This window comes from Campylobacter sp. BCW_4338 (genome assembly GCF_001763255.1).
Classification (GTDB): Bacteria; Campylobacterota; Campylobacteria; order Campylobacterales; family Campylobacteraceae; genus Campylobacter_D; species Campylobacter_D jejuni.
Window position 1 is genome coordinate 57,672 of sequence record NZ_MJYJ01000014.1, and the last position, 52,589, is coordinate 110,260.

55 protein-coding genes, 3 tRNA genes and 1 pseudogene (1 of these 59 only partly in view) are annotated in these 52,589 nt (G+C 30.0%); 23 read left to right on the top strand and 36 right to left on the bottom strand.

All coding sequences use genetic code 11. The annotated features are described in order from the left end of the window. Nucleotides 1-553: the start of a DNA translocase FtsK gene (locus AJN69_RS01235; protein ID WP_070239651.1), read on the bottom strand. It extends 2,288 nt beyond the left edge of the window; 553 of the gene's 2,841 nt are visible here — the first part of the coding sequence; the start codon lies at nucleotides 551-553; its stop codon lies beyond the left edge, outside the window. Nucleotides 554-660: 107 nt separating this feature from the next. Continuing rightward, complete coding sequence (gene flgL / locus AJN69_RS01240; RefSeq protein ID WP_070274807.1) at nucleotides 661-2,910, bottom strand: flagellar hook-associated protein FlgL; 2,250 nt, start codon at nucleotides 2,908-2,910, stop codon at nucleotides 661-663. A gap of 180 nt (nucleotides 2,911-3,090) precedes the next feature. Here flgL and AJN69_RS01245 point away from each other — a divergent pair. Together AJN69_RS01245 and AJN69_RS01250 are read left to right on the top strand one after the other, a co-directional pair. Then, nucleotides 3,091-3,177 (top strand) — tRNA-Leu (locus AJN69_RS01245). A gap of 10 nt (nucleotides 3,178-3,187) precedes the next feature. Continuing rightward, nucleotides 3,188-3,262, top strand: a tRNA-Gly gene (locus tag AJN69_RS01250). A gap of 30 nt (nucleotides 3,263-3,292) precedes the next feature. Here the strand turns inward: AJN69_RS01250 and abc-f are convergent. The 10 genes from abc-f to pheS form a co-directional block, all read right to left on the bottom strand. After that, nucleotides 3,293-5,224, bottom strand: a complete 1,932-nt coding sequence (abc-f, locus tag AJN69_RS01255; protein WP_070274806.1) for a ribosomal protection-like ABC-F family protein — start codon at nucleotides 5,222-5,224, stop codon at nucleotides 3,293-3,295. 3 nt (nucleotides 5,225-5,227) lie between these two features. Continuing rightward, complete coding sequence (locus AJN69_RS01260; protein WP_044779238.1) at nucleotides 5,228-6,517, bottom strand: sensor histidine kinase KdpD; 1,290 nt, start codon at nucleotides 6,515-6,517, stop codon at nucleotides 5,228-5,230. Continuing rightward, nucleotides 6,511-7,173: a response regulator transcription factor gene (locus tag AJN69_RS01265; protein WP_004305935.1), complete on the bottom strand. Its 663-nt coding sequence runs from the start codon at nucleotides 7,171-7,173 to the stop codon at nucleotides 6,511-6,513. The genes AJN69_RS01260 and AJN69_RS01265 overlap by 7 nt, the downstream gene beginning before the upstream one ends. After that, a complete protein-coding gene (gene serA, locus AJN69_RS01270) occupies nucleotides 7,160-8,743 on the bottom strand; it encodes a phosphoglycerate dehydrogenase (protein WP_044780500.1) in 1,584 nt (527 codons plus the stop codon). Before serA ends, AJN69_RS01265 begins: the two co-directional genes overlap by 14 nt. Continuing rightward, complete coding sequence (locus AJN69_RS01275; protein ID WP_044780501.1) at nucleotides 8,740-9,228, bottom strand: hypothetical protein; 489 nt, start codon at nucleotides 9,226-9,228, stop codon at nucleotides 8,740-8,742. Before AJN69_RS01275 ends, serA begins: the two co-directional genes overlap by 4 nt. Continuing rightward, nucleotides 9,228-10,898: a 30S ribosomal protein S1 gene (locus tag AJN69_RS01280; RefSeq protein WP_053872271.1), complete on the bottom strand. Its 1,671-nt coding sequence runs from the start codon at nucleotides 10,896-10,898 to the stop codon at nucleotides 9,228-9,230. Before AJN69_RS01280 ends, AJN69_RS01275 begins: the two co-directional genes overlap by 1 nt. Before the next feature lie 132 nt (nucleotides 10,899-11,030). Further along, nucleotides 11,031-11,864 carry a 4-hydroxy-3-methylbut-2-enyl diphosphate reductase gene (locus tag AJN69_RS01285; protein ID WP_002861592.1) on the bottom strand — a complete coding sequence of 278 codons (834 nt, stop codon included), beginning with the start codon at nucleotides 11,862-11,864 and terminating at the stop codon, nucleotides 11,031-11,033. Further along, nucleotides 11,854-13,140, bottom strand: a complete 1,287-nt coding sequence (gene aroA / locus AJN69_RS01290; protein WP_070287797.1) for a 3-phosphoshikimate 1-carboxyvinyltransferase — start codon at nucleotides 13,138-13,140, stop codon at nucleotides 11,854-11,856. Before aroA ends, AJN69_RS01285 begins: the two co-directional genes overlap by 11 nt. Continuing rightward, on the bottom strand, nucleotides 13,137-15,458 hold the full coding sequence (gene pheT / locus AJN69_RS01295; RefSeq protein WP_070274805.1) for a phenylalanine--tRNA ligase subunit beta: 2,322 nt from the start codon (nucleotides 15,456-15,458) through the stop codon (nucleotides 13,137-13,139). The genes aroA and pheT overlap by 4 nt, the downstream gene beginning before the upstream one ends. Then, entirely contained in the window at nucleotides 15,455-16,447 is a 993-nt protein-coding gene (pheS, locus tag AJN69_RS01300) for a phenylalanine--tRNA ligase subunit alpha (protein ID WP_070274804.1), read from the bottom strand. The genes pheT and pheS overlap by 4 nt, the downstream gene beginning before the upstream one ends. Before the next feature lie 123 nt (nucleotides 16,448-16,570). On the opposite strand from pheS, the gene AJN69_RS01305 reads away from it, so the two are divergent. Further along, on the top strand, nucleotides 16,571-16,936 hold the full coding sequence (locus tag AJN69_RS01305) for a histidine triad nucleotide-binding protein (RefSeq protein WP_002857192.1): 366 nt from the start codon (nucleotides 16,571-16,573) through the stop codon (nucleotides 16,934-16,936). Nucleotides 16,937-16,965: 29 nt separating this feature from the next. On the opposite strand, the gene AJN69_RS01310 is transcribed toward AJN69_RS01305, so the two are convergent. Together AJN69_RS01310 and AJN69_RS01315 are read right to left on the bottom strand one after the other, a co-directional pair. Beyond that, nucleotides 16,966-17,535 (bottom strand): DJ-1 family glyoxalase III, encoded by a 570-nt coding sequence (locus tag AJN69_RS01310; RefSeq protein ID WP_004305949.1) that lies wholly within the window; start codon nucleotides 17,533-17,535, stop codon nucleotides 16,966-16,968. Beyond that, nucleotides 17,528-17,707, bottom strand: coding sequence for a hypothetical protein (locus AJN69_RS01315; protein WP_072224015.1), 180 nt, complete (start codon nucleotides 17,705-17,707; stop codon nucleotides 17,528-17,530). The genes AJN69_RS01310 and AJN69_RS01315 overlap by 8 nt, the downstream gene beginning before the upstream one ends. 82 nt (nucleotides 17,708-17,789) lie before the next feature. Between AJN69_RS01315 and AJN69_RS01320 the strand changes: the two genes are divergently transcribed. Both AJN69_RS01320 and AJN69_RS01325 read left to right on the top strand, forming a co-directional pair. Continuing rightward, nucleotides 17,790-18,533, top strand: coding sequence for an amino acid ABC transporter permease (locus AJN69_RS01320; protein WP_004305952.1), 744 nt, complete (start codon nucleotides 17,790-17,792; stop codon nucleotides 18,531-18,533). Beyond that, on the top strand, nucleotides 18,526-19,257 hold the full coding sequence (locus AJN69_RS01325) for an amino acid ABC transporter ATP-binding protein (protein WP_002861599.1): 732 nt from the start codon (nucleotides 18,526-18,528) through the stop codon (nucleotides 19,255-19,257). Before AJN69_RS01320 ends, AJN69_RS01325 begins: the two co-directional genes overlap by 8 nt. A 20-nt stretch (nucleotides 19,258-19,277) precedes the next feature. On the opposite strand, the gene AJN69_RS01330 is transcribed toward AJN69_RS01325, so the two are convergent. The 4 genes from AJN69_RS01330 to AJN69_RS01345 form a co-directional block, all read right to left on the bottom strand. Further along, nucleotides 19,278-20,744: a sodium:alanine symporter family protein gene (locus AJN69_RS01330; RefSeq protein ID WP_002861600.1), complete on the bottom strand. Its 1,467-nt coding sequence runs from the start codon at nucleotides 20,742-20,744 to the stop codon at nucleotides 19,278-19,280. 103 nt (nucleotides 20,745-20,847) lie between these two features. Beyond that, the gene (locus tag AJN69_RS01335) at nucleotides 20,848-21,315 is read right to left on the bottom strand and encodes a tRNA (cytidine(34)-2'-O)-methyltransferase (RefSeq protein ID WP_002921721.1); all 468 of its coding nucleotides are present in this window, start codon (nucleotides 21,313-21,315) and stop codon (nucleotides 20,848-20,850) included. 2 nt (nucleotides 21,316-21,317) lie between these two features. Continuing rightward, nucleotides 21,318-22,304: an alanine racemase gene (locus AJN69_RS01340; RefSeq protein WP_002861602.1), complete on the bottom strand. Its 987-nt coding sequence runs from the start codon at nucleotides 22,302-22,304 to the stop codon at nucleotides 21,318-21,320. Further along, on the bottom strand, nucleotides 22,305-23,282 hold the full coding sequence (locus AJN69_RS01345) for a murein L,D-transpeptidase family protein (RefSeq protein WP_004305957.1): 978 nt from the start codon (nucleotides 23,280-23,282) through the stop codon (nucleotides 22,305-22,307). It lies immediately after the preceding gene. Between the two features lie 167 nt (nucleotides 23,283-23,449). Between AJN69_RS01345 and AJN69_RS10275 the strand changes: the two are divergent. The 4 genes and pseudogenes from AJN69_RS10275 (at nucleotide 23,450) to AJN69_RS01365 (ending at nucleotide 25,398) form a co-directional block, all read left to right on the top strand. Beyond that, a pseudogene (locus AJN69_RS10275) lies at nucleotides 23,450-23,880 on the top strand (hypothetical protein). An 85-nt stretch (nucleotides 23,881-23,965) separates the two neighbouring features. Continuing rightward, complete coding sequence (locus AJN69_RS01355) at nucleotides 23,966-24,385, top strand: copper chaperone PCu(A)C (protein ID WP_002861604.1); 420 nt, start codon at nucleotides 23,966-23,968, stop codon at nucleotides 24,383-24,385. Nucleotides 24,386-24,388: 3 nt separating this feature from the next. Beyond that, on the top strand, nucleotides 24,389-24,841 hold the full coding sequence (locus tag AJN69_RS01360; protein WP_002861605.1) for a hypothetical protein: 453 nt from the start codon (nucleotides 24,389-24,391) through the stop codon (nucleotides 24,839-24,841). Then, nucleotides 24,838-25,398 (top strand): SCO family protein, encoded by a 561-nt coding sequence (locus tag AJN69_RS01365; protein WP_004305960.1) that lies wholly within the window; start codon nucleotides 24,838-24,840, stop codon nucleotides 25,396-25,398. Before AJN69_RS01360 ends, AJN69_RS01365 begins: the two co-directional genes overlap by 4 nt. Nucleotides 25,399-25,404: 6 nt before the next feature. Here AJN69_RS01365 and cysM read toward each other — a convergent pair whose 3' ends face one another. The 3 genes from cysM to ciaB form a co-directional block, all read right to left on the bottom strand. After that, nucleotides 25,405-26,304, bottom strand: a complete 900-nt coding sequence (gene cysM, locus AJN69_RS01370; RefSeq protein ID WP_002861607.1) for a cysteine synthase B — start codon at nucleotides 26,302-26,304, stop codon at nucleotides 25,405-25,407. A gap of 126 nt (nucleotides 26,305-26,430) precedes the next feature. Further along, nucleotides 26,431-26,727, bottom strand: coding sequence for an HU family DNA-binding protein (locus AJN69_RS01375; RefSeq protein ID WP_002861608.1), 297 nt, complete (start codon nucleotides 26,725-26,727; stop codon nucleotides 26,431-26,433). Between the two features lie 101 nt (nucleotides 26,728-26,828). Beyond that, nucleotides 26,829-28,661 carry an invasion protein CiaB gene (gene ciaB, locus AJN69_RS01380; protein ID WP_004305962.1) on the bottom strand — a complete coding sequence of 611 codons (1,833 nt, stop codon included), beginning with the start codon at nucleotides 28,659-28,661 and terminating at the stop codon, nucleotides 26,829-26,831. A 61-nt stretch (nucleotides 28,662-28,722) separates the two neighbouring features. Here ciaB and AJN69_RS01385 point away from each other — a divergent pair, with 61 nt between their 5' ends. After that, nucleotides 28,723-29,136, top strand: a complete 414-nt coding sequence (locus AJN69_RS01385) for an acyl-CoA thioesterase (RefSeq protein WP_002853544.1) — start codon at nucleotides 28,723-28,725, stop codon at nucleotides 29,134-29,136. Between the two features lie 40 nt (nucleotides 29,137-29,176). On the opposite strand, the gene kcuS is transcribed toward AJN69_RS01385, so the two are convergent. The 9 genes from kcuS to AJN69_RS01430 all read right to left on the bottom strand — a co-directional run bounded on the left by kcuS (nucleotide 29,177) and on the right by AJN69_RS01430 (nucleotide 37,116). After that, a complete protein-coding gene (kcuS, locus tag AJN69_RS01390) occupies nucleotides 29,177-29,374 on the bottom strand; it encodes a KCU-star family selenoprotein (protein WP_070233358.1) in 198 nt (65 codons plus the stop codon). After that, nucleotides 29,355-31,466 (bottom strand): carbon starvation CstA family protein, encoded by a 2,112-nt coding sequence (locus tag AJN69_RS01395; RefSeq protein ID WP_070274803.1) that lies wholly within the window; start codon nucleotides 31,464-31,466, stop codon nucleotides 29,355-29,357. Before AJN69_RS01395 ends, kcuS begins: the two co-directional genes overlap by 20 nt. A 165-nt stretch (nucleotides 31,467-31,631) precedes the next feature. Continuing rightward, nucleotides 31,632-32,561, bottom strand: a complete 930-nt coding sequence (locus AJN69_RS01400) for a ribose-phosphate pyrophosphokinase (protein ID WP_002861611.1) — start codon at nucleotides 32,559-32,561, stop codon at nucleotides 31,632-31,634. Nucleotides 32,562-32,668: 107 nt separating this feature from the next. Continuing rightward, on the bottom strand, nucleotides 32,669-33,328 hold the full coding sequence (locus AJN69_RS01405) for an amino acid ABC transporter permease (protein WP_070274802.1): 660 nt from the start codon (nucleotides 33,326-33,328) through the stop codon (nucleotides 32,669-32,671). Between the two features lie 10 nt (nucleotides 33,329-33,338). Further along, the gene (locus tag AJN69_RS01410) at nucleotides 33,339-34,091 is read right to left on the bottom strand and encodes an amino acid ABC transporter permease (protein ID WP_002853332.1); all 753 of its coding nucleotides are present in this window, start codon (nucleotides 34,089-34,091) and stop codon (nucleotides 33,339-33,341) included. A 1-nt stretch (nucleotide 34,092) separates the two neighbouring features. Beyond that, entirely contained in the window at nucleotides 34,093-34,872 is a 780-nt protein-coding gene (gene peb1A, locus AJN69_RS01415; RefSeq protein ID WP_044780510.1) for a bifunctional adhesin/ABC transporter aspartate/glutamate-binding protein PEB1a, read from the bottom strand. A gap of 21 nt (nucleotides 34,873-34,893) precedes the next feature. Next, nucleotides 34,894-35,622 carry an amino acid ABC transporter ATP-binding protein gene (locus AJN69_RS01420; protein WP_002865902.1) on the bottom strand — a complete coding sequence of 243 codons (729 nt, stop codon included), beginning with the start codon at nucleotides 35,620-35,622 and terminating at the stop codon, nucleotides 34,894-34,896. Between the two features lie 135 nt (nucleotides 35,623-35,757). Then, nucleotides 35,758-36,546 carry a CheR family methyltransferase gene (locus AJN69_RS01425; protein WP_002865901.1) on the bottom strand — a complete coding sequence of 263 codons (789 nt, stop codon included), beginning with the start codon at nucleotides 36,544-36,546 and terminating at the stop codon, nucleotides 35,758-35,760. 15 nt (nucleotides 36,547-36,561) lie between these two features. After that, nucleotides 36,562-37,116 (bottom strand): CheB methylesterase domain-containing protein, encoded by a 555-nt coding sequence (locus AJN69_RS01430; protein WP_002861616.1) that lies wholly within the window; start codon nucleotides 37,114-37,116, stop codon nucleotides 36,562-36,564. Between the two features lie 163 nt (nucleotides 37,117-37,279). Here AJN69_RS01430 and rpiB point away from each other — a divergent pair, with 163 nt between their 5' ends. The 6 genes from rpiB to ychF are packed head-to-tail and all read left to right on the top strand — an operon-like array spanning nucleotide 37,280 to nucleotide 41,757. Further along, the gene (gene rpiB, locus AJN69_RS01435) at nucleotides 37,280-37,717 is read left to right on the top strand and encodes a ribose 5-phosphate isomerase B (RefSeq protein ID WP_002861617.1); all 438 of its coding nucleotides are present in this window, start codon (nucleotides 37,280-37,282) and stop codon (nucleotides 37,715-37,717) included. Then, on the top strand, nucleotides 37,717-38,049 hold the full coding sequence (locus tag AJN69_RS01440; protein ID WP_002853247.1) for a membrane protein: 333 nt from the start codon (nucleotides 37,717-37,719) through the stop codon (nucleotides 38,047-38,049). The genes rpiB and AJN69_RS01440 overlap by 1 nt, the downstream gene beginning before the upstream one ends. After that, complete coding sequence (gene apt, locus AJN69_RS01445; RefSeq protein ID WP_044779227.1) at nucleotides 38,046-38,594, top strand: adenine phosphoribosyltransferase; 549 nt, start codon at nucleotides 38,046-38,048, stop codon at nucleotides 38,592-38,594. Before AJN69_RS01440 ends, apt begins: the two co-directional genes overlap by 4 nt. Nucleotides 38,595-38,612: 18 nt before the next feature. After that, the gene (locus AJN69_RS01450; RefSeq protein ID WP_002861619.1) at nucleotides 38,613-39,209 is read left to right on the top strand and encodes a DedA family protein; all 597 of its coding nucleotides are present in this window, start codon (nucleotides 38,613-38,615) and stop codon (nucleotides 39,207-39,209) included. Further along, nucleotides 39,206-40,657: a leucyl aminopeptidase gene (locus tag AJN69_RS01455; RefSeq protein ID WP_070274800.1), complete on the top strand. Its 1,452-nt coding sequence runs from the start codon at nucleotides 39,206-39,208 to the stop codon at nucleotides 40,655-40,657. Before AJN69_RS01450 ends, AJN69_RS01455 begins: the two co-directional genes overlap by 4 nt. After that, nucleotides 40,654-41,757, top strand: a complete 1,104-nt coding sequence (ychF, locus tag AJN69_RS01460) for a redox-regulated ATPase YchF (RefSeq protein ID WP_004305979.1) — start codon at nucleotides 40,654-40,656, stop codon at nucleotides 41,755-41,757. The genes AJN69_RS01455 and ychF overlap by 4 nt, the downstream gene beginning before the upstream one ends. A 21-nt stretch (nucleotides 41,758-41,778) precedes the next feature. Here the strand turns inward: ychF and argH are convergent, their stop codons facing one another. From argH to AJN69_RS01485, 5 genes are read right to left on the bottom strand one after another with little or no spacing between them, the layout of a single operon-like run. After that, nucleotides 41,779-43,161 (bottom strand): argininosuccinate lyase, encoded by a 1,383-nt coding sequence (argH, locus tag AJN69_RS01465; protein WP_002861622.1) that lies wholly within the window; start codon nucleotides 43,159-43,161, stop codon nucleotides 41,779-41,781. Nucleotides 43,162-43,170: 9 nt separating this feature from the next. Then, entirely contained in the window at nucleotides 43,171-44,745 is a 1,575-nt protein-coding gene (pckA, locus tag AJN69_RS01470) for a phosphoenolpyruvate carboxykinase (ATP) (protein ID WP_004305981.1), read from the bottom strand. Between the two features lie 12 nt (nucleotides 44,746-44,757). Then, nucleotides 44,758-46,557 carry a biotin/lipoyl-containing protein gene (locus AJN69_RS01475; RefSeq protein WP_002861624.1) on the bottom strand — a complete coding sequence of 600 codons (1,800 nt, stop codon included), beginning with the start codon at nucleotides 46,555-46,557 and terminating at the stop codon, nucleotides 44,758-44,760. A gap of 30 nt (nucleotides 46,558-46,587) precedes the next feature. Further along, entirely contained in the window at nucleotides 46,588-47,928 is a 1,341-nt protein-coding gene (locus AJN69_RS01480) for a sodium-dependent transporter (RefSeq protein ID WP_044779224.1), read from the bottom strand. A gap of 12 nt (nucleotides 47,929-47,940) precedes the next feature. Continuing rightward, nucleotides 47,941-49,275, bottom strand: coding sequence for a sodium-dependent transporter (locus AJN69_RS01485; protein ID WP_044779223.1), 1,335 nt, complete (start codon nucleotides 49,273-49,275; stop codon nucleotides 47,941-47,943). Nucleotides 49,276-49,506: 231 nt separating this feature from the next. Between AJN69_RS01485 and AJN69_RS01490 the strand changes: the two genes are divergently transcribed. From AJN69_RS01490 to AJN69_RS09800, 7 genes are all read left to right on the top strand, one after another. After that, nucleotides 49,507-49,845 carry a F0F1 ATP synthase subunit C gene (locus AJN69_RS01490; protein ID WP_002853683.1) on the top strand — a complete coding sequence of 113 codons (339 nt, stop codon included), beginning with the start codon at nucleotides 49,507-49,509 and terminating at the stop codon, nucleotides 49,843-49,845. 36 nt (nucleotides 49,846-49,881) lie between these two features. Next, nucleotides 49,882-49,967, top strand: a tRNA-Leu gene (locus AJN69_RS01495). 182 nt (nucleotides 49,968-50,149) lie between these two features. Beyond that, nucleotides 50,150-50,365: an Arm DNA-binding domain-containing protein gene (locus AJN69_RS09600; RefSeq protein ID WP_002881691.1), complete on the top strand. Its 216-nt coding sequence runs from the start codon at nucleotides 50,150-50,152 to the stop codon at nucleotides 50,363-50,365. Between the two features lie 65 nt (nucleotides 50,366-50,430). Next, nucleotides 50,431-50,634 (top strand): phage integrase central domain-containing protein, encoded by a 204-nt coding sequence (locus tag AJN69_RS10575; RefSeq protein ID WP_374700110.1) that lies wholly within the window; start codon nucleotides 50,431-50,433, stop codon nucleotides 50,632-50,634. 20 nt (nucleotides 50,635-50,654) lie between these two features. Next, on the top strand, nucleotides 50,655-51,047 hold the full coding sequence (locus AJN69_RS09605; RefSeq protein ID WP_079860827.1) for a tyrosine-type recombinase/integrase: 393 nt from the start codon (nucleotides 50,655-50,657) through the stop codon (nucleotides 51,045-51,047). 8 nt (nucleotides 51,048-51,055) lie between these two features. Beyond that, nucleotides 51,056-51,355: a hypothetical protein gene (locus tag AJN69_RS09610; protein WP_002881695.1), complete on the top strand. Its 300-nt coding sequence runs from the start codon at nucleotides 51,056-51,058 to the stop codon at nucleotides 51,353-51,355. Between the two features lie 11 nt (nucleotides 51,356-51,366). Next, nucleotides 51,367-51,738, top strand: coding sequence for a hypothetical protein (locus AJN69_RS09800; RefSeq protein ID WP_070287799.1), 372 nt, complete (start codon nucleotides 51,367-51,369; stop codon nucleotides 51,736-51,738). Nucleotides 51,739-51,868: 130 nt separating this feature from the next. Here AJN69_RS09800 and AJN69_RS10580 read toward each other — a convergent pair whose 3' ends face one another. Continuing rightward, nucleotides 51,869-52,225: a site-specific integrase gene (locus tag AJN69_RS10580; RefSeq protein WP_148116010.1), complete on the bottom strand. Its 357-nt coding sequence runs from the start codon at nucleotides 52,223-52,225 to the stop codon at nucleotides 51,869-51,871. Nucleotides 52,226-52,589 lie beyond the last annotated feature (364 nt).

The window sequence follows — 52,589 nt, forward strand, 5'->3', positions numbered from 1 at the left end:
TTATCTGTTCTAAGTTATTGGTTTTTTCTTTTTTATTTATTTGCAAATTCTCATAAATACTATCTTGCAAAATATTTAATTTTGGAGCCATAGGTTCTGATTTACCTACATCTTCTTTCTCATTTTCTCCGCCAAATACACGCATAAGTAAAGATTTAAAAGCTTGCTCTACTTTTAATAAAAAAGTAAAATCTAATTCTATTTTTAAAATTTCTTTTGCAAATTTCGGAAACAATAAGATCAAAGAAAATAGCAAAAGTAAAAGAGCAAAAATTCCACTCCCTGTATGTCCTAAGATTATAGAAAAAAATCCATATACAATTTCTAAAATATACCCAAACTCTCTATAAAAGACAGAAAATAAAAGCAAAGTAGAAAAAAAGGCCAAAGAAAAACCAAAAAGCTCTCTACGCTTAAAATTTTCTATTTTATAATTTTTTCTATAGTAAAGATAATTTAACACAAGTAAAAAAAATGGATAATAATACCCAAATTCTCCAAATAAAAATAAATTAGCCTTGTAAACCCATTCTCCCATGCTAGGTGCTAGCATACAAAGACAAATATAAAAAATAACAAGTGTAGAGCTGGTAAAAATGGCTTCTTTTTTAATATTCTTTCCTTAAAAATAAAATCAAAGCCAAATTATACCATAAATTTTTACATATAATTTAATAAGCTAAGTTGAGAAATTGTTGTACTAGCCTTAAGAGAAGCTTGATATGCAAGTTGAACTTGCATTAAATTCATCATAGCTTCACCATAATCTACATCAATAACATTTGACTTAATGCTTTGCACATTTACGCTTAAGAAATTTACTCGAGTATTGACACCATCTATAGTATTATGATAAGCTCCCATGGTTGTATTAAGCTTGCTGATATGATCTGCTAAATGATCGAGTCTTTCTAAAGCTCCTTGCATTCCGGTATTTCTTGGATCGGCCGAATTTCCATCGGCTCTCATATTACCACTTAAAACCGCATCTATCATAGTATCTAAATCTTTTATAAGATCAACATTTGGTTCATCTATAACTAAAGCATTATTGGCACTAAAACTAAAATTTGGACCATTCTCTACTTGCGCAGTTGTAGTATAAGGTGGTTGCGGAAAATGTCCACTTTGAGAATCACTTAAAGAAATTCCTATGTTGGTTCCTGAGGATAGCTTATCGGTAACGCTAATGCGACCTTTATAATCCATGCTTACATCAACAGTAGCTTGAGAATCTTTCATGAGTTGTTGTAAACTATTATAACCATTTGCATCAACTTTTCCATTTGTAGCTGTTATGCTTTGGGTTGGAATTTTATCTGCGGCAAACATACCTATAATATCATTGATTTGACCATAAGTAATATCATTTGATCCTGTAACAACTCCACTATTTCCAGTTGCAGGATCAGTATGGGTTATAGGAAAACTTATGGTTTGACCTGGATTATTAGGATTAGGATAGCTTACAGTTGAAGTTTGTAAATTTATAGTAACATCGTAAGAATTTCCACCTTTGGAATTGACTTTTAAATTTAAAGTAGTACCATTTAGACTATTTCCTGCCATTACCTCGCTAAGTTTGGTTGAATCAGTTGCATAAGCATTACTTCCTTTAATAACTTGAGAAACATTACCATAAACAGTATTTCCATCTTTTTCAAAATAAACATTATCATAATCTGCACCATTGGCTTTGTTGCCAGCTGAATCAGTCATATTGCTTTTAATAAAATCAGTTTGAGCTAAACTAAAGGTAAACTCTTGCTCTTTTCCATCTTTTCCTGTTAATTTAATAGTAACTGGACTAGTTGGATTGGTAATATCACCATTTTTCATAGCCTCTTGCATAACAGCATTGGTAACATTATCCATGTTAAGATCATTATCCTTAACAAATTTTTCCATTGCTTTGAAACTTTCTGTTTTGTCCATTTGTGGAGTATAGGCTACGGCATGAAAGTCTAATTTATTATTGCCTTGTTTTAAATCTGTGATTTGAATTTGACCACTATTATTGATGCTTACTTCTACAACTTTATTATTAGCAGTGTTGCCATAAAGTGCACCAATTTGCTCTAATACATCTTCTATTTTATCATCTGGTTTTACTAAAACTGCACTTTTAAAGCTTGTTCCATCTGGTTTTGTTCCTTGAACATAGAGTGTTGAAGGTGGAAAATTAAGTTTTCGGTCTTTATCTTCAAAATCTATATCCGGATCTAATTTTCCATCTTTTACATAATTTTGCCCGATAAGCTGCTTCCAAGCAGAATCCCCGTTTAAATATTCTTGTTTATCTTTATCTGTATAACGATTATCTGTAAAACTGATATTAGTAGTAATTTGTTTTTTATAGTCTCCATCTGCTTTGAAAAATAAATCCCATCCAGGTATATTATAAGGACTTTCAGTTCCAGCTCCAGTTACTACATTGATATTATTTTTATCTCCATAATAATTACCATTGGAATCAAAAGGTTTATTTGCAACTTGTGAGCCTGCAAAAAGATACTGACCATTAACGCTAGTATTTGCAAGCTGAACTATACTCTCTTTTATGCGTTCTAATTCTTTTGCTATAGCCTCCCTTGAAGTTTGAGAGTTCCCATCACTTGCAGCTTGAGTTACTTTAACTTTAAAATCTTCAAGAAGTTTTACCATATCTTGCAAAGCTTTCATGCTGTTTTGAGTCATTTCTTTTGCACTGTTTGTTGCTTGTTTTACTTGTTCTAATGTTTTAATTTCATATTCAAGACGCGTATTATCTATATAAATGCTTGCATCTTCATATGAATTTTGTATTTTTAAACCTGAAGCAAGTTGTTGAGATATCTGATATAAAGCACTTTGACCACCCATAGAATTATTCACACTATTTGTGAAATTAAGTTTATTTGTAATTCTCATTTTTTTCCTCTAAAGTATTAAAGTTAAAATCTTTTCAAACATTGCTAATAAACAAAAGCAATAACTGTTCCAAAAATTTAAATTACATAATTTTATATAATCTTTTTGAAAATACTTTTTATTTTTAAAGTATTTTTTAGTCTAAAAAAGTATAATTTCAACTTTAAATCTTAAAAATGAGCCCGAGTGGTGAAACTGGTAGACGCGCCAGACTCAAAATCTGGTAAGGGCAACCTTGTGTCGGTTCGAGTCCGACCTCGGGCACCACTTATTTTTTGCGGGAATAGCTCAGGGGTAGAGCACAACCTTGCCAAGGTTGGGGTCGCGAGTTCGAATCTCGTTTCCCGCTCCATAGAGTAAAAAAATATAAAATCTTTATTAATTATAAATTCTCACTTTTCTCTAATACTAAAAAATACTCATTTTCTAGAATTTCAAGTTCTTTTTGCATTACTTCAAGCTCTTGATAAAGCTTGTTAATACCTATTTCTTGATATACATTTGGATCGGATAAATCTTGATTTAATTTAGCTATCTTTTGCTCTAAAAAATCTATTTTTTCAGGATGGTTTTTTAATATCTCATTTTCTTTGTAGCTTAATTTTTTAGAGCTTTTTTCTTTTTGGTTATTATTTTGCTCTTGGGTTTGAAGCTCTAAAGCAAAATTATCCAATTCTTCAATTTCTTTTTCATTTTCAAGATATTCAGTATAAAGAGTGTGTAAAATATTTATATATCCATTTCCCTCAAAAGCATAAAGTTTTGTTGCGATTTTATCAACAAAATATCTATCGTGTGATACTAGCAAAATAGCCCCTTCAAAACTAAGTAAGTATTCTTCTAGTATATTAATCGTAGCTATATCAAGATCATTAGTTGGCTCATCTAAAATCAAAACATCATATTCTTTAGTAAAAAGCAAGGCTAAAGCAACGCGATTTTTCTCTCCACCACTTAAAAGAGCCACACTTTTATCTAAAAATTCCTTAGGAAATAAAAAATTTTTCAAATATCCATAAACATGCATATTTTTACCACGAACTTCAACCCTATCTCCACCATTGGGACAAAAAATTTCAAGCAAGCTTTTATCAGAATTTACCAAGCTTCTAGCTTGATCAAAATATCCTATCTTAAGCTCTCCGCGTTTTATTTCACCGCTATCTTGTTTTATTTGCCCTAGAAGAATTTTTAACAATGTCGATTTTCCACAACCATTTCTTCCTACGATAGCTATGCGTTCACCTTGTAAAATACGCGTTGAAAAATCTTTAAAAAGATTTTTATTGTTTATATTTTTGCTTATATTTTTAAGCTCAAAAAGCATTTTTTTACGATTGATCGTTTTTCCTCCATTAAAATTTAAGGCCGCTCTTGAAATTTCAAGTTTTAAGCGTTTGATTGCTCCGGGATTTTTTTTCGCTTCTTCACGCATTTTAAAAATGCGTTCTTTTCGTCCTTCATTTCTTTTAAGTCTTGCCTTAACCCCTCTTCTAAGCCATTCTTCTTCGCTTTTTAATTGCTTTAAAAGAGTTTCATGGCTCTTAGCAAGGCTTTGCAAAATTTGTGTTTTTTTCTCTAAATAGTTTGCATATCCGCCTTTAAAAATACTAAGTTTACCCTGCTCCACTTCTATACACTTGTGTGCTATAGCGTTAATAAAATATCTATCATGGGAAATAAAAATCACACACATCTTTGAATTTTTTAGCAATTCTTCTAAAAAGCTTGTCATATATACATCTAAATGATTAGTTGGCTCATCAAGCAATAAAATATCAGGATTTTTTAGTAAAAGTATGCAAAGGCCAACGCGGCGTATTTCTCCACCACTTAAAGTAGATATAATACGATTTTCATACTCAAGCAAACTAAATTCTTTTAAAACGCGTATTATTTTAGATTCTATATTCCAAGCATCTTTACTATCAATCAAAGTCATAAGCGTATCTATTTTTTTAAGATGATCTTTATTGCTAGGATCTTCTTCTAATTTTTTATGCAGTATTTCATATTCTTCTAAGGCATTGTAAATTTCTGCAAGCTCTTGCTTGATGGCTTCTTTTACACTTAAATTTGCGTTAAAATCAACGGTTTGTGAAAGCATGGCTATGCTTTTTCCATTTTGTCTTATTACTCTACCGCTATCTAAAGGAAGTGCGCCTAAAAGCGTTTTTAAAAAAGTAGATTTTCCTTCTCCATTTTTGCCTATAATGGCAATCTTTTCTCCCTCGTTTGCGCTAAAATTTACTTCATTTAAAACTATTTTGTCTCCAAATTTTTTTGAAGCTTCAATTAAATCTATAAGAGCCATTTTTTATCCTTGACTGAGTTTAAAACTAAAACTAGAACCATAGCCTAAAGTGCTAGAAATTTCAAGATAACTTTTATGTATACTTAAAATTTTCTTTACTAAAAAAAGTCCCAAACCAAAAGAATTATCACTTTTTACATCAATTTTATAAAATTTTTTTGTAATCAATTTTATTTTATCTTCTTCTATACCTTTTCCAAAATCTTGCACTATTATCTTTTGATCTCTTGCTGTTAAAATGACTTCTTTTTGACTATATTTTAAAGCATTAGAAAGCAAATTTATAATCACTTGCTCGATTAAAAATTCATCAGCCTTAACTTTCGTGCTTTTACCTTGCAATACAACTCTTTCAAAGCCTGGGTTTTTAGTGATTTTTTCACACAGAGAAAAAAGATCAAATTCTTGCATCTGCAAGGCTTCACTATTAAGATTAAAAACAAAATTAAGCTTATGGGTCAAAGCATTAAGCTTAATGCTTTGACGCGAAATTTTTTCTAGCAATTCCTTTTTTAATTTTTTATCTTCCAATTTCTCATCTTTTAGCATCTCTAAGCTAAGATCAATCACGCTTAATGGATTTTTAAGCTCATGAGAAATAGCAGAAATCACACTAGCAAGCTGAGTATTTTTTAAAGTGATTTTATCGCTTTGTTTTTTATTTTTCTGGGTATTCTTTAGAATTTTATCCTTAGTTTTTAAAAGCTTCTCATTTAGCAAATTAAATTCTTTAAACATTCCTTTTTCTAATATAACAACTTTATGATCCCCTATAGAATCTAAAAAATCCAAAATTTTATTAAAATTTTTCTCTATTCTTCTACCTAGCAACAACATTAAAATAAAAACAAACAGCAAGGACACTCCAAAACCGATTGCCATTTTTGTCCAAAAAAGTTCTAAATCTAAAAAACGAGGATAAACAATAATAATATATTTATATCCTTTGTAAATAAAGCTTTTAGTGAGAATTTTTTTTGAATCGAAATTTAAAATTTTTCCTTCTTTAAGATTAGAAAAAAAATCAGGATTTTTTACAGAACTTATTTTCATATCATTGTTTAGGATAATAAAATCAGCCCTAGTATCTTTAGCAAAATCCTTGATATTAGCATCATTTAAATGTTCTAAGAGAGAAAATTTTAAAACATCATCAAGGCTTTTGATTTTTTGCTCATATTGTTTTATAAGCAAGAAATTAAGATAAGAGTTAGTAAAAGTACAAAAAATAAACCCAAAAATCAAAGCCAATACAACAAAAAAAACTATAAAAATATTTTTAGTTTTTAGCATAATTTATAGCCAACACCTCTAACGCTTATAATATGATCTTTTAGTTTTGGAAATTTATTTCTAAGTCTTGTTAGAGCTATATTGATTGTTTTATCACTTGTAGTATCATCTTTCCAAACGCTTTCGCTTAAAAATTGTCTAGTAAGCAAGGTATTTGGATTTTCAAAAAAATATTTTAAAAGCTCATAGTCAAGATTTGAGATTTCTAATTTTTGATTTTTGTAAAAGAATTCATAATTAGCCAAATCTAAAATAAAATCACCAAAAGATAGTTTTTCTTCTTCTTTTTTATGGCGTTTTAAAATTGCTTTAATGCGAAGCAAAAGCTCATTAAAATCAAAAGGTTTACAAACATAATCATCACAACCACTTTCAAAGCCTTCGAGCAAATCTTGATGCAAAGCCTTGGCTGTAAGAAAAATAACTGCTTCTTTATATCCTTGCTCTCTTAAATCTTGAATTTTTTCTAAAGAATCTCCACTGGGCAAATTTCTATCGACTATTAAAAGATCGATTTGCTCATTATCGAGCAAATCTTCAACTCCAAAAAAATCCACTAAAGATATAACTTCATAACCACTAGATTTTAACTTTAAAACAAGCAGTTCGTTTAAATCTATATCATCTTCTATAATTAAAATTTTAAATTTCAACATATTGGACAAATACACACGCCTCTAATTGTTTTAGTTCATCTAATACTTCTTTCTGAACTTTTTCATCAATCAAAACAACAGCCAAAGCATACCCAAAACCATCTCTACCAAGCCTAAAATCAGCTATATTGATATTTTTAGCTGCCAAAACGGAGCTGATTTTAGCTATAACTCCTGGTATGTCTTTGTTTTTAAAAATAATCATTTTCCCTTTTGGCTTAAAATCAGTTTTAAAGCCATTTAATCCAACTATGCGTTGTTCATTTTCATTAAACACTGTTCCTGAAACACTGATATTTGAATTTTCGGTGATAATTTTAACGCTAAGTTTATTATTATAACCACTATTTGGAAGAGTTTCGCAAGATAATTCAACTCCTTTTTCTTTGGCAACAAATTCTGCATTAACATAATTAATTTTCTCTCCTAAAATTCCACCCAAAGCACCAACAGCTGCAAAGGTTAGCATAGAATTTGCATACTCGCCAATAATTCCTTCAGCCTCTAATTTAATACTTTTTATAGGATTTTTATCAATTTGAACAGCTAAAAAAGCCATTTTAGAAACAAGTTCTATATAAGGAGCTACAAAAGGTGGTAAATCTTCGGTTTTAATTGGCAAATTTAAGGCATTAGGATAAGCCACGCCTCGTGCTGCACTTAGTGCTTGCTCACAAGCTTCTCTTGCGATATTGTCTTGACTTTCTAAAGTATTTGCTCCTAGGTGAGAAGTAACTGAAATATTTTCAAAGTCTAAAAGAGGATGATTAGTCGCAGGTTCTTTATTGAATACATCTATACCAAGCCATGCTATTTTACCACTTTTTAAACCTTCATATAAAGCCTCTTCTGTGTACAATCCTCCGCGAGCACAATTTATTAATCTTATTCCATCTTTCATTTTTGCAATTTCTTGCTTTCCTATCATACCATTGGTTTCTTTGGTTTTTGGTGTGTGAATGGTAATAAAATCACTTTTTTCTAAAATTTCATCCAAATTTTTTGCCTGCTCCATATCTAAATCTGTAATCTTAGAAGCAGAAATATACGGATCGTAGGCTAAAATTTTCATACCAAATGCTTTAGCACGGATAGCTACTCTTGAACCTATATTTCCAAAACCTATAACCCCTAGCGTTTTGTTCATCAATTCAATGCCATACCATTTTTCTCTTTCCCATTTTCTTTCAATTTTTAAAAAATTATGAGCATTGACAAAGCTTCTAGCTGATGTTAAAAGATGTACCATTGTTAGTTCAACTGCGGCAATAGTATTTGCAGTTGGGACATTCATCACAATCACTCCTCTTTTAGAACACTCTGGAATATCAACATTATCTACGCCCACCCCAGCACGCACAAGCGCTTTTAATTTTTTGGCATGATTTAAGAAATTTATATCTACATCTGTAGAACTTCTAGTAATAGCAACTTCAACATCGCTTAGCATTTGCATAAGTTCATCTTTTGGAACTTTTGCAGCTTCTATAAGCTCAATATCTTCAGCTTTTCTTAGAATATCGATACCTTTATCCAAAATAGCATCACATACTATAATCTTTTTTTTCATAACCAAATTTCCTTTACTTCTGTATTTATTTTATATTTTTTTAATTCTTTCATAATATCATCTATAAGTTTTTCATTACCTGTATCCAAAAAGATTTCTGGACTATCACCTGATTTAAGAAGAAAATACTTCACATTAAAAGAATTTAAAGTCTGTCTTAAGCAAAACATAGAATAAATATCATATTTTCCAACTATAAGTTGATAATATTTATTTTTCTCCTTAAGCTCGCTAGTATCCGCATCAAAATATAAGGTAAATTTTTCTGCTGCTGGGGTAAAATCTCGTGTAGGCCATTTTGCTAATTCTTCTTGCCATGAAAGATCTTGATTTTGGGTTTGAATGCTTGGCTGCGTATTTGTATCTTTAGCAAATTGTGGAATGAAATTTACATTAGCTTTAAATTGCCAAAGCAATGTAAAAACAACAGCAAGCAAAATGAGTAATAAAATACTCAAAATGCTTATTGTAATGTATTTTTTCATTAAGTTAGCTGATCTTTAATGATATCACCTAAAGTCACTTTATCATCATTATTGATTTCATTAAGAACTTCTCTTTCTTTCATTCTAATAAGATTTTTAACACTTAGGCGAATTCTATTTTTCTTTTCATCAATAAAAACTATAGCAGCTTCAATATCGTCGCCAATTTTCAAATTTTCAAGCATAGAAGTGCTTATATCTTCTTTATGAATTAAAGCATCAACATTTTTACTTAGCTCTACAAAAACACCAAAATCTTTAATATCACGGATAGCGCCTTTTACAATATCGCCGACTTTATGAATTTTGGCATATTCTTGCACTGGGGAACTGCTTAATTCTTTTGTGCTTAATGATATTTTTTGGTTTTCTTCGTCTATTTTGATAATTTTTACTTTGATTTTATCCCCTTGGGAGAATTTATCTTTGCACTTATCGTTTCTATCCCAAGAAGCATCTTCATTATGCAATAAACCTTCAATACCGCCAAGTTTAACAAATGCACCAAAAGAAGTTACCGAGGTAATTTCTCCTTCAACCACATCTGCAATTTTGTAAGATTTCATAAATTCATCAAAAGGTCTAGAAAGTAAATTTCTTAAAGATACTCTTAAGCGTCTTTCATTCGGATTGATTTCAATTACTTCAACATCAATTTCTTGACCTTTGTTGATATAATCTTTTGGATTTTTGATGTTTTTATCCCAAGAAATTTCACTGATATGTAAAAATCCTTCTATATCATTTCCTAAATCTACAAAAGCACCATAAGGCTCTATATTTGATACTATTACTTTAATGGTATCACCTACATCAAGAGTATCTTTTATCTCGCTCCATGGATCAGGTAAAGCCGCTTTTATAGATAAGGATAAATGTTTGCGTTCTTTATCATACTTTATTACTTTAACTGGAACTTTATCGCCCTCTTTATAAAGTGTTCCAGGATTTACAGGTCCTTTGTAAGAAATTTCGCTGTAATGAACAAGGCCATCAACACCTCCTACATCTACAAACATACCATAAGTGGTAATTTTTTTCACAATACCTTCAATTAAATCTTCTTGTTGTGCTACATTATTGATCAATTCTTTGCGTTTTCTTCTCTCCTCATCTAAAGTTTTTTTACGAGAAACAATGATACTTTGCTCATCTTTGTCGATTTTAATAATTTTAACTTTAAACGTTTTGCCTATAATGTTATTTGTTTCTTTGAAGCCATATTGAGATTTTGGCAAGAAAAATTCAACATCATTTTCATCAACAACTATCAATCCGCCTTTATTTTTTCCAACTACTTTTACGGTAAAAATATCATCTTGATTTTCTTGATAGTTTTTAATAAATTCAATAACTTTTTCTTTTCTCAAAGCTTTTTTATGAGAAAGTAAAGATCTGCCACCACGAGAACCCATAACAGAAACTTTAATACTATCGCCTACATTAAATAATAACTTAGAATTGTCATCTTGTATTTCGCTAAGAGCTAAAATACCTTCAGATTTTTTACCTATATCTACATAAACTTCATCATTTTTGATCTCTACAATCACACCCTCTGTTGTAGCCTCTTCTCTTGATTTATCAAAAGCCTCTAAAAGCTGTCCAAAATCTTCTTCCTCAAGATAATCGTCTACAATGCCTTGAACTTTTTTGTTCACCTCGCTCATTATGGTCCTTTAAAATAATTTTTAGAAATTGATTGATTTTACCTTATTTTTCTTTAATTAGTGTTAAGTTTTTTTATTTTTGTTAATTTTTTTTAAATTTTTGACTTTTTTATTCTATATTGAAAACATTTTTTAATTAATTTTAAAATTTTCTATTTTGGCGATAACTTTTTGTATGATCCAATCAGGAGTACTAGCACCTGCACTAATACCACAATGTTTTTTATCTAAAAACCATTCTTTTTTTAACTCTTCTTCGGTTTCAATTAGATAACTATCTTCACAATTGGTTTTTGCAATCAAAAAAAGTTGTTTTGTATTGGCTGAGTTTTTACCCCCTACAACAACCATAACATCACTTTTAAGCGAGAGTTCTTTAATGGCATCTTGATTTTTAAAGGTTGCATCACATATAGTATTAAAAACTCTTACTTCTTTGGTTTTAAGTATTAAAAAATTTACTATCTCCATAAAATGTTCAGGCTTCTTAGTTGTTTGGCTTACTACAGCTATTTTATTAGGAAGTTTTATATGTTGAAGCTCTTTTTTATCCAAAACTACATAAGCTTTTGTGCTTACATAACTTTTTACTCCTTTAACTTCGGGATGATTTTCATCTCCAAAAATAACAACTTCATAACCCTCCTTGCTCATTTGCTCGCAAATTTGTTGTGGCTTTGTAACAAAAGGACAAGTGGCATCAAAAATTTCTATATCTTTTTTTCTCAATTCTTCTAAATCTTGCTTTGTAATACCATGAGTTCTTATAATAGCCTTTTTTTCATTGCTTAAAGCTTTTATATTTTCCAAAGTTTTGACATTAAAATTTTTTTGTAAACGAGAAATTTCTTCGTTATTATGAATAAGAGGACCTATAGTTGCGGCATCTTTTATTTGTTCTGCTTTTTTAATAGCTCTTTTAACACCAAAACAAAAACCATAGTTTTTTGCTAATTCAATAATCAATCCTAGCTCCTAAATTTGATAAAATCTCTATAAAATTTGGAAAAGAAGTTTTTATACAATCACTATCATCAATCTCAACTCCACAAAGCAAACCTAAAATAGCAAAACTCATAGCAATACGGTGATCCCCATAGCTTTTAATTTTTGAAGATTTTAGTTCGCATCCACCTTCTATTTCAAAACCATCATCAAGTTCTCTAGCTTCAACACCACAAAGCTTTAGATTTTCAACCATCACAGCAATCCTATCGCTTTCTTTAACGCGCAATTCTTTAGCATTTATTAAACTAGATTTACCCTTAGCCAAAGCAAAAGCTATAGCCAAAGCAGGCGCTTCATCTATCAACCAAGCGATATTATCTTTAACTTCTATGCCATTAAGCTTGCTAGACTCCACCCTGATCTCACCAATAGTTTCAAAATCATTTTGAGTTATTGTCATTTCAAGTTTGGCGCCCATTTTTTGCAAAATTTTATACGCCTCTATACGAGTAGGATTAAGTAAAATATTTTTTAAAATAATTTGAGATTTAGGCAAAATAATAGCTGCTAAAACAAAATAAAAAGCCGAAGAAGGATCATTAGGAATGATTATATTTTGAGCTTTTAAAGGTTTTTTTAAAGGACTTATTTCAAGACTTAAGCCATCATTACTAACCCTTATTGGAGCTTTCATAGCCTTTAGCATGTTTTCACTATGATTTCGACTAAGAGAAATTTCACTAAAAGTGCATATATTATCAGCTCTAAAAGCAGATAAAATCATAGCTGTTTTAACTTGAGCTGAAGAAATTTCGCTTTTATAGTTAAAAGCTTTTAATTTTTGACCTTCTATACAAAGTGGAGCTAAATTTGCCTCATTTCTTCCATAAATTCTAGCGCCTATTTGAGTAAGTGGTTTGCTTATCCTTCTCATAGGACGATTGTTTAAATACTTATCTCCACTCAAAATAAAAAAACCAGAAATTCCTGCTAAAAATCCTATCATCAAACGCATAGCGGTTCCTGAATTTCCACAGTCTAAAATACAATTTGGAGATAAAATTTCTTTAGGGGGTATAATTTTGACGCAAGAATCTTTTTGTTCAATTTTAGCTCCAAGATTTTTTATAATTTCAAGAGTGTTTAAAGTATCTTGAGCTAAGAGATAATTTTGAGCCTTATTTTCTTCTTGTGTTAAAAGCGAAAATATAGCAAAACGATGAGATATGCTTTTATCTGCTGCTATATTTTCAAGTGTAGCATTTACAGGGGTTTGCAATTTGTAAATTTTCATCTTAAACCAAGACCCAAATTTTTAAGAGTATTTAAAATTTTATCCATGCATTCATTTACTTGATTATCTTCTAAAGTTTTATTTATATCCCTAAAAGAAAAACTTATGGTAATGCTATAAAATTCTTTAAGGTTTTCATCGCTATAAATATCAACTAAACGAAAATTTTCAAGTATTTCTAAATTTAATTCTTCGATACAATTTTTAATCTGATTGTATTCAAAACCTTTAGGTATTAACACGCTAAGATCTCTGGTGATAGCTGGGAATTTGGAATAAGGCTTAGCTATTTTAAAATCTTGCTTAATTAAATCTAAATCAAGTTCGCAAATATATGTTTTTGGCAAATCTCTCTCATTTTCTATTTTTAAATGCAAACGGCCTATAAAACCTACTTTAATATCTGATAGATAAATATCTGCTTGTTCATAAGGGCTTAAAATATTATATTTTGATGATTTTAGTTTAAAATCGCCTATAATATTTTTAATGTCTAAAAGAAAATCATAAAATTGCACCGATTCAGGTTTTGCCTTGTTGGAAATTTTAGCTTCTTCTTTTAAGCCAGAATGGATAAATGCGATACGATTTAATTCTTGATTATTGACATTGAAAACAACCCCTAGTTCAAAAAGTTTAATAATTTTTTTAGAATTTTTTGCATTTAAACTTGCTGCATTCAATAAATGATTTAAAAGGGTTGTTCTTAAAGTATTAAGTTCTGCTGTAATTGGATTGATTAGTTTTAATTTAACAGAGTCAAAACCCAATCTTTTAAGTTCTTCTTCATTGTCTAAAACATAATGTAAGCTTTCAAAATAACCACTAGCTACTGCTCTTTTCCTTAAATTTAAAAACTCAATATAATTTTTATATGCAGAATTTAAACGATTTTTTTCTACAAATTCTAAACCCTTGGAAGCAATATTATCAATACCTATAATTCTTACAACTTCTTCGCAAATATCTGATAAATTTTTAATATCAGGACGATGTAAAGGTGCTTTAACATTTATAAGCCCTTCGCCTGAAAGTATAAGTTCAAAACCTAATTTTTTCAATATTTTTAATACTTCATCTTTATCAACATTTTGCCCTATTATATCGCCAATACTTTCAATACTTATTGGTATGATTGGTAATTCTTTGTCGGTTAAAATTTGTTGAGAAGAACTATAAATAACAAGATTTGGAATCTGCTCAAAAATACTAAGTAAAAAATCCATTCCTAAATTTAATTTAGGCTCACTTCCCCTAAAACTTCTATAAAGTATTTTTTCATCTTGATCTTTATGATATATTTTAGCATCTGCAATCACCAATGGATCGGTATAATTAGCCTCAATAATAATTATTTTAGAATCATCTTTGCATCTACTTTCATTATTTTGGAAAATTCCGCTAAAGCTTAAAAGTTTATCTTTGTAAGATACTTTTGTTTCTCCATGCATTTGCTTGCTTAAATTGATGGTAAATTCTTCATCTTTTTCAGAAAAACTACTTAAATCATAAGCATTAAAAAGAACACCAGTTGAATGCGTTGCATAATTTAATAAATTTTCTATGGAATTTTTTCCCAAACTTTCAATTTGAGCAAGTCTTAAACTAAGCAATAAATTTGTTTGAATTTCTTCTTTTAGCTCTATGGCTCGATAATTATAAAGTCCGTTAAGTTCTTTCTCAGCTGCTAAGCGCAAAATTCTACCAATACCTAAAACATTTTCACTTTCTTTGAATGGTTTTGGTTCTTTTAAATTTAAATTTAAAGCTGTAGCCAAATCACGAGCAATGCCATAAATACTTAAACAATCACCCCTATTAGGAGTAAGTTCTACTTCTATTAGCTCATCATTAAAAATTTCATAAGTATTTAAAGCTCTCCCAAGTTCTAATTTCCCTATACTCTCATCTAAAAGCATAATTCCTTCATTGATTTTTTCAAAACCCAGTTCTAAACTAGAACAAAGCATACCACAAGAATCCACTCCTCGTAATTTTGCTTCTTTTATTTCCATACCGTTTGGCATGATAGCACCTTTAGTTGCAACAGCTACAAAATGTCCTGCATCAACATTCGCAGCACCGCAGACAATTTGCAAGGTTTCACTTCCGATATCAACTTGACAAATGCTTAATTTATCTGAATTTTCATGTTTAATTTTTTCCTTAACATAGCCTACAACAACTTTATCTGGAGCCTTTAAAGCGCCAACTCTATCAACTTCTATACCTATAGAGTTTAAAGTTTTAGCTATTTTATCTGAACTTATTTCTTCAAGTTCTAACCAATCATTCAACCAACTTTTAGTAATTATCATCTAAACTGCTCCAATAATCTTAAATCACCTTCAAATAAGGATCTTAAATCTGGAATTTGATGCAAAAGCATTGCAAAACGTTCTACTCCTAATCCAAAAGCATAGCCACTTACATTTTCATAACCAACAAAATTATAAACATTAGGATCAACTATTCCACATCCTAAAACTTCGAGCCAACCTGTATGTTTGCAAACTCTACAACCCTTTCCTTTGCAAAATACACAAGAAATATCAACTTCAGCAGAAGGTTCTGTAAATGGAAAAAAACTTGGACGAAAACGAACTTTCACATCTCCAAACATATAACGCAAAAAATCTTCCAATACACTTTTTAAATTTGCAAAGCTAACCTTTTGCCCTTCTTCCACTACAAGGACTTCAACTTGATGAAACATAGGAGTATGCGTAATATCAAAATCTCTTCTAAATACAGCACCAGGGGCTATCATCCTAATAGGAGGTTTTTGTGCAAGCATTGTCCGTATTTGCACTGGCGAAGTTTGTGTTCTTAAAAGCCTTTTATCATCAAAATAAAAGGTATCTTGCATATCTCTTGCAGGGTGAGATTTAGGTAAATTCAACGCTTCAAAATTATGAAAGTCATCTTCTATTAAAGGCCCTTTTTCTATGCTAAAATTCAAAGCTATAAAATACTCTATGATTTTATCCATGGTACTCATAACAGGATGCAAGGCACCTGTTGTAATACTTTCATCAAAATAGTTAAAATTTAAAGCATCTTGTTTCATTCTTTCTTCTAAAGCAAGATTTTCCAAATCTTTAAATTTAGCTAAATAAGCCTCATTAAATATTTCTTTTTGTGTATTTAGTTTAGCAGCAAATTCTTTTTTCGCCTCATCTTCTAACTCTTTAAGCTTTGTAAAGCCTTCTGTTAAAATACCTTTTTTTCCAAGAACGGAAATCCTAATGGCTTCCAAATCATTTAAATTCTCACATTTTTGAATCTGTTCTATAAAATTTTGCAATTTTCTTACCTTAAAATAAAATATTTCAAGTTCTAATTCTATTAAAAACTATTTTAAATTCAGCATAAAAACCAAACTTTAAAGATATAATTGTATCAAACCAACAATAAAAAAGGATAAATAATGCAAGAAAAAACAATTTTTGAACTCATAGTTGAAGGTAAACTTCCATGCAATAAAGTGCTTGAAAGTGACGATTTTCTAGCATTTCATGATATTGCACCCAAAGCACCCATACATATACTTATAATCCCTAAAAAACATTTTAAAGACTTTCAAGAATTTGATCCTGAACTTATGGCCAAAATGACAAGTTTCATACAAGAATTAGCTGTTCTTTTAGGCGTAGATAAAAGTGGATATCGCTTGGTAACAAACTGTGGAAAAAATAGCGGACAAGAAGTTTTTCATTTGCATTTTCATATGCTTGGAGGTTTTGAACTGCCTAAGGAAAAAACAAAAAAAGAAAATCCTCAAGCTTTATTTTAATTTAAATGGTAGAAAAACTACCATTTAAATTATTTTGTCAGAGGTAGCAACATTCCCTCGTATAATTTTTGATAAATTTCATCACCGCATAACTTTTTAGCTAGTTCTAAACCAAAAAGAATTGCCGTAGCTGGACCTGCTGAAGTTATAACATTTTTATTTACAACTACAGCCTTGTTAACACGATTTCCATTAAGTCCAACTTCACAACTAGGATAGCAAGCAAACTCGCCCTCTAAAACACCTGCTTCATTTAAGACTATAGGAGAAGCACAGATTGCGGCAACAATTTTATTGTTGCTATGAAGTTGTTTAATGATATTTAAAATAATATTTGAATTCTTAAGATTCATCATACCTTCAAAGCCACCCGCCAAAGCAATGGCATCTAAATTTTCTATATCAACATCCTCTATAGAACAATCTGCTTTTATACTAATGCCATTAGCACCCTTTACTAATAACTCACTATTTAACGAAGCTATAACAACTTCCAAATCCGGATTTAATTCTCTTGCTCGTTTTAAAACATCTGCAATTCCTATAAATTCAGCTTCTTCAAAACCTTGAGCCAATGGAATTAATACTTTTTTACTCATTTTGTTCTCCTTTTTTATATTTTTTAAATCTTTCTTCTCTTTCTTTGTTTTTTTGCATCATTTGATGATTGAATCCTATGACCAAAACAATCATTAAAAACACAAAAATAACTATTAGAATGAAATTTAAAATTTCCATAAATACAACCTTATTTTTAGGAAATTCTAACATATTTTTTTAAATCTTTAGAGAAAATTCAAAGATATTTCTATAAAATCTTTTTTTAAATAATTTCTCTGAAAAGGTTTACAAATTGAATCAGAAAAATATAAGAATTTTTGTTTTTTTTGTTATTATTATTTTATGGGGCTATTTTTCTTTCCCGATAGAAATATTAAAAATTCAAGATCCTAGCGGAGTTGTAAGCTATGGCTATACAGAAAATGCAAAAGCTTATTTAAAAAGTTATCTTATTACGCTTTTATTAACTGCTTGTGCTGTTATTATCGGAGTGATTATTGGTTTTGGCTTAGCTATTTTACGATTCTCTAAATTTAAAACACTTAATTTTATTATAGATGAATATATAGACATTATACGAGGAACACCAGTAATTTTACAATTGATGATTTTTGCTTTTGTAATTTTTACTTTTATAGATAACCTTTATGCAGCCATTCTTGCACTAGGACTTAATAGCTCGGCTTATATAGCAGAAATTGTAAGAAGTGGCATTAATAGTGTGGATAAAGGACAAATGGAAGCTGCAAGAGCAATGGGACTTGATTACAAAACTTCAATGAAAGAAATTATTCTTCCTCAGGCTACTAAAAACATTCTACCTGCATTAGCTAATGAATTTATTTCTTTATTTAAGGAAACTTCTGTTGTAGGATTTATTAGTGTTGTTGATATTACCATGCAAAGTCAAAGCTTGCAAGCCGTACTTTACAATCCAAAACCTATTATTTTCACTGGACTTGTTTATTACGTAAGTGTAAAAATTTTTAGTTATTTTGCAAAAAAACTTGAACTTAGGATGAATAAAAATGATTGAAGTTAAAAATTTACAAAAAAAATATGGAGAATTAGAAGTTTTAAAAAATATTAACACTACAATCTCAAAAGGCGATGTAATAGCTATCATAGGTCCAAGTGGAGGAGGAAAAAGTACATTTTTACGCTGCATCAATCGCTTAGAAGTAGCTGATAGTGGGGAAATTTTAATCAATAAGCAAAACATACTTGATAAAGAAATTGATATTAATAAGATCAGGCAAAAAGTTAGCATGGTATTTCAGCATTTTAATCTTTTTGCTAATAAAAATGTTATGGAAAATTTATGTTTAACGCCCATTAAAACAGGAATTTTAAGTCAAGAAGAAGCCATAAAAAAAGCAAAAATACTTCTTGCTAAGGTGGGTTTAGCAGACAAAGAAAATATAATGCCCCATAAGCTCTCTGGTGGACAAAAACAACGCATAGCTATTGCTAGAAGCTTGATGATGAATCCTGATGTTATTTTATTTGATGAGCCTACTTCAGCTCTAGATCCTGAAATGATAGGCGAGGTTCTAAGCATTATGAAAGATGTTGCAAAAGAAGGTTTAACTATGCTTGTGGTAACCCATGAAATGGGTTTTGCTAGAAATGTTGCCAATCGTATATTTTTTATGGATAAAGGAAAAATTGCTGTTGATGCAAGCCCTAAAGAAGTATTTGAAAATCCTAGCAATGAAAGATTGAGAGAATTTTTAAACAAGGTTTTAAATCATTCATAAGCCATTAAGGCTTATGAATTTTAATCCCAACATTCAGCGTTTTTAATTCCAAGTTTACTAGCGTTAAATTTAGGATCTATACCAGATTTTTGTTGCGTATTAAAATCTTTTAAAACTTTATTTACTATACCACCTAAAAGCAATAAAGATATAATATTTGTCGTTGCCATGAAAGCCATAGTCAAATCAGCCAAATTCCAAGCAAGTTTTAAATTCATTTGCGAGCCTATAAAAATCATAGCTACAGCTGTAATTCTAAACAAATTCATTACAAATTTGGAATTTGTTAAATATTTAACATTAGCTTGAGCATAATAATAATTTCCTATTAAAGAAGTTATTGCAAAAAGAACAATAGCTATAGTAATAAAATGGATTCCAAAGCTACCATAATACTCACGCATAGCTTCTTGAACTAAAGGCATTCCACCATCGATTTTACTTTCTCCAAGTCCTAAATATGCCATAGAAAAAAGAACTAAAAATCCAGAACTTGTACAAACAACAACATCAATTAAAACTGAAAAGGCTTGTATAACACCTTGTTTAGCTGGATGACTTGTCAAAGCTGCTGCAGCTGCATTAGGTGCCGAGCCCATACCTGCTTCATTTGAAAAAAGTCCTCTTTTAATCCCTATAACTAAAGCAGAACCAGCAAAACCACCAAAAATCGCTTTAAAATCAAAAGCACTTTGTAAAATCATATGAACCACAGAAGGAATTTTATCAAAATTCATTAAAACAGCAATCACGGCAAGTAAAACATAAGCTAAAGCCATAAAAGGAACAATTAAAGAACTAATTTTACCTATTTTAGTATGGTGAGAAAAAAACATCCATGCACCAAAAATAGTTAAAACAATACCAATAATCATTGGCCAAGAACTTGATGCAAAATCTACAGCAGCATTTGGATTAAACATATCATAATAAACTTTAAAAGACGAAGTCATTGTTTGACTTTGAAGTCCATTAAATCCATAAGCATAAGTAATAATAAGAATAAAAGCAAAAAAAGCTCCAAAAAAATGTGAGCCTAAGGCTTTTTTTATATAATAAGCTGGACCACCTTTAAACCCGCCTGTATCATCTTTTGATTTGTAAACTTGAGCTAAGGTACTTTCAGCAAATGCTGAGGCACCACCAAAAAATGCCATAACCCACATCCAAAATAAAGCACCAGCTCCACCTGTAGCCAATGCCAAAGAAATTCCAGCGATATTTCCTATACCAACTCTAGAAGCAGTTGAGATCATCAATGCTTGAAAAGGTGAAATATGTTCTTTAGTGTGTCCTTCGTTTTTTTCTGTAAGAATTTTAAATACAGAACTCAACATACGAAACTGAACAAAGCGAGTTAAAAAACTATAATAAAGCCCACAAACAATAAGTAAAACTACCATAATAATGTCTGTATTTGGGACAATCTTATTAGCTATAATATCAGACGCTTTATTGGCAAAATCTAGTATAATATCTAAATTCATCCAAACTCCTCAAAAAATAATCTAAATTTTACTTTAACATAATTTTTATAAAAAGGACTTTATGATTTTATTTGTTTTAAGTTATTGTGTAAATTTGAAACTTTTAAGAAACAAAATTGCTAAAATTTTGTCTTAAAGCTTCATAAGAGATTATACCAACGCTTGTAGCTAAATTTAAACTTCTTCCATAAGATTTCATAGGTATAGTTATAGCATTTTCCCAATTTAATTGCATTAATTCCATAGGTAAGCCATAACTCTCACTTCCAAAGAATAAGAAATCATTTTTTTGAAATTCTGCATCAAAATAAGCTTTTTGACTCTTAGTTGTTGCGAAAAAAAAGCGATTTTTATAAATCATATTTTCATTTAAAAATTCTTCAAGATTCTCCCAAATAATAGGCTCTAATTTATCCCAGTAATCAAGTCCTGCTCTTCTAACAGCCTTTTGAGAAATATCAAAAACAGTTGGTTTAACAATATGAAGTTTAAAACCAGCATTAAAACACATTCTACCTATACTACCTGTATTTTGCGGTATTCTAGGGTGAACTAAAACTATATTAAACATGTTTATACTAGAACTCTTTGAATGTTAGGGTTTAATTTTACTAAAATTTCATAGTTAATAGTATGAAAAAAATCAGCCCAAATATCAGCATCTTTAAACACGCAAATTTCCTCACCAGAATTTTCACAAGAAAAACTATCCATTGACATCTTTCCAAGTATTACTTTTCCATTTCCAAGCACTAACTCCCCTTTTCCATTGTAACGGAAAAGACCATCAGCATAACCCAAATCATAAGTTGCTACTTCCATATCCTTTGCAGCAGTAAAAATGCCTCCATATCCTATACTCTGTCCTTTTTGTAAAATCCTTTGACTTAATCTATGAGCATACAAACTTAAAACTCTTTTTAAATTTGATTCCCCATATCCAAATTGAACAAGCCCAACTCTACAATATTCATCTTCAGGAATTTTCCCTCTAAATAATGCTGCAGAATTATGCGAATGAAATAATAAATTTGAAAAATATTTTTTTACTATCTTTTTAGCTTTTTGAAAATTTTCTTTTTGAACAAAAAAACTTCCATCCATTTCATCTGCACTAGCAAAATGTGTAAACATTCCAGTAAGTTTTAAATCACTACTTCGAATAAGATTTATAGCATGCTCTAAATTTTCTACACAAATTCCATTGCGATGCATGCCTGTATCTATTTTTAGATGTATTTTTATATCTTGCTTGTATTTTTTTACTTGGGAAATATCATTTAAAGCATAAATAAATCGAGAATTTTCATTACCATGAGGACGGTGTGATAGTATTAATATATTCTCAAAAAATTCTTCGATTTCTTGAGCTTCTTCTTCACTCTTAACAGCAACAAAAGAAACTCCTAAATTTTTGGCTAATGGAGCTAAAAGCTTAGCTCCATGTCCATATGCATTATCTTTAAAAACGCAAATTAATCTTTGAAAACTCCCTATTTTTTTAGCAATATGTCTTAAATTATATTCATAAGCTTTTTGATCAATTTTTATTAAAGACATTTATTGCTCTGCTAAAATTTTCATTTTACCTTTACTATCTATCTTAACGTATAAAATTTTATCGCCTCTAAACTGATAGTTTTTAGTGTAATAATCCTCATAAAATGAAATTCTATACATAGTTTCATTTTCTAAATTCGGATAAGGGCTGATATTAATATCTGAAAATTTAATCTTTTTATCTTCTTTACGAGAAAAAATAGATTTTTTCATGGAAGCAAACTGTTCAAATTTCATTTTATCAAAACGTTTAAATTCTTGCTCATCATAAAAACTTAAATAGGTATTAGTGTCACTATTTGTCCAAGCTAGTTTCCATGTAAAAAGATCAGCCAATAAACTAGCTATTTGATCCTTTTTAGCTCTAATTTTTTCTTTTTCTTCTGTCATAACAAAAACTTTTTTGTCTTGCACAACTTGTGCAAATTTCTCCAAATTATTATTAAATAAAGCAATACACCCTCTTGTTTTAAATTCATCAAGTCTAGAACCATCTAAAGGATAGCCATGGATCCAAATACCACCACCTGTTTTTCCTTGTACTTTATCAAGTAAATTTGGATAAGTTGTAGCAAAAGCAAAGGGACCATAATAAGGATCACCTGGGTTAAACTTACGGCCTAACTCATAAAAACCTACTGGCGTTTTCAAATCTCCTTCTATTTTTTTATCACCCATTAATCCAGTTATTATTTCTTTTTGTTCAAAATCTTTTCTTATTTTTCCATCCTCGTAAGAATAAACACGGAGAATTTTATCTGTTTTATTTGCAAGCACGATAGCAACATTATCATCATAATATCCGAGTGAAATATTTTTATCTCCTATTTCACTTAACCAAAAATCCTTTTGAGTTAATTCTTTTTCAATCGCTACGCCAACAGCATCTAATCCTTGATTGAGATAAATTTTAACAAGATCTGAGGCATGCAACATCAATGAAGAAAGTGTAATTAATAAAGTAAGTCGTTTTAACAATGTTTTTCCTTAGGTATTTCAAAATTTTTTAAGTCAAAAATGTTTGTGATTATAATATTTTTTTTCTTAAAAAATATTAATTATATTAATAATGTGACCTTATTTATGATATTATTTTTAATAAATCATAAAGGCTTGTTTTAAAAGGTTGTCTATGGTGGTAAGAAATTTTTTATAGAAATATCTTTTTAGGCATTTTGTTTTTAGCTTTTTATGTATTATATGATAAAAAGAAAGTATATTTAGCTTAAATACATGCCAAGATCTAGCTTGTGACTTAAATTTACAAGATTGTGTTTTTCTTTTAATAAAAAAATATTGAAGTTTCAGCCTACCCAAAACCTATAAAAATTTTCAATAAAACTACTATAAAAATTAAAAATTCTCCTCATTATTCTAATTTAAAGATTAAAATTTATAGTTTAAATTCCTAAATTTATATAGTTAATGGTGATATTCTTATAAATTTTATAGATGGAAGTATTACCAATGATTCTAGATTTAGGGTTGAATTTTTAGACAATAATACTCCAACTGGTTTTTTCTTTGATTGTGATGTTACTATGCAAAAAATTTTCAAACAGGTAACACACATTGAAAGATTTTAAAAAATTTATATTCAAATAAAAATATTTTTTGATATAATGAACAAATGTTTAATGTTATAAAAATAAGGATGCAATATGAAAAAAATTCTTCTCTTAGGCGCTCTTTTTGCTGTAAATCTTTGGGCTGTTAATGATATAGAGGTAAAAAATGCCTTTGTAAAACAAACTCCACCTCATGCGCAAAATAGTGCTATTTTTCTTACCATTTTTAATAATACTGATAAAGATATTGCTTTAATAGGTGTCAAAAGCGATATCAGTGAAGCAAGTGAACTGCATACACATATACATAAAGATGGAAAAATGATGATGCAAAAAATTCCTGAAATTATTATAAAAGCTCATTCAAGCACAGAACTTAAATCAGGAAGTTACCATATAATGCTTTTAAAACTAAAAAAACCTATTATTAAAGATACGAAGGTAAAGTTAGATTTAAAATTTAATAATCACAAAACCATAGAGTTAAAAAATATTGATTCTAAAGAATTTTAATTAATGAGAAAAATTATTTTTATCCTAGCTTTTGCTTTTGTTATTGCTACTTTATATATTATTTTTGATTTTTATATAATAAAAGATTCTCAAAAAATAACAAAAGCTGATTTTTCCACCCCATTGACTTGCGATCTTAATGTTAAAGACTGCACATATAGTTTTAATAATAAAGAAGTCTTAATTTCCCTAAATCCCAAACCCTTACAATCTTTAGATGTTACAAATCTAAAGATTGTAAATCTAGGAAATTATAACAACTTAGGAATTAAAATTTATGGATTAAATATGTATATGGGTGAAATTAAGCCTAAAATACATCGATTAAATTTAACAGACTATGAAAGCAAAATAGTTCTTGCTACTTGTGTTTTAGATACTATGCGTTTTAGGGTAGAATTTATGGATAATAATAAACCCATAGGGTTTTATTTTGATTTTGAGCTAAAAAAATGAAAAAAAATATTATTTTATTTATAGTTATAGTTGCCATTATTTTAGGTGTAATATTTTTTATTAAAAATCATCAAAATTCTTATGATTTTATCTTGAAATCAGATTTAAAAGAGGAAGCCACCCTAAAAGATTTTAAAGGAGATAAGCTTATTATCTATTTTGGATACACTTATTGCCCTGATGTTTGTCCGGCAACTCTTAGTTTAGTAGGCAAAGCCTTAAAGCAAATCAATAATCCTAAGGCTCACCTTCTTTTTATTTCTTTAGATCTAAATAGAGATAATAACTTAAGTAATACAAACGAATGGTTACGATACTTTTACCCAAAAGCAGATGCTTTAATTGCAAAAGATGAAAAAACTCTTCAAAAAATAACAAAACAATATAATGTTCAATATCAAAAAATAGATCTAAATGATTCTTTTATGGGTTATTCTATAGCACATAGCAATATGCTTTATCTTATTGATGAAAAAGGTCATTTTTATAAAGAAATTAGCGATTTAAATCCACAAGAAATTTTAAGAGAACTTAGAATTTTTCTAAATTCTCAATAATTATACTTAAGCAAAAAGATCAGTTGAGAGATATCTTTCAGCCGTATCGTTTAGCATAGTTAAAATTCTTTTATCTGGAAATTTCTTTGCTAGCATACTTGCGGCAAATACATTTGCTCCACTTGATATACCTACCATTAAACCACTTTTGGCAAGCTCTTTGGCTGTATTTATAGCATCTTCATTGCTTACCGTGATCACTTCATCTATAACTTCTTTATTTAGAATAGCAGGTATAAAATTCGCCCCTATTCCTTGTATTTTATGGCTTCCCGCTTCACCTTTGCTAAGCAATGGAGAATTTAGAGGCTCGACTCCAACAATATGCACTTTTTCTAATTTTTCTTTTAGTATTTCCCCAACTCCACTAATAGTACCGCCAGTTCCAAAACCAGCTACAAAAATATCAAGTTTATTATCCAAATCTCTTAAAATTTCTAAAGCCGTATTCTTACGATGCGCATTTTTATTTGAAATATTTTCAAATTGAGAAATCATAAAAGAATTTGGAGTATTTAACAATATTTCATTTGCTTTATCAACCGCTCCTTTCATTCCTAAATTTGCAGGAGTTAATTCTAACCTAGCGCCAAAGAGTGTTATCATTTTTCTTCTTTCTAAACTCATAGATTCAGGCATTACAGCAATAAATTTAAGTCCCAAATCTGCACAAATCATAGCCAAAGAAATTCCAGTATTTCCACTAGTTGCTTCAACTATTGTAGTATCTTGATTAATTTTTTTACTATCTAAAGCATCTTTAATCATTTCAAAAGCTGCTCTATCTTTTATAGAATGACTAGGATTTAAAAATTCACATTTAGCAAAAACATTGATACCAAATTTTTTTAAATGCATAATGGGAGTATTTCCTATAAGCTCACTTACTTTTTCATGTACTTTCATAATTTTAATATCCTTTTTTATTTAATAATGATAGTTTTATAAAAGTTTAAAAAAATAAAGTAAATAAAAGATGCAAAATATCCGAATCAATCAAGAAAGAAGGCTAGAATTTATCTAGCCGAAGTTTTATTTTTTCTTTTTGTTGCTTGCTTTTGCAACAGCTTCTTTAAGGTTTTTACCTACCTTAAATTTTGCAACTCTTGTAGCAGGAACTTTAATTGTTTTTCCTGTGCTTGGTACTCTAGCTTCTCTAGCAGCTCTTTCTTGAGTTGAAAAAGTACCAAAACCAATAAAACTGATGCTATCACCTTTAGCTAAAACATCAGTAATAGTAGAAATAACTGCATCAGTAGCAGTAGTAGCGTCTTTTTTTGTTAGCCCAGCTGTTTGAGCAACTAATGAAATGAAATCTGCTTTAGTCATAAAAGCTCCTTTGTTTTAATTGAAACGCCTAATTTTAGCATATTTAAAAAACAATATCAAGTAAAAAACAGCTTTTTTTAAGTTTTTTTCAAAAAACTTTATTATTTTTTCTTATATCTTTCAAATTCTCCGCTATTATCAATTTCATTACCAATTTTCTCGTATAAATCATAATAAAATTTAACAAATTCTTTACACTTAGGCATAATAGGAAGAAAAATATCATCTTCAATTTCACAAAATCTACTTAAAAACTCTTTTGCATCAAGTCTTAAAGCATAGTGTTTTGCCAATTCATGATAATTTTTTAAAGTTAGTTCTTTAAATTTTTCATAATGCCCTAAATCAAAATTTATCTTCAAATTATTATTTTCAAAAATCAATACTTCACTTTCAAAAAGCAAACTAAGATGAATAAGTCCTTCTGTATAATAAGGTCTAACTTCATCAACCCTTTGCCAAGAAATAAGTCCAATAGCCCTTTTTATAAGTTCATGAAAAACAGGCATTATCAAGTCATCTTGTTCGTGATAAAAGAAATTTATAAGTCCACCTGTAGTAGCTTTATATTCTTCTATATTTTTAAAAAAACCACTCTGATTCATTGTTTTTTCAGTATCATTAGCAATAAAAAATATATGACCAAATTCATGGCCTATAGTTGATACTTCATAAACCCTTTTCCAAATTTTTTCCTGATAAAATAAAATATTTCTTCCAAAATCTAAAAATTCTTTATCAAAAATCTCGCTAGAAATTTTCATAAAAGGCTTTGTTTTAGCATTTTCATATACAAAATTTATAAAGGCAAATATTTTTTTGCCCGCCTTAGAACTTACAAACTCATCATTTGGAACGACTTGAGCTGAGAATAAACCTTTAAGTTCAGCACCATAAAATATCATCGGAGTGCAAATATAAAGTTGAGTTTTTTCTATATTAGATAAAACTTCTTTTTCTAATTCACAATCTTCAAGTCCTATATTTTTATAAACATGTTCAAAACTCTCCTTAATTTCACTACCAAATTTCAAAACATCAAAATCATTCTCATCTTCTATTCTTATATCCCATTCTAATGCCACCGCATGAGTATAATTATCTTCATAATATTCTAAAGGATGTCCCACTTGTAAAGGTGATTTTACTTTCATCCAAGCAAATTCAGCTTCTTGCCAAGCTTTTATAACTCTATCTTCATCTTTTTCGCAAAACGCTAATTTTAATTTTTCAAAATATTCTATATAAGCTTTTTCCTCTTCGTTGCTAGCAAATATTTTTAGCTGATCAATCATATTTTCAAAAGCAAATTCTAATTTTAAAATTTCATTCTCGAAAAATCTCGCATAAGGAACAAATTTCCATAAATTTCCTATTCTAACTAAAACACCATAGCTTCGCTCACAAATTTCTCCTTCTGAAGTTTTTTGATATAAACGATTTTTACGCAAAAATTCCATTGCATCATCTAAATTTGGAAATTGAGTAGATAAAATTTTATTATTTTTTTCTATAATTTCTTTAGTCCAAGAAATTTCAAAAATATTCATAATTAAACCTATATTATGCACTCCTTGTATTAAGGACTGATAAAAATTATTTAAAAGCTTTTTCTCTTTTATTTCATTAATTAAATTTTGATGTTCTTTTTCATAAAACTTTCTAATCTCTTCATAGAACTTATGTTTTAACTCTATAATCTTATCTTCCTTAAAGTTGTTTTTTTTCCATTCTTGAACTAAATTTTCTTCTTTTAAATCAACCAAACGCCTAAGTATGGCTAGCATAGTTGTTTTATCTTGTTTTAATTCGCTTAAAGAAATCAAAGATCTAAAATACTCGCCCACATCTTCTTTGTCTAAAAACTCATATAACGCATTATTTCTTTCTTTGTATTTTCTAACCAATTTAGCTATTTCTTTAAAATTATTCATACTTTTATTCTCCTTTTTAACTTTTTTAATTATAATTCATTTTTTAAAATAAGGAGTAAAAATGAGAGATATGGGAGAACCAAAATTAAAAATTGTAGCCATGCCAAGTGACACAAATCCAGCGGGAAATATTTTTGGCGGATGGATACTTTCACAAATCGATTTAGCAGGAGCTATCGCAGCAAGAGAACTTTCTCCTGAACGCGTTGTAACCATCTCTATGGATAAAGTAGTTTTTAAAGAACCTGTTTTTATAGGCGATATAATTTCTTGTTACTCTAAAGTTGTAAATGTGGGCAACACTTCAATCAGCGTTGAAGTAGAAGTCACAGCTCAAAGAGTGGATTCTCAAGGTTGTACTTCTTGCATTAATGTAACTTCGGCTTTAGTAACTTATGTAAGTGTTACAAGAGATGGAAAGAAAAAGCCTATTAGTGAAGAACTTAAAAGAATTCATGGCTTTTTAAATGCTTAAAGCTTATTTTGTATGATAAAAACTTTATCCTTTAAGCTTATCAGCATTTATTTAAACCGCCACTATTATATTTTTTATCTAGACATTCTTTGAAAAATTCCCCTCTGGTTTTTGGAATTTTTCCTGGATATTTTTGTTTCATATGTTCTAAATACTTATCATAACTAGAAAGTCCCACCAAGGGATGAAAAAACCTTTCGGCTTTTTCATAATAATACTTAAATTTTTTGAAATTCATCAATCTTAATATACTTAGTTTCTTTAAGAGGAATTTTAATTTTACCTAAACAAATTCCTATACAAGAAATTATAACAAGCAAGGTGGCTATCATAAAGAACACACAAAGAATTGCATTAAGTAAATTTCCAACTTTACTTTGAGTGGCTATTAAAATTTCTTTTTTAATTGTAGAAATTTCTTTTTCATCTTTAGTATTATTTAATTTAAATTCTAAATCTTTAATTTTTTGACTTTGTATGCTAACGGCGGCTACATGACTTACCGCATTTGCTACTTTATTGCCTTCTTTATAAGGCATAATTTTTTGAATTCCTCCATACAGAGTTGCCACTAAGACAAATACCGCAGGTATTAAAGTAACCCAAGTATATCTTGCCTTGCCCATTTTTACAAGTATAGTTGTAGCAAGAAGCAAAGCCATACCCGCAAGCATTTGATTGCTCACGCCAAAAAGAGGCCAAAGCGTATAAATTCCCCCCTTAGGATCAATGGCGCCTTGATAAAGAAAATATCCCCAACCTGTAACACTTAAAGCCGTAGCCAAAAGTCCAGCTAGATAATTATGAATATCTCCTAAAGGTTTATAAACATTACCCAGTATATCTTGCACCATAAAACGACAAGCCCTTGTTCCAGCATCTACCGCTGTTAAAATAAATAAAGCTTCAAACAATATAGCAAAATGATACCAAAAAGCCATCAAATCCACGCCGCCAAAAAGTTCATGCAAGATCAAAGCTACACCTATAGCAAAAGTTGGAGCTCCACCTGTTCTTGAAAGTATAGTATGCTCTCCTATATTTGTAGTCAAAGCAGTAATTTCTTCAGGAGTAATGCTAAATCCCCAACTTGAAATAGTTTGTGCTACACTTACAACATCTGTTCCTATCAAAGCAGAGCTTGAGTTTATAGCAAAATAAAGACCTGGATGTAAAATACAAGCACAAATTAAAGCCATAATCGCCACAGCACTTTCAGCAAGCATAGAGCCATATCCAACAGCTAAGGCGTGAGTTTCGTTTTCAAGCATTTTAGGAGTAGTTCCACTAGAAATCAAAGCATGAAAACCACTGATCGCACCACAAGCAATGGTAATAAATAAAAATGGAAATACTCCACCTGCAAATACTGGACCTGTTCCATCAAAATACTGAGTATTTGCTTTTGGCATTTGCAAATCAGGAGCAACCAAAACAATAGCTACAGCCATTACCACAATAACACCGATTTTCAAAAAAGTTGAAAGATAATCTCTTGGAGCAAGTAAAAACCACACAGGTAAAACAGAAGCAATAAAGCCATAAGCCATCATAACAACTGCTAAAGTTGGAGCTTCTAAAGTAAATATTTTAGCCCAATAAGGATCAGCAGCTACAACGCTACCATAATGAATAGCCAAAATTAAAAGCACAAAACCTATTATAGAAGCCTCCCCTACTCTACCTGGGCGGATAAAACGCATATAAATTCCCATAAATATTGCTATAGGAATAGTCATTGAGATAGTAAATAAACCCCATGGAGATTCTGCTAAAGCTTTTACAACCACCATAGCTAAAATGGCAATAATAATAAGCATAATGCCAAAAATCGCCACCATAGCAACTCCACCTGTAAATTTACCCATCTCATCCTTAATCATCTCGCCAAGACTTCTACCTTTTCTACGAGTAGATATAAAAAGAACAACAAAATCATGCACAGCACCCGCTAAAACTCCTCCTACTAAAATCCAAAGCATAGAAGGCAAATATCCCATTTGAGCAGCCAAGATAGGTCCTACTAATGGACCTGCTCCTGCAATAGCAGCAAAATGATGTCCAAATAATACAGCCTTATTTGTAGGCACAAAATCACGCCCATCATTTTCTACAAGCGCCGGTGTTGCGCGATTTTTATCAAGTTCTAAAACCTTATAAGCTACAAAATGCCCATAAAATCTATATCCTATCATATAAATACATACAGCAGCAACCACCAAATAAATCGCTGATACACTTTCGCCATTTTGTAAAGCTAAATAACCAAAACAAATAGCACCTAAAGTTGCAACAAGCAACCATAAAATTTTAGTACTTAACTGAGTCATATTTCTCCTAAGAAAATAAAATATTTTCAAAGAATAACAGATTTATAGATTAAATTGTATAGAAAGATGTTTAGTTTTTTCACATTTTTAAAAAATATATGTTTTTTGTTTCTTTAAGTAGCATAAAAATGAAAAGCTTAAAAACAATCTTTAAGCTTTTTTAATCTAAATAAAGAGAGAATTTACACTTTCGTTATGATAAACACGACGTATTACTTCAGCAAAAACAGATGTAACACTTAATACTTTAATATTTGGTAATTGCTCTTTTAAAGGTATGGTATCTGTTACTACAAGCTCATCTAAAGCTCCACTTGCTATTCTCTCATAGGCTTTTCCACTTAAAACTGCATGAGTACAGCAAGCCATAACAGATTTTGCACCTTTTTCTTTTAAAGCTTCTGCAGCTTTAACTATAGTGCCAGCAGTATCAATAATATCATCTACTAGGATAACTTCTTTATCTTTTACATCTCCAATGATGTTCATTACTTCACTTTCATTGGCTTTTTCGCGACGCTTATCAACTATAACTATATCAAGTCCTAAATGCTTTGCAACACTCCTAGCTCTTGCAACACCGCCTATATCTGGACTTCCTATAATAGCATTTTTAAAATGTTTGGCTTTAATATAATCATTAAAAACTATACTTCCATAAAGATTATCTACTGGAATATCAAAAAAACCCTGAATTTGTCCTGCATGCAAATCTATCGTAGCTACGCGATCAATCCCAGCTGCCTGAATCAAATTAGCCACAAGTTTAGCAGTAATTGGCACTCTAGGATTTGCTTTTCTATCTTGTCTCGCATAGCCAAAATATGGGATAATAGCCGTAATCGAATTTGCACTTGAGCGACGCAAAGCATCTGTAAGAATTAAAAGTTCCATTAAATTATCGTTTGTAGGAGCACAAGTACTTTGAATAATAAAAACATCCTTTCCGCGTACGCTCTCATCAATTTGAACACTAATCTCCCCATCACTAAACCGTTTTACTCCAGCATCGCTTAAAGGCAGGGAAAGATATTTAGAAACTTGTCTTGCAAATTCCACATTAGCTGAGCCTGAAAAAATTTTATAACCTCGCATAAAAAACCTTAATCAATAAAATTATGAATTAATACAAAGGATTTTAATAAAAAAAATGTTAAAAACTGCTGTAAATTTAAAAAGCTTATATAAAAATATAAGCTTTTTTAAGAAATGTAAGCTGTCTTTTTGGCATAATATCTTACCAACATAGAAAGTGAAAAACATATTATAAAATAGATTCCCGCAACAACACCTATCATCGCTAAAATTTCTTCAAAACTTGTTAGTTTTGCCAATATAGTTTTTGAGTTATAAGTAAGCTCAGCTATACCTAAACCCGCTAAATAAGCTGTATCCTTTACAGTGGTTACAATTTGAGATAATAAAGCAGGTACTATTTTTCTAAAAGTTTGTGGTAAAATAATATAAAAAAGAGTAAAAAATTTACCAAAACCTTGAGAATAAGCTGCTTCAAACTGACCTTTTGGTATAGAATTTAATCCACCTCTAATAATTTCAGCCATAACCGAACTCGTATAAAGTGAAAATCCTATAGTACCCCAAAAAGCTTGAGGAAATTGTCCAAAAAATATAGGTAGAACAAAACAAGCTGCAAGCATCCATAATAATAAAGGAGTATTTCTAAAAATATCTATATAGCAAGCTGCTAAAAATTTACTTAATCTATCCCCATAATTTTTAGTTATAGCTAAAAAAGTTCCAAAAATAATCGAAATAATACAAGTTGCTAAGGCTATTTTTAATGTCAGAAATAAACCTTGCATTAAAAATTCAATATTTTGTGCATTAAAAACATTTTCCATTAACAACCCTTTATCTCGTTAAATGTGCTTTTTTTAATTTATTTTCATAAGCCTTTGCAAAATAAGCCAAAGGATAACAAATTATAAAATATAAAACCGCTGCAAATATATAAGCTGGCGCATAATTTCCATAATCAGCTGCGTAACTATCAGCAGAATGCATTAACTCAGCTCCACCTACAATAAGCAATACAGAGGTATTTTTGATTAAATTTACCATTTGATTTGTCATCGGTGGTAAAATAATTCTAATGGTTTGAGGTACTATAATATAACGCATTTGTTGAATATAAGTAAACCCTTGAGACGCAGAAGCTTCAAACTGACCTCTTGGTACAGCCAAAATTCCACTTCTAACCACCTCGCTTACATAAGCTCCGTGATAAGCCCCAACACCCAATACACCAATAGTAAATATATCAAGTCTTATACCTAAAACAGGCAAGGCATAAAACAAAAAGAAAATTTGTATTACCAAAGGAACATTTTGAAAAAGCTCTACGTAAATTCTAGTGTAGGCTCTGATAATTTTAAATCTACTTGTAGCCATAACTCCGCCTATAGTTCCAAAAATTGTAGCTATAAGCAAAGCAAGAATGCTTACTTCTAAAGTATAAATAAAACCATTAATAAAAGCATCTTTATTATCCAAAGCATCTAAAAATTTCCATACCGCAAAAGGGCTTATACTATTTTCATCATATAAACCCCAAGAAGTAAGAATTTGTCTTAAATGTTCAACAAAACCTACACTTTCATTCATATTATAAACCCCATTTTTTCGCTAAAGCATCAATTTCACTTTTATGTTCTTTTACAAAATCATCAACATATTTTGCAAAAGCTGGATCATCTTTTTTGGTTACAATACCATAACTTTGTGGTTCAAAACTATCTGGTAAAATTTCACTTTTATCATCCACATAACCTAACAATATTGATTTGTCTACAGAAAACGCATCAACTCTTTTAGCATCTAAAGCAGCTTTTATACTTGGATAATCAGGAAATTCACTAAATTTAACATCGACACCAATTTTTTTAGCAGCTTCACCTATAGCTTTTTTTGTAGTTGCAGCTTGAGCTACTCCAATATTTGCACCTTTCATATCAGCTAAAGATTTATAATTTTTTTCTTTTAAAACTAAAAGCCCTATAGCATCTTGATAATAAGGTTCTGAGAAATTATAAATTCTTTTTCTCTCTGGAGTAATAGTAAAAGTTGCTATCACTGCATCTACACTACCATTATCAAGCAAAGGGCCTCTTGTTTTAGCATTAACTGCGACTAGTTTTATTTTTTTATCATCACCTAATATACTTTTAGCTAGCAATTTGGCAACATCTACTTCAAAACCTTTAATTTCACCTGTTGCTTGATCAAGTAAAGCATAATGTGGAACATCATTTTTAACACCAACTATTAATTGTCCTTTAGATTTAATAGACTCAAGTTTACCTTCTGCTGCATTAGCATTACTGAATGCAACACAAGCACCTAGAGCAAAAACTGCCAACTTTAATAAAGATTTTCTAAAAACCATTTTTTCTCCTTTCAATTTTGGTTAATTTTTAAGAATTTTCCCTAAAAAGAGTCGCGCTCGTTCGGTTTTTGGATTTGAGAAAAATTCACTAGGAATATTTTCTTCCACAATAGCGCCATCTTCCATAAAAATAATCCTATCTGCTACTTCTTTTGCAAAACCCATTTCGTGTGTAACAACCACCATGGTAGTATTGCTTTGGTGTGAAATTTCTTTCATTACATCTAAAACCTCTTGTATGGTTTCTGGATCAAGGGCTGAAGTAGGTTCATCAAATAAAATATAGGGTTTTTTAGTACAAAGTGATCTTGCTATAGCAACGCGCTGTTGTTGTCCGCCTGAAAGGGTTGCTGGATAAACATTTGCTTTATCCACTAAACCTACGACTTTTAAATACTTAAAAGCTGTTTCTTCAGCTTCTTTTTTAGATTTTTTTTGAAGTTTCATTGGAGCTAAGGTTAAATTTTGCAAAACCGTCATATGTGGATATAAATTAAAATGCTGAAAAACCATTGCACAATATTTTCGACAAATTTCAATTTTATTTTTATGATTTAAAACAAGATTGTTAACTACGACCTCTCCTGAACTAACTTCTTCAAGCCCATTCATGCAACGGATAGTTGTACTTTTTCCACTTCCACTTGGACCTATAATAACAAGCTTCTCACCTTCTTTAACAGAAAGATTAATATTCTTTAGAACATGATGAGTTCCGTAGTATTTGTTTACATTTTTTAATTCAATCAAGTTTTTTCCTTTATTTTTAACTAAATATAAAATTAATTAAAATTATTTTATCATTAAATAAAGAAAACTACTTCAAAATGTAACTTATTTTTACTAATAAATTTCTAAAGTGTAACTTTTAGTAATTTTTAGAATTCATACTTTTTCATAGTAAACACCTCTTGGAGAGAAAATCTTTTTAAAATAAATAGTCTCTGGAATTAAATCAGCATTGCCAACATAAAGCCTTCCTTTATCATTTAAAATTCTATGAAATCTCTCCATAAGTTTTAGTTTTGATTCATGATCAAAATAAATAATCATATTTCTAGAAGCTATAATATCAAATTTTCCCAATCTTGAAAATTTTTCTTCAAAAACATTGCAAAGTTCAAATTTACAAGTACAAAGCTCATTTTTATTAATAGTATAAAATTTATCTTCGCTTTCTAAAAAAAACCTTCTTTTTTCACTCTCGCTCAATCGCTGTAAAGTTCTTCCTTGATATTTTCCAAGTTTTGCTTTTTCAATCACGCTTGAATTAATATCAATGCCTAAAATATACATATCTTTAATAAAATTCTGTGCAGCCAATAATGCCAAAGAATATACCTCTTCTCCACTTGAACAAGGGGCGCTTAGGATATTTACTCTCTTTTCTAAGCTTTTGGCATAATAAATTATTTCTTTCAATTGAGCCAATTCTCTTAAAAAATAAGTTTCACCTATGGTTACAAAATCTAAAGTTTCTTGTTTAAGTTGTCTATTACTTTTTAATTTTCCCAAAAATTCGGAAAAATTTTTAGTATTAGTTCCTTCAAGAAATTTATTCAACTTTAAAGCTAATATATTTTTTTTATCGGTTAAATCAATACCGCTCATTTCGTTGATAATTTTTATAAATTCATTAAGTTCTAATTCGCTAGGAGTTATTTTTTTTTCCATGTAATTTTCCTTTTATTAATCCTGATCAATAAAATTTATAATTTCTTTTTTAATTTCTTTTAAGCTCATAGGTTTTAAATGTGGATTCATATCTTTTGCTCTTTTTGGCATACCATAAACGACGCTATCTGCCTCATTCTCACATAAACATCTAACCCCTGTTTTATAAAGCTCAAATAAACCTTTTGCGCCATCATCTCCCATACCCGTTAAAATAATAGCAAGTATTTTATTTGTTTTTGCCAAAGAAACAGCGGAATGAAAAAGCAAATCTACACTTGGCTTAAAACTTGATACCACATCTTGCCAAGAGGCTACAATATTTAAATTTCCAGATAAAATAGTATTTTTAGGGCAAATATAAATTTTATTGCTTAATATCTCTTTATCGTTCAATAAGCACACTTCACTAAAAGCCTCTTTATTAAATTGCCCCACAAAAGATGGAATAAAACTAACACTCATGTGTTGAGCTATAACTACACAAGTATTTTTTATATCAATATCCTTTAAAAGAAATTTAAGCTGATTAGGACCACCTGTTGAAGATCCTATGAGTATGAGCTTCATTTTCTTCTCCCCTTAATTTATTGAAATTTTATTTTTCTTGTCGCAAATTCTAACATATATAAAGAAAAATAAAGCTTATTTTTAAAAAAAGAAAAGCTGTTTTTATGATTTAATATGATAAGATTAGATTTTTATCTTATTTTATATAGTAATTAGGAAACCAATGCTTAGGGAAAAAATTTATATTGCTAGTGATCATGCTGGTTTTGAATTAAAAGAAAAAATTTGCGTATTTTTAAAAGAAAAAAATATAATTTTTAACGATTTAGGAACAAACACTTGCGCAAGCTGTGATTATCCTGATTATGCACATTTACTTGCCGAAAAAATAGACAAACGAAGCTTTGGCATTCTTATTTGTGGAAGTGGAATTGGAATTTCTATTGCAGCAAATCGTCATAAAAACATTCGCTGCGCATTATGCCATGAAAGCTTAAGTGCGGAACTTGCAAGAAGACATAATGATGCCAATGTTTTGGCATTAGGTGGAAGATTAATCGGGATTGAATTAGCTACAGATATTATAGAAAAATTCATTCAAACTCCTTTTGAAGAAGGGAGACATATGCAAAGAATTCAAAAAATTGAGGTAAAAATATAATGTTTACAAACTGGCTTGTTTTAACTATATTAATTTGTGCAACTATCTATCTGATTGTAATGTTGTTTTACTATAAAACTCTACTTAATAAAGAAAAAACATCAAAAGATTTTATCAAAAACAATCTTGATGATACTGAGATTGTTATTAGAAAACTACAAATCCAACTTCAAAGAAGTCTTGGAAATATAGATATACTCACAGAAGAGCTTAATAAAATCAAAGCAGACCTTACATCTTTAAGAACTAGAAATTCTCAATATCGTTTAGAAAATGACAAACTAAGACAAAGAATTAAAGAATTAGAAGCAAAAATCGAGGCATTATTATGATAAAACTAACACAAGAAGAACAAAAATACCTGCTTGATAGCATTAGAATTATTGCTGATTTTCCAAAAAAAGGAATTATTTTTAGAGATATTACCACTCTACTAAATAACAAAGAGGCTTTAAATTTTCTACTTAAACATTTAAAAGAACGCTACAAAGATTACAATCTAGACTTCATAGCAGGAACAGAAAGCAGAGGATTTATCTTTGCATCTATGATTTGTGCAAAACTTAATCTTCCTTTTGTGCCTATTAGAAAACCTGGAAAACTCCCTTTTGAAACCTTTAGCTGCGAATATGATCTTGAATATGGCAGCGATAAAGTAGAACTTCATAAAGATGCATTTAAAAATATTCAAAATGCAAAGGTTTTACTTGTAGATGATTTAATAGCAACTGGCGGAACAGCTATAGCTTCGTATGAACTTATTCAAAAAGCTGGAGCAAAATGCGTTGAAGCTTGTTTTTTAATGAATCTTAAAGATTTAAATGGAGCAAATAAACTTGAAAAACTTACTTCAGTTTATAGTGTTTTAGAAATTTAAAACTATAGAAAGGCGCAAATGGAAGAATTTTTAAAAAATTTACTTTACCAATACAAAGATCTAGCATATATTATTATTTTTTTATGGTGTATTTTAGAAGGGGAGTTGGCTTTAATTTTGGCAGGTATTTTTGCCCATCAAGGACATGTAAATTTAGGCTTTGTTATATTTATAGCAGGACTTGGTGGTTTTGTAGGCGATCAAATTTATTTCTATATAGGAAGATATAATAAACGCTACATACAAAAAAAATTAAAAACCCAAAGGCGTAAATTTGCAGTAGCACACTTACTTTTACAACGTTTTGGTTGGCCTATTATTTTTATACAACGCTATATGTATGGCTTTAGAACCATTATACCTATGAGTATAGGAGTCACGCGTTATAGTGCAAAAAAATTTGCTATTATCAATCTTTTTAGTGCTTGGGTTTGGGCATCAATCACTATACTTTTAGCTTGGTATTTTGGAGAACAAATTTGGAAGATGGTGACTTGGGCTGAAGAACATTGGTATTATGCAGCCATTATTATTATAGCTTTTTTATCCCTTTTATTATTTGGTTTTAAACAAATGGAAAAAGCTATACTTAAAGATAAAAGGAAAAAATCATGAAATTTGAATTAAACGATAAAAAACTAGATGCTATAAAAGCAGACTTTGAACTTATTTTTATACAGGATAAAAATTTAAAAAATTTTAACAAAGAAAAAGATTTTTTTAAACTTAATAATTACAAAGGCGAAGGTGTATTACTAGACTTAAACAATAAAAAGCTTTATTTAGAGCTTAAAAGCCTTGCTTATGAGGATATAAGATTAAGTCTTTGCACAGCATATAAAACTCTTGAAAAGCTTAATATAAAAAGCGTAAAACTTCCTAGCATAATAGGAGATTGTGTAGTTAGAAGTTTTACATCTTTAGTTGAAGGCGTACTTTTTGGAGCTTATAAATTTGATAAATATAAAAGCGAGAAAAAAACAAGCACTTTGGAAAAATTTATTATTTCAAGCGAAGAATTAAATGGTAAGAAATTTAATAAAGATGAAGCTAAGATAGGCTTGGAGCGTGGAGAAATTTTAGCTAATGCCACAAATTTTACTAAAAATATAGTCAATGAAATTCCTGAAATTTACACCCCTTTAAAAATGGCAGAAGATGCGCAAAATTTAGCTAAAGAAAATAAAAACATTATTTGTAAAATTTATGATGAAAAATTTTTGGCCAAAGAAAAAATGAATGCTTTTTTGGCAGTCAATCGTGCCTCGGTACATCCACCACGCCTCATTCATCTAAGCTATAAAGCCAAAAATGCAAAAAAACGTGTTGTATTTGTTGGAAAAGGCTTAACTTACGATTGCGGTGGATTAAGCTTAAAACCAGCTGATTTTATGCTTACAATGAAAGCTGATAAAAGCGGTGCAGCAGCAGCAATGGGGATCATAAAAGCCGTAGCCGAGCTTGCTTTAGATTTAGAAGTGCATTGTATTTTAGGTGCAACTGAAAATATGATAGGCGGCAATGCTTATAAGCCTGATGATGTGTTAATCAGTCGCGAAGGCGTAAGTATAGAAGTAAGAAATACAGATGCAGAAGGACGCTTGGTTTTAGCTGATTGTCTTTCTTTTGCACAAGATTTAAAACCTGATTTACTTATCGATATGGCAACACTTACTGGAGCTTGTGTTGTAGGACTTGGAGAATTTACAAGTGCTATTATGGGAAACAGTGAAGAATTGCAAAATGATTTTTATCTAAGCTCTAAAAAAAGTGGAGAATATACTACAATCTTACACTTTAACCCCCACTTAAGAGAACTTATAAAATCAAATATTGCCGATATTAGCAACACTGCCTCTAGTCGCTATGGAGGCGCAATTACCGCGGGGTTATTTTTAGATAAATTTATTCGTAAAGAATATAAAGACAAATGGTTACATCTTGACATAGCAGGACCTGCTTATACGGAAAAATCTTGGGGATATTCTAGTTTTGGTGCAGGTGGAGCTGGAGTTAGAATGTGTGTTAATTATTTAATTCAAATTTTAAGGAAATCTAAATGAGTTTAAGCGTAGGTATAGTAGGACTTCCAAATGTTGGCAAATCAACGACTTTTAATGCTTTAACTAAAGCACAAAATGCCCAAAGTGCAAACTATCCTTTTTGCACTATAGAGCCTAACAAAGCCATGGTTGAAGTTCCTGACTTAAGACTTAATGAACTTGCTAAAATCGTAAAACCTGAAAGAATTATGCATTCTTTAATAGAATTTGTAGATATCGCTGGACTTGTTAAAGGTGCAAGTAAGGGTGAAGGCTTAGGAAATAAATTTCTTTCAAATATACGCGAAACTGAGGTTATTTTACACATAGTGCGTTGTTTTGATGAAGAAAATATCACCCATGTTGAAGGTGGAGTTAATCCTTTGCGTGATGTAGAAATTATCAATACAGAACTTATTTTAGCAGATATTGAACAACTTAGTAAAAAAATAGAAAAACTCACCAAAGAAACCAAAGCCAACCAAAAGGGTGCTAAAGAAAGCCTCGAACTTGCAAATTCTTTACTTGATCATTTAAACAAAGGCTTAGCTGCAAGTTCTTATCCTGAAAAAGAAAGCGAAATTTATCAAGCCTTAATCAAAGAATTAAGACTGCTTTCTGCTAAAGAAGTGATTTATGGTGCAAATGTTGATGAAAATGGTATTAGTGAAGATAATGATTATGTAAAAGCTTTAAAAGAATATGCTAAAAAAAATGATCATGAAGTTATCAAGCTTTGTGCAAAAATCGAAGAAGAATTAGTAGGATTAAGTGATGAAGAAAGTCGTGAATTTTTAAGTTCTCTAGGAGTTAACGAAAGCGGTCTTGATCAAATCATACGCACTGCTTTTACTAAGCTTGGACTGATCAGTTATTTTACCGCTGGTGTAGTTGAAGTGCGTTCTTGGACAATCAAAAAAGGCTGGAAAGCACCAAAAGCAGCGAGCGTGATTCATAATGACTTTGAAAAAGGCTTTATAAAAGCTGAAGTTATTTCCTATGAAGACTATATCCAATACAAAGGCGAAAATGGCGCCAAAGAAGCAGGAAAGCTACGCCTTGAAGGAAAAGACTATATCGTTTTAGATGGCGATGTAATGCATTTTAGATTCAATGTTTAGGCAAAATAGCCTAAACAATATTTATATTTTTTTAATAAATTCTTGTAAAATTTGAATTTGCTTTTCTACGCTTGTAGTAGAACTTGAGCCTTCACTTTGTTTAGAATTTAAAGAAATTTCAAAATTTAAAAGCTCTATAGCTTTTTCATCAAATATAGGATCTATTTTTGAAAGATCTTTAATTTCGCTTATATCAATGCCTTGTATTTCAGCTTGTGCAACAACATTTCCTACTATAAAATGTGCCTTTCTAAAAGGAATATTTTTTTCACGCACTAAATAATCCGCCAAATCAGTAGCCAATAAATGACCTTTTTTGCAAGCATTAAGCATATTTTCTTTATTAATTCGTATTTCTTTTAACATTGCATTTAAGATGATTAAACTATCTTTAGCGGTTTTTACACTATCAAAAAGCCCTTCTTTATCTTCTTGCATATCTTTATTGTAAGCTAAAGGTAGAGCTTTCATTATAGTTAAAAGAGAAATCAGATTTCCATAGACACGCCCTGTTTTTCCGCGTATAAGTTCACAAACATCGGGATTTTTTTTCTGAGGCATGATAGAACTTCCTGTTGAAAAACTATCACTTATGGATATAAAAGAAAATTCCGAACTTGAAAATAAAATCATTTCCTCGCAAAGTCTTGAAGTGTGTGTAAAAATAACTGCTATATCATAAAGTAAATCAAGAGCAAAATCTCTATCACTCACTCCATCCATAGCATTTGGCATAATATCTTTAAATCCTAAAATTTTAGCGTTCAACTCACGATTGGTGGCATAGCTTGTTCCTGCACACGCACAAGACCCAAGTGGCGAAAAATCAGCGAGTTCTAGACTATTTTGCAAACGCTTAATATCTCGCATTAGCATAAAAGCATAAGCTAAAATATAAAAAGAAAAACTCACAGGCTGAGCGTGTTGTAAATGTGTAAAACTTGGCATAATAGTTTTTTTATGCACTTTGGCATGTTCGAGCATGGTTTGAATCAATTCTTTTAAAAGCTTTATAAGTTCAATATGAGATTTTTTGACAAAAAGTTTAAAATCAGTAGCCACTTGATCATTTCTACTTCTTGCAGTATGAAGTCTTCCACCAATTTCACTACCTATAAGCTCGCTTAAACGCTTTTCTATAGCCATATGAATATCTTCATCTTTAATATCAAAAATAAATTTGCCTTGCTCTATTTCACTTCTAACCTGCTCTAAACCTTTTATAATAGCATCTAATTCTTCTTTTTTTAAAATACCACAACTTTCAAGCATTGTAGCGTGTGCTATAGAACCTTGTATATCTTCATTGAACAAAGTTTTATCTACATTTAAACTTGCATTAAATTCTTTTAAAAGCTCATCACTTGCACTACTAAAGCGTCCTGACCACATTTCATTTTTCATTTAAATGCCTTAAATTTTTGGTCCAAATTTGCTAAATTCAATGCCTTCTTTGACATCTTCGTAACGTTTAAAATTTTGTATAAACATATGTGCTAATTTATCTCTTGTTGCAATATAATTATTTTTATCTGACCAAGTATTTATAGGATTTAAAAGCGTGCTTTCTACACCTTCTAAAGCTTTTGGAATAGCTAAATCAAACACTTCAAAATTTTCAAATTCACATTTTGCAATACTTCCATCTAGAATAGCATTAATGCAAGCCCTAGTAGCCTTAATACTCATTCTTTTACCCACACCGTAGCTTCCACCGCTCCAGCCTGTATTAACAAGATAAACATTAGCTTCATGCTTTTCAATCTTTTCACCAAGTAATCTCGCATAAACCGTTGGATGCAAAGGCATAAAAGGTTCTCCAAAACAAGCTGAAAAAGTTGCTTGAGGTTCTAAAATACCACGCTCAGTTCCAGCTACTTTTGCTGTATAACCACTTAAAAAATAATACATAGCCTGCTCTTTGCTTAGTTTACTTACTGGAGGTAAAATTCCAAAAGCATCTGCACTTAAAAATATAATATTTTTTGGATGCCCTGCTTTTAGACTAGGCTCATGATTTTCAATATGCTCTATAGGATAAGAAACTCTTGTATTTTCTGTTTTTGAAGCATCAGCATAATCAACACTCTTATCGGCTCTTAAAACTACATTTTCTAAAAGTGCATTTCTTTTAATGGCACCATAAATTTCAGGCTCATGTTCAGGATCGAGATTGATTGTTTTTGCGTAACAACCACCCTCAAAATTAAATACACCTTCATCATCCCAACCATGTTCGTCATCACCTATAAGTTTTCTTTTTGGATCGGTTGAGAGTGTAGTTTTTCCAGTGCCACTAAGTCCAAAGAAAAGTGCTACATCACCTTTTTCTCCGACATTTGCACTACAATGCATAGAAAGTTTATTTTCTAGTGGCAACCAATAATTCATCATAGAAAAAATACCTTTTTTCATTTCTCCGCCATACCAAGTTCCACCAATAACTGCTATATTTTCTTCAACATTAAAGATTACAAAAACCTCTGAATTTAAACCATCTTGTTTGTAATCTTCATTGATACATTTGCAAGCATTATAAACAATAAAATCTGCTTTAAAATTCTCAAGTTCTTCTTGACTTGGGCGAATAAACATATTTTTAACAAAATGCGCTTGCCATGCAATTTCAGTAACAAATCTTACTGCTTTGCGACTTTGCAAAGAAGCGCCACAAAAAGCATCTTGAACATAAATTTTCTTTCCACTTAATTCTTGTTTTGCTTTGGTCAAAAGCTTATCAAATAATTCTTTTGTAATGGGCTGATTTACCTTTCCCCAAGCAATATACTTACTAGATGGATCTTGTTTTACAAAATATTTATCTTTAGGACTTCTACCTGTAAAAATCCCTGTATCTACACAAAAAGTATCATTATCCGTACTTAAACCTTCATTATTTGCTTTTTCATGAGCATTTAATTCATCATAACTTAAATTATGAAAAATTTCTTTTATATTATCCAAACCTAAATTATCAAATTTTTTCATCTTTCCCTCACTTTAATTCTTATAGATAGCTAATACTTCGCCTTCGTTAACAGTATCGCCTATTTTAATACAAAGCTCTGAAATAATTCCATCTTTTGGAGCATTAACCTCAATCTCCATTTTCATTGCTTCTAAAACCATGATGGCTTGACCTGATTTTACTTCTTCACCTTCGTTAACATAAATTTTAAAGACATTACCTGAAATACCTGCTAAAACTTCATTTTCAGCATCTACAGAACTTGTTGAATTTGAAGAAACAATATTTTTATTTTCTTCTACTTTTTTTACACTTTTAACATTAACATCTTTATCAAAACCATAGCTTACCTCTACATGATATTTATTACCATTTACAGCTACGGTAAATTTGTTTTCATCTACACTCATAGGCTTTGGCATACTAGCTAATTTGCGTACATTTACCTTTGCCTCTCCTTTTAAAAATGCTATACCTTTTTCTTTACAAGCTGCTGCAATAAATATATTTTCTTCACTCGTTTCTATACTCTCTTTTTCAAGCAAGGTTTTGGTATAAACTATACTTTTACTCTCATCTTTATCAGCTATATTAATAGCAAGCTCTGTAGTAGGTTCTAAATTAAGTTGTTTTGAAGCAAGTTCAACAATATTTGCATCGGGTGTAACAGGAGTTTTTCCAAAATAACCAAGCACCATTTTTCCATAACCTTCTGCTATTTTTTTCCAAGGTCCAAACATCACATTATTAAAAGCTTGTTGAAAATAAAATTGAGAAACTGGAGTAACCGAAGTACCAAATCCACCTTTTTCTACAACTTCTCTCATAGCATGAATGACTTGTGGAAATTTATCTAAGATATTATTATCTCTCATCATTTGTGTATTTGCTGTTAAAGCTCCTCCTGGCATAGGAGAAAAAGGAATAAGTGGATTTACCATAGTAGCTTCAGGTGGTAAAAAATATTCTTTTAAACAATCTTTTAAAACTTCTTCGTATTTTAGAATTTTTTCTTCCTCAAGTCCGCCTAAATCATAATCTTTGCCTTTTAAAGCATGCATCATGGTTAAAATATCAGGCTGAGAGGTTCCGCCACTTACTGGAGCCGCAGCCAAATCGATACCATCAACCCCTGCTTCAAGTGCTGCAAGATAGCAGGCTATACTCACTCCTGCAGTTTCATGCGTATGAAGTCTAATGTGTGTATCTTGAGGTAAAATTTTTCTAGCCATTTTAATGGTTTCATAAATTTTATTTGGATTAGAAGTCCCACTTGCATCTTTGAAACAAATACTATGAAAAGGAATTTCTGCTGCTAAAATTTCTTTTAAAATTTTTTCATAAAAAGGCACATCATGGGCACCTTTACAATTTGGCGGTAAATCCATTAAAGTGATAGTAATTTCATGCTTTAACCCATGTTTTACTATACATTCACCACTAAATTTTAAATTATTTACATCATTAAGGGCATCAAAATTTCTTATCGTTGTAGTACCGTGTTTTGCAAAAAGTTTTGCATGCAAATCAATAAGTTCACTACTTCCAGTATCTAAAGTAACGGTATTGACCCCTCTTGCTAAAGTTTGAAGATTGGTATCTTTTCCTACAATAGCCCTAAATTTATCCATCATGGTAAAAGCATCTTCATTAAGATAAAAATACAAGCTTTGAAATCTAGCACCACCGCCAAATTCAAAATGTGTAATGCCTGCTTCTTTTGCTGCTTCTACTGCAGGAAAAAAATCATCCATTAAAACCCTAGCTCCATAAACAGACTGAAAACCATCCCTAAAGCTTGTATCCATTACATCGATGAATTTTTTAGCCATTATTTTTCCTTAAAAAATATTTTTTCATTATTATACAAAAATTTGATAACACATTACCAAAATTATTGCTATAGGCGATATAAAACGAATAAAAAACAACCAAATTAAGAAAATTTTTCGACTTATAAATTTAGAAAAAATTTTATAAATTTGTTTTTTATTCATAAAAAAACCTACAAATATAGAGCATGCTATAGCACCAAGTGGAAGTAAAAAATTTGAAGTTAATTTATCTAATAAAGTAAAAAAATCTTTGCCAAAAAAACTAAACATAGAAAAAAAATTTAAATTTAACGACAAGATACAACAAATTCCAAAAACAAAAACAAATAAACCTATTAAAAATAGAGCTTTAGCACGAGAAATTTGATAGTTATTAATCATATAAAAAGTTAAAGGCTCTATCATTGAAACAGCTGAAGTAATACCAGCAAAAAAAAGTGCTAAGAAAAAACAAAATGCAAAAATATAGCCTAAAATCCCAAGCTGATTAAACAAACTCATCAAGGATACAAAAACAATCCCCGCTCCTTGAGTATGTGGATCGGCTCCAAATTCAAAGATAAAAGTAAAAACAATAAGTCCCATAATAAAAGAAATCAATAAGTTAATCAAAACAATATACACTGAACTTTTTATAAAATTTGTTTTTTTATCCAAGGCTGATGAATATGTAACTATACAACCTATTCCCAAGCATAAGGTAAAAAATGCAAGCCCTAAGGCTTCGGCAATAGAGCTAAATTTAAAGTGTGAAAAATCAGGATAAAATAAATAAGAAAAAGCATTTGCAAAACCTTGCTTAAATCCCATGCAATAAAACAACATAAAAACAAGCATTAAAAATAAGCTAGGCATTATAACAACGTTTAATTTTTCAATCCCTTTGATTAAACCTTTAGATACTATCAATAAAGTAAGAAAAAAAGATAAAGTGAAGAAAAAAACAGAACTTGTCAAATTTGTAGTGATTAAATTCTGAAAATTACTTGCTGCTTCATCTAAAGTTTTAGGAAGATAATAAAGACTCACTACAGTATATTTTAAAACCCATCCCATGATAACTAGATAAAAAGAGAGGACAAAAATACCACCTAACATAAAAACGCCGCCATATCGCCATCTATTGCCATATTTTATAGCAAGATTTGAATAAGCATTTGCAAGATCACTTTTACTTAAACGTCCCATAGCCACTTCAGCCAAAAAAATACTAAATCCTATAGTTAAGGTAAAAAACAAATATAAAAGCACAAAAACAAAACCACCATTTTCTGCACTTAAAGTTGGAAATTTCCAAGCATTACCTAAACCAACGGCTCCACCAGCAACAGCCAATACAAAACCGATTTTTGAAAAATATGTTCTCATTATTTTTCAAACTCACTTTAAAAAAGCGGCTATCATAACTATAACAACAGCCAAAGGGGAAATAAATCTCAAAAACACATACCAAAGTTCAAAAAATATACCGCTCATATAAGGTTCAAATAAAATTTTTAAAGCATCTTTTTTCATCACAAATCCCACAAAAATAGCTGCCAAAATTCCACCTAAAGGCATAATAACCTTGCTTGAAACACTATCAAGCAAATCAAAAAAACTCATTCCAAAAAATCCAAACTGAGTACTTTTTAAAGAAGATAAAATACACAACATTCCTAAAATATAAACAACAATTCCTATTAAAATCAAAGCTTTTTTACGGCTCATGCCAAAAGTATTAATAAGATAAAAAGCAAAAGGCTCTATCATTGAAACAGCTGAAGTAATACCAGCAAAGATTAAAGAAATAAAAAATGCTGCTCCAAAAATACAACCAATCACCCCAATTTTTTCAAATAAAGTAGCTAAGGAAATAAAAACAAGTCCTGGTCCTTGCTGATTAGGATTGTAGCCAAATTCAAAGATAAAAGTAAAAACAACCAAACCCATTAATAAACCAACTAAAAGATTGATAAAAATAATATTTAAAGTACTGGTAATAAAATTGGTTTTATCAGGCAGACTAGCAGAATAAGTAATAATCGTTCCAACGCCCAAAGAAAGACTAAAAAAAGCAAGTCCTAAGGCTTCAAGAACATTTGAAGTGTTGATTTTGGAAAAATCAGGTACAAAAAGAAATTTAACCGCCATCATAAAACCATCTTTACTAATAGCATAAACAAGCATCAAAATAAGTAAAATAAACAATGAAGGCATCATCCAAACATTTAACTTTTCAATCCCATTCTTAACACCTTTAGAAACAATATAAAAAACACATAAAAAAACCAAAGTAAAACAAATAAACTGACTTAAAAAATCCTCACTTGTAAAAAATCCAAACTGTGCTTTACTTACTTCTAGATCCATAGGCAAATTTCCAGTGATACTTAAAAACACATATTTAACTATCCAGCCAATCACCAAGGTATAAAAAGAAACTATTAAAATCGCCCCCACCATAGTAAAACCAACATAAGACCAAGCTTTTTTATTTGAAGGTGCTAACTTTTCATAGGCATTAACCGGATCTTTTTCGCTAATTTTTCCTATGCTAAGCTCAGCTAAAAATATCACAAAACCTACACCTAAAGTAAGAATTATATAAAGCAAGATAAAAGCAGATCCACCACTTTGACCTACTAATGTTGGAAATTTCCAAGCATTACCCAAGCCCACCGCTGAACCTGCTACCGCTAAAATGAAACCTATTTTTGAAAATTTAGAACTCAATGTTACAACCTTAACTTAAAAATTATTTTAAAATATTATTAAAGCAAAAAAACTTTTAAGCTTTATTGAAAACAATCAAATTTAAATCAAAAATGTGAATTTTTGTAAATTTCAATAAAAATAAAGATACTTTTGGTTATAATTCGGCTTTATTTTTAAGTCTTAAGTAGGGATACGCAAGCCGAACTGATTTAAAAATTGAAAAATTTTTTTTATAGAAAGGTTAAGATAATGAAAAAAGTTCTTTTTTTATTATTAGCATGTGCAGCAGTAGCTTTTGCAGCTGAAACTAATGCTCCAGTAGAGCAAGAAGCTATTAATGTATGGATTAAAGCATTTTCAGTTCTTGCAGCAGGCTTAGGTCTTGGTGTTGCAGCACTTGGTGGTGCTATCGGTATGGGTAATACTGCAGCGGCAACAATTGCAGGAACAGCTAGAAACCCTGGTCTTGGGCCAAAATTAATGACAACTATGTTTATTGCTTTAGCGATGATTGAAGCACAAGTTATCTATGCTCTTGTTATCGCGCTAATAGCACTTTATGCAAATCCTTTTATAGTTTTACAATAAAACTTATTAAAGCCCTTTTTTTGGGCTTTTTTCTATGCGGTTATGGTGGAATTGGTAGACACGCCATCTTGAGGGGGTGGTGCGCTCCGCGTGTGCGAGTTCAAATCTCGCTAACCGCACCATCGATACTATAAACTACTATAAATATCATGCTTATAAAATATCGATAAAATAGGCATTTATAGCTATATAAAGCCTAAATTAAAGTTTTTTCCGTTAAAATTCATTTCGAAACTTTTCTCCTAACTTTTTATTTTTTATTCTAAAAAGTTAGGAGAAATTACCACAAGGAGTCTATTTTTAAATGCTTACACAGAAAGATATAGTAAATATTAGTCCAAAAGATAAAAAATTTTTAATTAGCGATAGTGATAATTTATTTGTATTAGTTTATCCTAGCGGCAAAAAGTCTTTTGTATTTGATTGTAAAGATCCAAAAACAAGAAAATTAAAAAGAATAACTTTGGGGCAATTTCCGCAAATATCAATTAAAGAAGCTCGAGATAAAAAAATGAGATAAAAACTTTACTAAAAACTAATGAAAGTATAAGAAAAAAAGAAGGATGTGATACAAGTTTTAGAAAAATTGCTGAACAGTATTTTCTTCAAAAAAACGACATAACAAAACGCACTCTCAATGAGTCTATTAAGCGAATGGAAAATCATTGCTATCCTATTATAGGAGATATTCCCATTAGTAATCTTAAAAGAAGCGACATTTTAAATGTTCTTGAAAAAATAAAACTACAAAAAAATCCGAAGTCGGTAAAAAAATATTTACAACATTAACTTATGCAGTTAACAAAGAGATGATTGAAAATAATATTATGCTTGGTATAAAAAGAAAGGATTTGGTCTATAACAAAAAAACAAGACATTTTGCGACTATTACGGAAGTTTCAAAAATTAAAGAATTAATTGAAAATATTATTTATATACAATGTGATACAAATACAAAAATGGCAATCTTATTGTCGCTTCTTACTGCGCAAAGAAGTTTTAGCATAAGAAGTGCTGCTTGGGAAGATATTGATTTAGAAAATGGCTTGTGGAACATACCTGCTTCAAAAATGAAAATGAAAAAAGCGCATTGTATACATCTAAGTGATATTGCAGTGCAATTATTAAAAGAATACAAACAAATAAGTCATCATGATCTTTTATTTAAATCCATTAAACAAAAAAGAAAGGCGATGGACTAAATGAGATCTTGAGTGATAATACAGTAAGAATGGTATTTAGAAGAATGGGATATTCAAATGAAGATTTTACTCCACATGGTTTTAGATCTATGTTTAGTACTCTAGCTCACGAAAATATTCAAAAACATCAGTTTAGTAGCAATATTATAGAAATGTGTTTGGCGCATACGGAAAAAAATAAGGTTAAAGCTTCATATAATTTTGCACAAAATTTAAAAGAGAGAAGGGAGTTGATGCAATGGTATAGTGATTATTTGTGCGAAATATGCCCAAAATTAAAAGATTTTATTTTACTTGATTTTATATAAAAAGGAATAATATGAAAAACAAATATTTAAAAGAAGCATTCACTCGGGCGGGGGGGGGTGAATTTCTTGAAAATAAAGAAAATAGAGAAAAACTCATAAAAACCCTAATAATACACTTAAATTCTTATTTAGAGGCTGAAAGTAATCTACAAAAAATCAAGATTTTAGTCAAAATATATCAAAATTTACAAAAATGTAGCCGAACTCCTGTTCTTATTGACATAGAAGAACTTGAATTTAACAAAGAAGACATTTTCGAAGAATTATTTTATGCTTTAGGCGGTTTAGGAGGTATGTATTCCGTAGAAATAATACAATCAAGAATTGCAAATTTCATCAAAATACTTGGCGGAGAACCTAAACTTTTATTAGAACAATTTTAAACACATAGACTTCTTCTTGAAGTCTATGCAAATACTCAATTTTAGAAAAATTAATTATTCAATAACGCAGCTTTTATTGTATCATTTGTTGCTTTGGCATATATAGCAGTAGTATTTAGTTTTGCATGTCTTAGAATTCCACAAGGTTTGTTCCTTTGGCTGTTAATCTCATGGCTAAAGTGTGTCTAAGCAAATGAAGTCCTTTTTTGCTGATCAAAGCTTTAGCGTAAATATTATTTACAATCAAAAAAGCATTGCTTCTATTTAAATGTTTTCCTGTGCTAGTTTGCATTATGTAATCACTATCTTGGATATTTTCTTTAAAATATTCAAGCTCATCATCTACTTCTTCTTTTTTAATAAATGCAAATTGTTCTTTACCGCCCTTGCCTATTATGGATATTTTTAATATTTCATCATCAACCTCTTCAAAATCACAAAGTTTTACATTTAAAGCTTCAGAAATTCTAAGTCCTCCATAAAGCATAAGTTTTTTCTAAAACTATTGTAAACTTCTTTTTTTGCTTTTTCTTTCTCTAAAACATTATTTAGCCTTATAATTTCATTTTCATTAAGATAATTTAATTTTCTTCTGATTTTTCTGTTCTAAATCTAATTTTCTTCATATCAAAGGAAAAAACAAACAAATCATCATTATTATCGCTTATAAAAGAAAAAAAGCTAGTTAATACTCTCAAATAAGTTATTTTTGTTTTTTTGATAGTTTATTGCCATTTTTTCTAAATAATTAATAAAATTGACTAAAAAAGTCGTTTTTATATCGTTTATTTGCATTTCATCTTGATATTCTAATAAATATTCTACAAATTCTAGTAAAATACGCCTATAAA

Excerpts from the sequence above, each read along its gene's own strand:
- ciaB (WP_004305962.1), bottom strand. The coding sequence starts at position 28,661 with ATGAATAATTTTAAAGAAATAGCTAAATTGGTTAGAAAATACAAAGAA.
- AJN69_RS01315 (WP_072224015.1), bottom strand. The coding sequence starts at position 17,707 with ATGTTAGAATTTCCTAAAAATAAGGTTGTATTTATGGAAATTTTAAAT.
- pckA (WP_004305981.1), bottom strand. The coding sequence starts at position 44,745 with ATGAAAAAATTTGATAATTTAGGTTTGGATAATATAAAAGAAATTTTT.
- AJN69_RS01325 (WP_002861599.1), top strand. The coding sequence starts at position 18,526 with ATGATTGAAGTTAAAAATTTACAAAAAAAATATGGAGAATTAGAAGTT.
- AJN69_RS10580 (WP_148116010.1), bottom strand. The coding sequence starts at position 52,225 with ATGCTTTATGGAGGACTTAGAATTTCTGAAGCTTTAAATGTAAAACTT.
- AJN69_RS01410 (WP_002853332.1), bottom strand. The coding sequence starts at position 34,091 with ATGAATGAAAGTGTAGGTTTTGTTGAACATTTAAGACAAATTCTTACT.
- AJN69_RS01430 (WP_002861616.1), bottom strand. The coding sequence starts at position 37,116 with ATGAAGCTCATACTCATAGGATCTTCAACAGGTGGTCCTAATCAGCTT.
- AJN69_RS01340 (WP_002861602.1), bottom strand. The coding sequence starts at position 22,304 with ATGTCTTTAATAAAAATTGATCAAAAAGCTTATGAATATAATTTAAGA.
- AJN69_RS01280 (WP_053872271.1), bottom strand. The coding sequence starts at position 10,898 with ATGAGCGAGGTGAACAAAAAAGTTCAAGGCATTGTAGACGATTATCTT.
- AJN69_RS01260 (WP_044779238.1), bottom strand. The coding sequence starts at position 6,517 with ATGCTAAAAACTAAAAATATTTTTATAGTTTTTTTTGTTGTATTGGCT.
- AJN69_RS01355 (WP_002861604.1), top strand. The coding sequence starts at position 23,966 with ATGAAAAAAATTCTTCTCTTAGGCGCTCTTTTTGCTGTAAATCTTTGG.
- AJN69_RS01330 (WP_002861600.1), bottom strand. The coding sequence starts at position 20,744 with ATGAATTTAGATATTATACTAGATTTTGCCAATAAAGCGTCTGATATT.
- peb1A (WP_044780510.1), bottom strand. The coding sequence starts at position 34,872 with ATGGTTTTTAGAAAATCTTTATTAAAGTTGGCAGTTTTTGCTCTAGGT.
- AJN69_RS01385 (WP_002853544.1), top strand. The coding sequence starts at position 28,723 with ATGAGAGATATGGGAGAACCAAAATTAAAAATTGTAGCCATGCCAAGT.
- flgL (WP_070274807.1), bottom strand. The coding sequence starts at position 2,910 with ATGAGAATTACAAATAAACTTAATTTCACAAATAGTGTGAATAATTCT.
- abc-f (WP_070274806.1), bottom strand. The coding sequence starts at position 5,224 with ATGGCTCTTATAGATTTAATTGAAGCTTCAAAAAAATTTGGAGACAAA.
- AJN69_RS01365 (WP_004305960.1), top strand. The coding sequence starts at position 24,838 with ATGAAAAAAAATATTATTTTATTTATAGTTATAGTTGCCATTATTTTA.
- AJN69_RS01425 (WP_002865901.1), bottom strand. The coding sequence starts at position 36,546 with ATGGAAAAAAAAATAACTCCTAGCGAATTAGAACTTAATGAATTTATA.
- AJN69_RS01265 (WP_004305935.1), bottom strand. The coding sequence starts at position 7,173 with ATGTTGAAATTTAAAATTTTAATTATAGAAGATGATATAGATTTAAAC.
- rpiB (WP_002861617.1), top strand. The coding sequence starts at position 37,280 with ATGCTTAGGGAAAAAATTTATATTGCTAGTGATCATGCTGGTTTTGAA.
- AJN69_RS01310 (WP_004305949.1), bottom strand. The coding sequence starts at position 17,535 with ATGAGTAAAAAAGTATTAATTCCATTGGCTCAAGGTTTTGAAGAAGCT.
- apt (WP_044779227.1), top strand. The coding sequence starts at position 38,046 with ATGATAAAACTAACACAAGAAGAACAAAAATACCTGCTTGATAGCATT.
- pheT (WP_070274805.1), bottom strand. The coding sequence starts at position 15,458 with ATGATAATTACTAAAAGTTGGTTGAATGATTGGTTAGAACTTGAAGAA.
- argH (WP_002861622.1), bottom strand. The coding sequence starts at position 43,161 with ATGAAAAATGAAATGTGGTCAGGACGCTTTAGTAGTGCAAGTGATGAG.
- AJN69_RS01480 (WP_044779224.1), bottom strand. The coding sequence starts at position 47,928 with ATGAGAACATATTTTTCAAAAATCGGTTTTGTATTGGCTGTTGCTGGT.
- AJN69_RS01440 (WP_002853247.1), top strand. The coding sequence starts at position 37,717 with ATGTTTACAAACTGGCTTGTTTTAACTATATTAATTTGTGCAACTATC.
- AJN69_RS01490 (WP_002853683.1), top strand. The coding sequence starts at position 49,507 with ATGAAAAAAGTTCTTTTTTTATTATTAGCATGTGCAGCAGTAGCTTTT.
- kcuS (WP_070233358.1), bottom strand. The coding sequence starts at position 29,374 with ATGAATTTCAAAAAATTTAAGTATTATTATGAAAAAGCCGAAAGGTTT.
- AJN69_RS01305 (WP_002857192.1), top strand. The coding sequence starts at position 16,571 with ATGCAAGAAAAAACAATTTTTGAACTCATAGTTGAAGGTAAACTTCCA.
- AJN69_RS01405 (WP_070274802.1), bottom strand. The coding sequence starts at position 33,328 with ATGGAAAATGTTTTTAATGCACAAAATATTGAATTTTTAATGCAAGGT.
- aroA (WP_070287797.1), bottom strand. The coding sequence starts at position 13,140 with ATGAAAATTTACAAATTGCAAACCCCTGTAAATGCTACACTTGAAAAT.
- AJN69_RS01375 (WP_002861608.1), bottom strand. The coding sequence starts at position 26,727 with ATGACTAAAGCAGATTTCATTTCATTAGTTGCTCAAACAGCTGGGCTA.
- ychF (WP_004305979.1), top strand. The coding sequence starts at position 40,654 with ATGAGTTTAAGCGTAGGTATAGTAGGACTTCCAAATGTTGGCAAATCA.
- AJN69_RS09605 (WP_079860827.1), top strand. The coding sequence starts at position 50,655 with ATGATTGAAAATAATATTATGCTTGGTATAAAAAGAAAGGATTTGGTC.
- AJN69_RS09800 (WP_070287799.1), top strand. The coding sequence starts at position 51,367 with ATGAAAAACAAATATTTAAAAGAAGCATTCACTCGGGCGGGGGGGGGT.
- AJN69_RS01455 (WP_070274800.1), top strand. The coding sequence starts at position 39,206 with ATGAAATTTGAATTAAACGATAAAAAACTAGATGCTATAAAAGCAGAC.
- AJN69_RS09600 (WP_002881691.1), top strand. The coding sequence starts at position 50,150 with ATGCTTACACAGAAAGATATAGTAAATATTAGTCCAAAAGATAAAAAA.
- cysM (WP_002861607.1), bottom strand. The coding sequence starts at position 26,304 with ATGAAAGTACATGAAAAAGTAAGTGAGCTTATAGGAAATACTCCCATT.
- AJN69_RS01400 (WP_002861611.1), bottom strand. The coding sequence starts at position 32,561 with ATGCGAGGTTATAAAATTTTTTCAGGCTCAGCTAATGTGGAATTTGCA.
- AJN69_RS01360 (WP_002861605.1), top strand. The coding sequence starts at position 24,389 with ATGAGAAAAATTATTTTTATCCTAGCTTTTGCTTTTGTTATTGCTACT.
- AJN69_RS01450 (WP_002861619.1), top strand. The coding sequence starts at position 38,613 with ATGGAAGAATTTTTAAAAAATTTACTTTACCAATACAAAGATCTAGCA.
- AJN69_RS01335 (WP_002921721.1), bottom strand. The coding sequence starts at position 21,315 with ATGTTTAATATAGTTTTAGTTCACCCTAGAATACCGCAAAATACAGGT.
- AJN69_RS01275 (WP_044780501.1), bottom strand. The coding sequence starts at position 9,228 with ATGAAAAAATACATTACAATAAGCATTTTGAGTATTTTATTACTCATT.
- AJN69_RS01475 (WP_002861624.1), bottom strand. The coding sequence starts at position 46,557 with ATGGCTAAAAAATTCATCGATGTAATGGATACAAGCTTTAGGGATGGT.
- AJN69_RS01395 (WP_070274803.1), bottom strand. The coding sequence starts at position 31,466 with ATGACTCAGTTAAGTACTAAAATTTTATGGTTGCTTGTTGCAACTTTA.
- serA (WP_044780500.1), bottom strand. The coding sequence starts at position 8,743 with ATGAAAAAAAAGATTATAGTATGTGATGCTATTTTGGATAAAGGTATC.